This is a genomic window from Flavobacterium sp. CG_9.10 (assembly GCF_015752245.1).
Taxonomy (GTDB): domain Bacteria; phylum Bacteroidota; class Bacteroidia; order Flavobacteriales; family Flavobacteriaceae; genus Flavobacterium.
Window position 1 is genome coordinate 230,687 of sequence record NZ_JADOVD010000001.1, and the last position, 57,671, is coordinate 288,357.

The following is a 57,671-nucleotide window of genomic DNA, read 5'->3' on the forward strand; positions in this document are numbered from 1 at the left end:
CGGATTGAATGTAAATATCTGCATCACGACGCGAGCACGCACCTGAATTAGCAATATATTTATTTAAACGAATTTCGTCTTTTACTTTTGGTCTCTTCGGAGCCTGATTTGGTTTTTTCTCTACTTTATCAGTAGCAACTTCGGCAACTTTAGTATTTACTTTAACTTTTTTTGGCCCTTGAGCGCGCTTCTGCATGGCAGGTTTTGGCTTATTCGAACTGGGTCTTGAGCTATTTGCTCTAGGTCCACTTTTCTTATTATTGCCCTCCTTGTTATTCATAATATTCCAATAATTTGCGCAAAGATAGTATTTATATACTTGACAAACGATTTTTGACAATTAGAAAACGCTAACTATCTAATTAATAAGCTGATTAAGGAGTGTTGGTTTGGTTTTTTGTAGCTATTTCCCGCTTTCCACTGTATCTTTTTCTTTTTAAAGGAAAAAAGAAAAAGGATGCCGTTTTAATCGGGGCTAACCAAATGGAGAAAGTAGGAGATTTTTTGATGAAACTATTTTCAACCTTTTTTATGATTTTTAGAAGAAAAACCTAAACCATCAACAATAATCTCTTTCCATGCCATAACACACTTGGATTGATCAGTACAATACAAAATACACCAGCTACAATAATGAATTTTAAAACATTATGAAGCAATAGAAATTGTGCTTTTGTATTGGATTTCGATAAATACAACAAGAAGAAAATTAAGATGATAAGACAAGAGTAAAAATAAATATCCATATACCCTACATCGTAAATTTCAATCAAAATATAAACGGGAAAAATGGTTGAAATGGTCAAAATCGTAATCACTTTCTTCGAAATGGATTCACCGTATATAATAGGGATTGTTTTATAATCGTTGGCCAAATCTCCTTTTAAATTCTCTAAATCCTTAATCATCTCCCGAACAAGCAGCAATAAAAATAAAAAAGTGGCATGGGCAAAAATTACAGCAAACTGATTTTTATAAGTCTCAATATCGCTAAATGAAATTTTTGTATAATAATAAAGCAGGATGGCAAAAAAAGGAATAACAGCCAGCAAAGCCGCCGTCAAATTGCCGATTATTGGGTATTTTTTTATTTTATGGGAATAGAACCAAACTGAAAATATGTAAACAGAAATAAATAGAAAAGCACGCCATGAAACAAACATCGACATTAATGCCGCAATAAAATTAAGCGAAAAGTAAACTGTCAGTTTGGTCTTCTGGCTCACTAATCTATCAAGCATAGACTTATTTGGTCGATTGATTAAATCTTTTTTGCTGTCGTAAAAATTATTAATGATGTAACCGGAAGCAATAGTTAAAGAAGATGCAAATACAATTAAGAATAAATTGAAATCCAGTAGTATATCCAAGGCCCTTATCTCTGGCGCCAAAATAAATATCGCTGAAAGATACTGCGCCAAAATAATAATTGGAATGTTGTACCCTCGAACGACAGAGAACAAACTTATAATTTTCATCAATAAAAGTTTGTGCTGCCTACTTAACATTATGATTATTCGAGTTTAAGGTTTGGGTTTAAAGTTTTAAAACTGATAAACTACTTCTAGTTTATAATCTTTCAGAGATAATTTGGCGCGTTCTAAATCCTCAGTGAAACCAAGAATATAACCGCCACCGCCAGAACCACATAATTTCAAATAATAATCGTTCGTGTCAATTCCTTTTTGCCAAATCCCATGAAATTGCTCAGGAATCATTGGTTTGAAATGATTCAAAACTACTTTTGATAATTTTTTGGTATTCATGAACAATGAAATCATGTCGCCACCAAGGAAGTTTTCTACACAAGCATCCGTATGTTTTACAAACTGATTTTTAAGCATGGCACGGAAACCTTTGTCTTTCAGGTTTTCCATAAAAATATTAACCATCGGAGCAGTTTCGCCTACAATCCCTGAATCTAACAAGAATACAGCGCCTTTCCCGTCAAAACTTTGTGTTGGAATTCCGGTTGCTTCAATATTATCGTTAGAATTAATCAGAATTGGAATACTCAAATAACTGTTTAAAGGATCCAAACCAGAACTTTTTCCGTGGAAAAAACTCTCCATTTGAGAAAATATATTTTTTAACTGTAATAACTTTTCACGTGTTAAATTCTCCAGAACCGTGATTTTATTGTGAGCATATTTATCATAGATAGCGGCAACTAATGCGCCACTGCTTCCTACACCATATCCTTGCGGAATACTGGAGTCAAAATACATTCCTGTAGCAACATCACTGTTTAAAGTCGCTAAATCAAAAGTAACTAAACTAGGATGTTCGCTTTGTAAAGTTTCCAAATAGGTAACAAAACGTTTTAGATTCCCGTTAGATTTTATAGCTTCAGCAGAAGGATTTTCGTCTTTTTTAAGGGCGCCGTTGTAAAAGTTATAAGGAATAGACAACCCCTTTGAGTCACGAATAATTCCGTATTCTCCAAAGAGTAATATTTTAGAATAAAATAAAGGTCCTTTCATATTAGGTAGGTAATTAGCAATTTGGGATTGATAATTTGGTTTTGAATAATGTTAAAAATCGACAATATCACCGCGATTTTCTTTTTGTATTACTATATTGATTTCTTCTTGTTGTTCAGGCGATAATTTCTCCCAAACTTCTTTTTTTTCAGACTTGAAGATGTTTTTTATAGCTTCTATTATAGTTTTGTCATCAGTTTCTAATAACATTTTTATCAATTCTAATTTCTCTGATTGAATGTCCATAATTTTAACTATTTAGAAATAAAGGTATTGAAAATTATTCAATTCTCAACAGCGCCACTTCCAATTTGATCACAAATGTACTGACCATTTTGACAATAGCCAACTAATTCGTCCTGAATAAATTGTAATACTTTTGGTTTATCCGTATTTGGATACAAAACATGCACATTTGCACCAGCATCCAGTGTAAAGCAAACAGGGATTTTAGTGTCATTTCTAAATTTCCAAATGGCATTAATGATCTCTAATGTGTTCGGTTTCATTAATATAAAATAAGGCATTGAAGTCATCATCATGGCATGTAAAGTCAAAGCTTCACTTTCCACAATTTTAATGAATTCGTCTAAATTTCCATTTTCGAATATGGTAATTAGTTTGTCCAAGTTTTCGTGCGCTTGCGCAAATCGCCTTTCGGCAAAAGGATGGTCGTGCATCAAATCATGGCCAATGGTGCTAGAAACTTGTTTTTCGCCTTTGTCAACCAGCAGAATCGTATCTTGGTAATTCTTGAAATTAGCGTGAATAGCATTTGGAAATTCCACTCCAAATAAATCCGAACTTCCCTGAATATTCGTGTGATTTCCCCAAACTACCACTTGTCCTTTTACGCTGCGACAAGCACTGCCGGAACCTAAACGAGCTAACATAGATGCTTTTTGAAAAAAATAGTCGTCGGTCATTTCTGGGTTCAACGCTTTTTCTAAACTCATCAAGTTCATCGCTAAAGCCGCCATTCCTGATGCCGAAGAAGCAATTCCAGAACTGTGCGGAAACGTATTTTCCGTGTCAATCGTAAAATGATAGTCCTTCAAAAAAGGCAAATAGATTTCTATTCGTTCCAAAAATTTCTGAATTTTCGGTTTAAAATCTTCTTTTGGTTTTCCTTCAAAAAGCAAATCGAAAGAGAATTCACCATCGTTTTGTTTTATGGCAAAAGCCAGTTTGGTAATCGTTTTGCAATTATTCAACGTAAAACTCACCGAAGGATTGGCTGGAATTTGGTTATTCTTTTTCCCCCAATATTTCACTAGGGCAATATTACTAGGTGCGCTCCATTGGAAACTTCCCTTTTCAATGGAATGTGTATATTTTGATGGAATAAAATCGTTTGCTGAAATCATGAACTTAAAAATTTACGCAAAGATACTTTTTTTGGTTTATCCTGCGATTTGTTTATTTATTGAATTGTACTAAAGTTTTGATTAAATTTGGCCCACATTAGAAAATAGAATTATGACGAAGATTACTCGAATTTTAACGATGGTTGTAACTTGTGTTGCGATTGGTTATTTATCCGGAATGGTTACACGTTCTGCAATAACAACGTGGTATCCCACTTTGATAAAACCAAGTTTTAATCCACCTAATTGGATTTTTAGACCCGTTTGGAGCATGCTTTATATTATGATGGGTGTTGCGGCAGGATTGGTCTGGAACCGAATAGAATTTGAAAAAGAAATCGTAAAAAAAGCGTTGGTTTTATTTGCGATACAATTGGCTTTAAATGCCTTGTGGTCCTATTTGTTCTTTGGATTACACAACCCAATGCTTGCCGGTTTAGAAATCATCGTATTGTGGTTAATGATTTATGAAACCTATATCCAGTTTTCTAAAATCAATAGAATTGCGGGCTATTTGTTCATTCCGTATTTGGCTTGGGTAAGTTTTGCAGCCGTTTTAAACGGAAGTATTTGGTGGCTTAATAGATAGTTGGCAGTTTGCAGTAGCAGTGATCAGTTTGTCTTGTATGAGAAAACTAAATTGTTTTCAAAGTCTTATAGCTTCTTAAATTCAATATTCTTGGTTGATAAAAAATCCATCATCGATAAGATATTGCTGTTCTCTACTAGTAATCTCGATTTTGGGTCAGCATCACAAAATTGAAGAAAAAGGGCTATTTCCTCTGGTTTTAATTTTAAAGTTTGAAGATAAAATTTTTGATCACAGGTGTTTCTTGCTAATGCTGTAAATTCAATTTGAGGAACTTGTTTTTTGACTTCTTCTTTTTCTTTTTTGAATAGTCCTAAAATCATCCCACCAATTCGCATAAAATCCATTCCATTTTCAATAGTTCCATTGTTCATGCCAAGTATTTTTGGGGTTCTTACTGCTTTCTCTAAAGCTAATTTGTCTAGCTTTCCTTGTTCCCAATTTTTATCTTTACTTAATTGTAAAGAAGGCATTTTTGTAACCACAACTTCTTTTAATTGTTCTGGTTTTAGGCTTAGAAAAACAGAAAAAAAAGCTTTGTCTAGAGTCTCTTTTTCTAATAAAATTTTTTGTAGTTCATATTTTTTAGAAATAAATACAAGTAAATCTTTTGCTTTAGCTACAATGGAAAAATTACCGTTCCCATCTGAAACGGTCAGTTTTTTGGTGTTTGCATTTATGACTTCCACATCAGGAACAATACTATTTTCAAAATAGATTTTTCCTTTTAGTGTTTTTTCGGTTTGACAGAAACCTAATTGGCAAGTTAATAAGAGCAGAGTACTGAGTAGTTTTATTTTCATAGATTTCTAATAAGCTAGAGGTAAAGTTATCAGATTAGTCTTAAGAAAAACTTAGAAAAGCCGTAAAGTCTTGTTAATTAATTCAAGGTTTTTAATTAAATGCTGTTAGCCACAATAAAGCCACTTGTCCATGCATTTTGAAAGTTAAACCCACCGGTAATCGCATCGATATTGACGATTTCTCCAGCGAAATATAGGTTTTTGTGGAGCTTGCTTTCCATTGTTTTGAAGTTGATTTCCTTTAAATCGATTCCTCCGGCAGTCACAAATTCTTCTTTAAACGTGCTTTTTCCGTTAACTTGAAAAGTTCCATTCGTCAACTGATTGGTCAGGTTTTGTAATTGGAGTTTTGACAAATCTGCCCATTTGGTTTCCACTTCAATTCCCGAAGCGAGGACTAAACTTTCCCACAAGCGATTCGGAAAATCAAAAGGTGATTTTTTGGAAACCGCTTTTTTGGCGTGTTCTTGTTTTAAATCTTTCAAGATTTTTTCGGCTTCATCGTTTTCAACATCATTTAACCAATTCACAAAAATGGTAAATTGATAATTTTTGTCATGCAGGATTCGCGCTCCCCAAGCCGATAATTTTAGTACTGCAGGGCCGCTCATTCCCCAATGTGTAATCAATAAAGGTCCCGTTGAAGTAAGTTTGGTATCTTTTACTTTTACAGTAACCCTTGCAGCAACTCCGGGTAATTCTTTTATTCGTGCATCTTTGATGTTAAAGGTAAATAGGGAAGGTACCGGACTGACAACTGCATGTCCAAAAGTCTGTAGCATTTCCCAGATTTTAGGATTGCTTCCTGTAGCTAGAATCAGTTTTTCGGTGAGGTAATTTTCAGTTTGGGTTTCGATTTTCCAGAGATTTTCACCGGAAACTTCAGGATTGAAAATAGATTGCACGCTTTGTCCAGTAAGCACTGCGATTCCCAGTTTTTGAGTCGCTTGTAGAAAACAATCAATGATGGTTTGTGAGGAATTCGAAACTGGAAACATACGTCCGTCAGCTTCAATTTTGAGTTCCACACCATGTTTCTCAAACCATTCAATCGTATCGCCAGAGCAAAATTGATGAAAAGGTCCACGCAATTCTTTTTCGCCACGCGGATAAAATTTAACCAATTCGTTTGGTTCAAAACAAGCGTGCGTCACGTTGCATCTTCCGCCACCAGAAATACGAACTTTCTGGAGCACTTCTGCGCCACGTTCCAAAATAGCTACTTTCAATTTCGGGTTTTTCTCCACAATATTGATTGCCGTAAAAAATCCTGCCGCGCCGCCGCCTACTATTATTATATCGAAATTTTGATTCATTTTTTCAAACCATTAAGGGAGTTAAGATTTATTAAGTTTAGTCATCATCTAACCTCAAAAAATATTCATTTATCAAAGGTCTTGAGGAATTTGTTATGTTGGGTGTTTTAAATTAATAAGCAATCTTCTTTTTTGTCATAAACTCGACTATTTACCTGGTTACTTAATTCACTTCATGGTATAATATTAAACCTTATTTGGAAAAACGGGACTAAGAATATTATAATTCTGGTTCATTTTTTTTAAACCATGAAGTGAGTTAAGATTTATTAAGTTTAGTCATCAGCTAGCCTTGAAAAATATTCATTTATCAAAGGTTTTGAGGATTTTGTTATGCTGGGTGTGTTAAATTAATAAGCAATCTTCTTTTTTGTCATAAACATGACTATTTACCTTGTTACTTAATTCACTTCATGGTTTAAAATTAAACGCTACTTGGAAAAATGGGACTAATAATATTATAGTTGTGGTTGATTTTTTTTAAACCATTAAGTGAGTTAAGATTTATTAAGTTTAGTCATCAGCTAGCCTCGAAAAATATTCATTTATCAAAGGTTTTGAGGATTTTGTTATGTTGGTAGTATTAAAATTAATAAGTAATCCTTGGGGAATACTTAATAGTTTCATGTAGGTTAATAGTTTGGCTTCATCGATTGGGTGAAATTTTTCAACTGTTTTTAACTCAACAATAATACAATCATTTACTAATAAATCCAATCGTAGTGGATGCGCTAATTCTAAATCATAGTATTCGATTTCTACATTAAATTGTTGTTTAACATTGTACCCGTTTTTTTCTAGCTCATATTTTAAGCATTCTTCATAAATTTTTTCTAATAAACCTGGTCCCAGTTTTTTGTGAACTTTTATGGCGTAACCAATAATTTCATAGGATAATTGCGTTATATCTTTTTTTGTCATAAACTTTACTATTTAGCTAGCTACTTAATTGACTTAAATCACTTAATGGTTTAAAAATAAAATCCTATTTGAAAAAAAACGGAAATAATAATATCGAAATTCTGGTTCATATTCTATTTGGGAAATCAGTGATGATTCCGTTTACTTTAAATGATATTATTTTTTGAATGTCTTCGGTTTCATTGATGGTCCAAGGGAAAACCTGAATTCCTTTTTGCTGTATTTTCGCCGTGTTTTCTTTAGTCAATAAATGAAAATGAGGGTGAATGGATTTTGCTTGAATAAATTTGGCGAAAGCCAAAGCCAAATCTAAATCGGTTTCAGTTAAAACGCCAATCTGGATTTTGTCATTTAAAAACCGAACTTGTTGCAGCGCATTCCAATCAAAACTGGAAACTAAAAAATGGTCGTAACGCCAGTTTTTTTTCGAAACATACTTCTCAATTAACTTCACTACTTTGGTTGCTGTATCGTAATTTTTTAATTCAATATTGATAAAACAGTCTTGGTTTACTAATTCAAATACTTCTTGGAGCGTAGGAATCTCTTGTTCGTTTATAATTCGAAGTTGTTTTAATTCGCGCAAAGATAGCTGATTTACAAAACCAATTCCGTTGGTCGTTCGATCAATTGTTTCGTCATGAATAACCATCAATTCCCCATCAGCACTGAGATGTACGTCCAGTTCTATTCCGTCCACTTGCATGTTCAATGCTTTTTGGAAAGAAAGTAAGGTGTTCTCCGGTTCATATCCTTTTGCGCCACGATGTCCGATTTTGAGCATTGCTATTTATTTTTGGTAAAGGTAAACATAAAAAAAACGCCTTTATTTCTAAAGACGTTTGGATAAAATTATTTTTAAAATTAATCTGTTTGGTATAATTCAATTTGTTTAATTTTTAACCACATAGAAACATAGATTTTGATATTTTGAAAGGTATTTCACTTTTTTAGAGAAAACCATACTATGTGAATCCAAGAATTGGGCTATAACACTCTTTCTTCTATGTTTCTATGTGGTTCAATTTTTTATTTATTAGATTGAATTTTTTATTAATTATATCCGACGGGATAAAATTATTTTTTCAATTCTAATAAAACAATATCAAATTCAGAATCGATACTCGCTTTCCCATTCAAAACCGTAGTTTCTTTTCCGGAATAGGCATCTTTTACTTTTGTTCCATCTATGAAAATAGATCCAACAGCAATTATTTTTTGACCAATCGCTAAATCCAATCCTACCACCACTGCATCTGAATAATCTCCTTTCGAAAAAGTTCTGTAAAAAGTATACGGTTGAGCCGAAATTTCCTTGTGAATTCCTGCTCCAATGGCGGGATGATTTTTTCTGAATTGTCCTAATTTTTGCCAATGCAAAAGTGTTTTTTGTGTTTCAGGATTTGATTTAATTTCGTCCCAATTCATGAACGAACGCAAAGCGGCATCGCCTTGAGTACCTTCAACTACTAAAGAACGCGCGCTTTCATCACCATAATACACCTGAGATAATCCGGGTGAAAGTAATAATTTTGTTCCCGCTTCTTTGCTTTTGGTACGTTTGGCATCAAAAGGTCCACCGTCATCATGAGAGGATAAATAATTTAAAACGCTATATCCTTTCAATTCACCATTTAAAATATTGGAATATTTGGAAAATATAAATTCATAGTCTTTTTGAGCATCCCATTTGAATTCAAAATTGATCATGTTATTGAAACCATTTTGATAATAATTGACTTTTTTATCTCCAAAATCAAAATTTTGTCCGCCACTGACACCATAATTGTACACTTCGGCAATCGTGTAAAAAGCATTATTATCTAACACTTTTGTCGGATTGTTTTTCTTCCAATTTGTGAAAGCATAATTACATTGAGTCTTGAAATCGGCCCAAACGGTTTCGTCCGTGTGTTTCACGGTATCGCCTCGGTAACCGTCAATTCCATAATCGGCAATATAATCTGTCAACCATTTGATGATGTAATATTTGGGTGCCCTTGGATAACCAGTACGGGCAAAAAACGCGCTTAGTTCTTTAGTTTCTTGTTCGTAACGTCCTTCTTTTTTCCATTTTTCGATTAAAAAAGGAGGTAGCGCTACATTTTCCATACTTTCCGTTTTTACATCCGGAAGATTGGCTACTAATGTGCATGAAGTGGTGTTTTTATAATTCTTATAATCACAGTTTGGTCCTGTTCTTACCCAGTCATTCGGCCAAACCGTATCTTCAGCGGTTACCGGTCCAGTATGATTTATTACGCCGTCAAGGATTATTCTAATTCCATGGGCATGTGCTTTTTCCACTAATGCTTTTAAGTCTTCTTTTGTTCCAAAGTTAGGATCTAAGTTCGTCCAATCTCTGGCCCAATACCCATGAAAGCCATAACTCAAGCCCGTTCCTTCATCGACACCATCGTGAATTTGTTCGACTATTGGTGTAAACCAAATCGCATTTATTCCCAATTTATCAAAGTAACCTTCGTCTATTTTTTTAGCAATTCCTTTGATATCACCCCCTTCAAAACCACGTAGTTTTCCTGTTTTTTTTGTTCGGTTTAATGTAAGATCATTTGATGTATCTCCGTTGTTAAAACGGTCTGTCATTAAAAAGTATACGTTTGCACCTTCCCACACAAAGGGAGTTTTGCTAGTATTTTTGTTGCTTTCTGTCATAGTTTTTGTACTGGTACAACTCGTGAAAATTGCCATTGCTGCCAGTAAAAACGGGATTGAATATTTTTTCATTTTATATTTTTTTATTTCAACTCTAAAATTAAAACTGATTTTGGTTCAAGGGTAATTTCGTTGGTAACATCAAATGTTAATTCCGAAATTACATCCTTTCCGGTTTTAAAATTTTTGATATTTTCTTTAAAACGATGTGTGTTTATTTTATGGGTTTCCTTACTGTTGTTTATTAAAACCATAACCGTTTCATTGGAGTTGTATCTAAAATAGGTATAGACATTGTTCTCCGGAATGTAATGGGTCATCTTTCCAAAATGAATCGCTGGTTTGGTTTTTCTCCAATTGAATAATTTCGAAGTGAAATCAAAATATTCACTTTGCCCCGGAGTTCTTCCTTCTTTGATAAATGCATTGTTTTCATCCCCTTCCCAACCGCCTGGAAAGTCTTGGCGAATATCTGCATCACCTTTGTTTTTATCGCCAATCATGCCTATTTCGCTTCCGTAATATAGTTGTGGAATGCCTCGAATGGTTGCCAACAAAGTCATTGCCATTTTGTATTTTCTGATGTCGTTTCCATAGGTCTGATTGAATCGATTGGTATCGTGGTTTTCGACAAAAACCAACAGATTATTGCTATTTGGATATAGAAAATCATTGGTGAAATTGTCATACAATTTTATCATTCCTTTGTCCCAAGAACCGTCATCTTCGTTGAAAACTTTTGTCGTTGCCTCGTATAAAGTAAAATCCATGACACTTGGCAAATAGGAATTGTAATTTTGAATTTGGCTTATTTTACTGTCTTTTTGCCAATACGCCATTTGCGCCTGACTTTGCATCCAAACTTCCCCAACAATATTAAAATTTTGGTATTCATCGGTTATGGATTTTGTCCATTTTGCAATTCCTTTTGGATCAGAATAATTATAAGTGTCGACTCTGAATCCATCCAAATCTGCATATTCAATCCACCAAATCGCATTTTGAATCAGGTATTTTAAAGTTAAAGGATTCGCTAAATTTAAATCCGGCATTGATGTTGCAAACCATCCGTTTAAACAAATTTCTGTGTCAATTTTTGAAGCATTGGTATCGTGGATAACCGTTCTTTTATGATTGGTTTGGGTGTAGTTTTCAAATTGGTTAATCCATCCTTTCGTAGGTAAATCTTTCATCATCCAATGTTCGATTCCCCAGTGATTGACTACATAATCCATTACCAATTTCATGTTTTTTTTATGCATTTCAGAAGCTAGTCGTACATAATCGTCATTAGTTCCGTAACGGGGATCAATTTTATACACATCAGATTGGCCATACGTGTGATACGAAAATGCGGCATCATTATCTTCGCAAAGGGGCGTGCTCCATATAGTGGTTGCGCCTAATGCCGAAATGTAATCCAAGTTTTTTATGATTCCTTCAATATCACCGCCATGTCTTCCGCCTGGTAATTCTCTGTTGTGTTTTTCTTTGGTCGCTTCTTCCGAGTCGTTATTCCTATTTCCGTTGGCAAATCGATCCGGCATCAGTAAGTACATCATGTCTGACGAGTCAAAGCTTTTGCGTTGAGCCGAATTTTCTCTTCTTTTCTTCAAAGAATATTTTTGTGTAAAACTTTCTTTGTTGTTGTTTTTAAATGTGAAAACTAAATCTGAAGCGGGAACTTTTTTGGTGTTAATGGTAACAAAAAGATAGTTGGGATTTTCGGTTCTTGTAACGTTGGTAATAATAATTGAATTAGAAACTGTAACTTGATATTGCGCTATATTTTTACCATAAAACATGATTTGCAGTTCTGGATTTTGCATTCCTGCATACCAAAAAGGCGGTTCCACTTTGTCGATTTGAGCGTTTAAGGTTAAAGACATAAAAAAAAGGAATAAGGTTATTTTTTTTAAGAAGCTCTTATTTTGGAACGATAAAGGAATGATTTTATTCATTATGAAATCTATTTTAGTGTATTAAATTTTTTCGCCAACTTCAATCAAATGGATGCTTTTTTTGTTTTGACACCCTATTTTAAGTAAACAATCCCAATAATTATTGGGATTGCTGGTTAGCCATAGGGCTTTTTTTAAGTGATAGAATTAACTACAAGTTCTAACAATTAAGTTGTTTATACGGTAACCGATTTATTAGCACAAACCAATACGGTTTTGCCATTAACTACAATTGATAAATCAGTTTGCCCGTCAATCGAAAATGAAGTTTCGTTGTGGTTAATGTCTACTTTCAAAATTTGATTTCTGAAATTTATTTTAAACGAATAAGCAGTCCATTCTTTTGGAATTTTTGGAGAAAAATGAAGTTTATCTTCTTTAACTCTCATTCCGCCAAAACCTTCTACAATACTCATCCAAGTCCCAGCCATGGAGGTTATATGACAACCTTCTTCTACTTCTTTATTATAATCATCTAAGTCTAAACGTGACGTTCTCAAATAGAAGGTATAAGCCATATCCATTTTATCTAAAACTGCCGCTTGAATGGAATGTACGCAAGGCGAAAGCGAACTTTCATGAACGGTAAACGCCTCGTAAAATTCGAAATTTCGTTGTAATTCTTCTTTTGAGAAATGTTCTTCAAAGAAATAAAAACACTGTAAAACGTCTGCTTGTTTGATATAAGGAGAGCGCAAAATTCTGTCCCAAGACCATTTTTGGTTAATTGGTCTTTGGCTTTTATCCAAATCCGCAACTTTGACTAGTTCTTTATCCAAGAATCCGTCTTGTTGTAAGTAAACTTGATGTTCTTCCGAATAAGGGAAGTACATATTGTCAGCCACTTTTTTCCAAGATTGCAGTTCCGCATCCGAAATTTTTACTTTTTCGGTAATTCTTTTATGGTCTGAAGGATATTCTAATGACACTTTTTGAATTTGTTCAAACGTATAATCCAAACACCATTTGGCAATATAATTGGTGTAGAAATTATTGTTTACGTTGTTTTCGTATTCGTTTGGTCCCGTAACGCCAAGGATAACATATTTATCAAGGTTTGTTGAAAAATTAGCTCTTTGATGCCAGAAACGAGCTATACCGATTAATACTTCCAATCCTTTTTCAGGAATATAACTGTAATCTCCGGTAAATCTATAATAGTTGAAAATGGCAAAAGCAATGGCTCCATTTCTATGAATTTCTTCAAAAGTAATTTCCCATTCATTATGGCATTCTTCTCCATTCATGGTCACCATTGGATACAAAGCCGCTCCATTAGTAAACCCTAATTTGGCAGCATTTTCAATGGCTTTGTCCAATTGATTGTATCGATACGTCAATAAGTTTCGGGCAACTTGCTGGTCTTTCGTAGCCATATAAAACGGAATACAATACGCTTCGGTATCCCAATAAGTCGATCCGCCATATTTTTCTCCGGTGAATCCTTTTGGTCCAATATTTAATCGACTGTCTTTTCCTAAATAGGTTTGGTTCAACTGAAAAATATTGAAGCGAATTCCTTGTTGTGCTTTTACATCTCCATCAATCGTGATATCTGACATTTCCCAAATTTTTGCCCACGCATCGATTTGATCTTGCAGCATTTGGTCATATCCTTTTGCAAGTGCAGTTTGGATAACTTTTTCTGCGGCAGTACTAGTATTTTCATGATTCAAAGAAACCGTGTAACCACCAATTTTTTGGATAGTTGATTTTTGGCCTTGAGCCACATTCACTTCATATCTAAATTGAATCTTGTCCTTAACAGCCTCAACGTTTGAAGGGAAAATAGCTGTTTTTTCGCCATTAGTCAAAATGCTATTTTGCATAAAAGTCGTTACTTTGAAATGCGTTTTGAATGTTTGCGCAGTTACAAAAGCTTCGTTTTCTGATTTTTTCACCTCCAATGGTTCCCAGAATTTTTCTTCCCAGTTCGCATCTTCATTGGTTACACCTGCATCAATATACGGTTTGTAAATTATTTTAGCATCCTTGTTCAAAGGAGTGATTTCATAATTAATGATTCCAACTTCATCTAAAACGATAGAAAGGAAACGACGGATATTTACTGAAATCTCCGTTCCGTTTTTTAGAGTTGCCTCAAAAGAGCGATGATACCAGCCTTCTTTCATGTTCAATTCACGACGAAAGTTTTTAACTTCCGAGGATGTATTCAAATCAAGATTTTCTCCGTTGATTTCGATGTCAATTCCAATCCAATTTGGAGCATTCAAAACTTTGGCAAAATATTCCGGATATCCATTTTTCCACCAGCCCACTTTAGTTTTGTCAGGATAATATATTCCGGCAATATAACTTCCTTGAAATGTTTCACCCGTGTAATTTTCTTCAAAATTTGCACGTTGTCCCATCGCTCCGTTACCAATGCTGAAAAGACTCTCAGATGATTTTACGCTCTCTACATCAAATCCTTCTTCAATGATCGACCAATTATCGGGTTTTATGTAATCTTGGTTCATTTTTTTCTTTCTGTTTAAAGTTTAAAGTTTCAAGTTGCCCCAAAAACTTTAAGAATTCTAAATTTTATTTTTTAATTCTAAATTTTGAAAAGTATCTCTTTTTCTACTTTATTAAAGACTCTATAAAGCTTGTATCAATATGAGTGAAGTCTTTAAAAATGTATTTTGCTTCATGTAAAACGGATTCTTCGCCAATTCCGATACTGGTCATTTTTCCAATATTAGCAGCTTGAACACCTGCTACAGAATCTTCAAAAACGATTGCATTCTCCGGTTTTGTATCCAATAATTTAGCAGCAATTAGAAAAACTTCCGGATCTGGTTTTGCATTGGAAACATCATTTCCATCCACAATGGCATCAAAATAGGATAGAATACCTGTTTTTTCCAGAATAGGTCTCGCATTTTTACTGGCCGAACCTAAAGCGATCGGTTGGTTTTTTTCTTTTAAAAATTTTAAAATGGTAAAAACACCTGGAAGGATTTCACTTTCATCCATATCTACCAAATAGGTTAGATAATCCTCGTTTTTTTGAATCAACCATTTGTCTTTATCTTCTTGCGAAGCCTCAATTTTGCCTAATTCTAAAATTATATCCAGAGATCGCACGCGGCTAACTCCTTTTAATAGTTCGTTGTGTTCTAATGTAAATTCGATACCTAACTGGTCTGCAATTTTTTTCCAGGCTAAATAATGGTATTTAGCGGTGTCAACTATTACGCCGTCTAAGTCGAATATGAATGCTTTCTTATTCATTTATTATAATTTTGGATTTGTCATTTATGGTAAGCGAAATAATTCCGGCAAGAATCATCGATGCTCCACCAATCAAAAGCGCATAAATAGGTTCGCTGTTAAAAAATTTAGAAACTAAAAATCCTAAAATTGAAGCAGCAACTAATTGAGGAATTACGATAAAGAAGTTGAAAACTCCCATGTAATATCCCATTTTGTTAGAAGGCAAAGAACCTGATAACATGGCGTAAGGAATAGACAAAATACTTGCCCAAGCAATTCCAACACCAATCATAGGCAGCCATTCCATTGTAAAAGCGGTTGGTTCTTTTATGAAATAAATCGATATCAGACCAAGGCCACCACAAACTAGCGCAACAAAATGAGTGAATTTTGTACTCGTATATTTAGCTAATAATGGCAATAAAAAAGCGGCAATCGCAGCAATTAAATTATAGTTGGCAAACATTTCGCCTACTTGATTAGCACCCGTATTGTAAGCGTCAGAAGTCGTGTCTGTAGTGCCATAAATATGTTGTGTCACCGCCAGAGTAGTGTAAATCCACATGGAGAAAAGGGCAAACCAAGAGAAGAATTGAACCCAAGCCAATTGTTTCATGATTTTTGGCATAAACTGAAAATCATTCATAATGGTTACAAATCCATTTTCGGTATTGTTTGCTTTCTGCATTAATCCGGAAACTAACATCGCTAATCCTCCCAAACCTATAAGTCCCAGTGATAAAACGTATAAATCTTTCTTTAAATCAAAATGATAGATGACAAAGGAAAATAGAACACTTACAAGTAGAAACAAGATTCCTTTTGTTAAATGTGATTTTCCATTTGATGCAAACCACTCAGCGGAATGTTCTTCTTTAATAAAAGTCGCTTCTTTGTGTTTCTCAAAAGCGGCTAATTCTTCCGGAGAATATTCTTTAGAAGTGATAACGGTCCATAGCACAGTTAGGATAAATACAATTCCACCAAAGTAGAAGGAATATTTCACTGAATCTGGAATGATACCAAGAGGAGCTGTGTTTTGAACGCCTAAATGCGTAAATATCAAAGGCAGTTTTGAAGCAAAGTAAGCGCCAATACCAATGAAAAAGCTTTGCATAGCAAATCCCATGGTGCGTTGTTTTTCCGGAAGGTTATCTCCAACAAAAGCACGAAAAGGCTCCATCGAAACGTTGATGGAAGCATCCATGATCCAAAGCATTCCTGCGGCAAACCATAGCACAGGTGAATTTGGCATTATAAATAAAGCCGCCGACGCTAAAATCGCACCTGCTAAAAAATAAGGTTTTCTTCGTCCTAATTTGGTCCAAGTTCTATCTGAAAAATAGCCGATAATTGGTTGAATAATTAATCCGGTCAAAGGAGCAGCAACCCATAAAATTGGGATGTCGTCAATATTTGCACCTAAAGTTTGAAATATTCTGCTGACATTCGAATTTTGCAAGGCAAAACCCATTTGAATTCCCAGAAATCCGAAACTCATGTTCCAAATTTGCCAGAAACTTAATTTACGCTTTTCCATTATCGTAATTTAAAAAATTAATACGATAAGCGCTATGCTTATCAAAACTGAACTTATTTTCGAAGTAAAAGTAAAAGTTTTGAAGGGTAAATATAAAAATATATTTTAAACTTTTGTTTTTTAGAAAAAAATAAAATGAAAGATTATCAACTACAAGGTTGTAGTAATGAATATTATACGGAATGTCTGCTGTTTGTTTTAAAAAGCAGTCGCAGTTTTCAGTCACAGTTTTCAGAAAGCGACTGAAAACTGATAAATTCTAATTTGTAGATTCTCTTTCTATTAAATGAGTTTCAATTACTTCTGTTTTATAATTTTCTACGTATTCTTCGTCTTCTTCATGTTCTGATTCTAATCTTTCAATCAGCATTTTTGCGGCCTTATTTCCCATTTTTATACCGTTTTGACTCACGGTTGTAATAGTAGGAGTAGAGTATTTTGAAATAATTCCATCGGTGAAAGCGATTACCGCTAGGTCTTTAGGGACATTCAGACCTATTTTGTTGGCGGTTTTAATACAGGTCACGGCAAAAAGTTCATTAACGGCAAAAACAGCATCAATGGCTTTGTCTTCAAGAAGTTTTCCAATGGTGATTTCACAATTGTCCACATTCTCTATTTTGATAATTAGATTTTCATCAAAAGGAATGTCGTTGTCCAATAATGCCTTTATGTATCCATCGGTGCGCAGTTTACCTACACTTACGTAATCCACGGTGGTCACCAAAGCGATTTTCTTTCTCCCTTTATCAATTAAACTTTGAACTGCTTCATAAGCAGAAAGTTTGTCGTCGATGATGACTTTATCGCAAAAAACTTCGTTAGTCACTCTGTCAAACATAACGACTGGCATTCCTTGATCAATCACTTCAGTAATATGATGGAAATCACCTTTGAATTGGGTTTCTTTAGAAAGTGACATAATGAATCCGTCGATGCTTCCATTAGCTAGCAATTCCATATTAAGAACTTCTTTATCAAAAGAATCGTCTGACAGACAGATGATTACGCTGTATCCGTTTTCGTTTGCGACTTGTTCGATTCCATTAATAACAGTGGAGAAAAAATGATGAACAATTTCCGGTATGATGATTCCTATAGTTTTTGTTTTTCTATTCTTTAAACTTAGGGCGATATTGTTGGGTTTATAGTTATAAAATTTGGCGAAAGCTTGCACTTTTAAGCGGGTATCTTCTCCAATTTCCAAACTGTTTCTTAAAGATTTTGAAACCGTTGAGATTGAAACATCGAGTTCTTTTGCAATTTGTTTAAGCGTTACCTTCCTTTTCATAATTGTAAAATTGATAATTTTTATTTTCGTAATAAAGATATGGTTTGTTTTTATTAATGGCAATTTAACCCTTAAATAATTGGATAATAAAGAAAGTTTTCAACACTATCACGTTTTCGTAAACCAAATAAAAAGGGTCTTTGTCGAGCGAGACAAAATTTACATAAATTTAACATTCGAAGTAAAAATAAAAGTTAAAAACACAACCCAAATTCAAATTAATTTAAACAAAAAGTATGAAAACAATTTATAAAAAGTTGTTATTTTTATTACTGCTACTACCTTTTAGTATTCTGGCTCAGAATACTATAAATGGGACTGTTCTTGATATTGCATCAGGACAACCAATTCCAGGAGTAAATGTAAATGTTCAAGGTGCCAAAAATGGTGCTTCTACAGATTTTGACGGAAAGTTTCAATTATCAAATGTTAAGAAAGGTGACAAAATCGTATTTTCTTTCATTGGCTATAAGGCTTCTGTCGTTAATTATGATTCTCAAAAATCAATAACTGTTTCCTTATCAGAAGATGAAAATCAATTAAAAGAGGTAGTTATACAAGTAGGTTACGGAACTGTTAAGAAAAAAGACGCTACAGGTGCGGTAACTGTGTTAACAGCAAAAGATTTTAATAAAGGACCTGTAACTTCCGCGGATCAAATGATTCAAGGTAAAGTGGCTGGTTTGCAAATCATAAATGGAGGAGGTTCTCCAGGTGAAGGGGCTACTATTAGAATTAGAAGTGGATCTTCATTATCTGCAAACAATGATCCTTTATATGTTATAGATGGTGTTCCGGTTGCGGCTGGTGGTATTAACGGAGGAAGAAATCCATTGACTACTATCAATCAAAACAACATTGAATCTATTACAGTATTAAAAGATGCTTCAGCAACAGCTATTTACGGTTCTCGTGCTTCGAATGGTGTAATAATTATTACGACCAAAAAAGGTAAAGCAGGAGATATGCAAGTTAGTTATAGTGGAAATCTTCAAGTTTCAGAAGCTACTAATAAAGTAGATGCTTTGTCGTCAACTCAATTTAAAGATTTTGTAACTGCTAATGGAACTCCAGCTCAAGTAAAATTACTTGGTACTTCGGATACTAATTGGCAAAATGAAATTTACAGAACTGCTATTGGTACAGATCATAACATTGCATTAAGCGGTGGAACGGATAATGTGGTTTACAGAGCTTCTGTTGGTTATGCTAATTTGAATGGTATCTTGAAAAGAGATAACATGCAAAGAACTACTCTTGGAGCTAGTGTTACTGGAAATTTCTTGGACAAACATTTAAAAATTGAATTGAACAACAATACCTCTTTGATCAAAAACAATTACAGTAATAGAGGAGCAGTTGGTGCAGCGATTAGTTTTGATCCTTCACAATCAGTTAGAAATGCTGATGGAACTTTTTTCCAATGGTACACTTCGCCTAAAGAAATTAATCAATTAGCAGGAAAAAATCCTCTTTCTTTAATTGAGCAGTTTGATAACTTCGGTACTTCATACAGAAGCATTGGAAATATCCAAACCGAATATAAAATGCATTTCTTGCCAGAATTGAAAGCTGTAGCTAACTTTGGTTACGATCAATTGAGTGGAAGATCTTATGGTGGAACGTCAGCTAATTTTCTTAATGGTCTTCAAGGTTCAGGACACAATAATACCTATGAAAATACAGGTTTAAGAAATAATAAATTAATGGATTTGTTTTTAAACTACAACAAGAAAGTAGCATCTATTAATACTCAATTCGACGTTACTGGTGGATATTCTTACCAAGATTTTAGAGATTCAAATGATGGATCTTCTTATAACTTTGAAAATAACGTTACAGTTCCTGGTGTTCCAGTACCTTCTCGTGTGAACTTACAATCTTTCTTTGCCAGAACTAATATTACTATTGCAGATAAATATTTAATAACTGCATCTTATAGACGTGATGGAACTTCAAGATTTACTGAATCAAACCGTTGGGCAAATTTCCCTGCAGTGGCAGTAGCTTGGAAATTGAATGAAGAAAGCTTCTTGAAAGATGTAACTAGTATTTCTACGTTGAAACTTAGAGGTGGATGGGGTATTACAGGACAACAAGACATTGGAATAAGTTATCCTTCAATTCCGTTGTATTTAATTTCTAATAGTACAGCGCAATACCAATTTGGTAATACATTCTATTCTACTTTTAGACCACAACCGTATAACAGTAATTTGAAATGGGAACAAACAACTACTGTTAATGCAGGTCTTGATTATGGTTTGTTTAACAACAGATTGACAGGAAGTGTTGATTTGTATAGAAGAACGACTAAAGATTTATTGTTATATACTCAAAACCCATCTTTCTTTGGTTTTTCAAACTATGATAATTATAACGTAGGAACAATCGAGAATAAAGGTATTGAATTGTTAGCGGAAGTTATTCCAGTTCGTACTCAAGATTTAGAATGGAGAATTGGTGGAAATGTTACTTTTCAAGATTCTAAAATCACTAAGTTAACTACAACACAACCTAATACTCCTGGTATTAATGTAGGTGGAATTGCTGGAGGAACAGGAAATACGATTCAAAATCACCAAGTAGGATATGCACCAAGTTCATTCTTTGTATATGAACAAGCTTATGGAGCAGACGGGAAACCACTTGACGGTGTATTTGTTGACAGAAATAAAGATGGAATTATTACAGAACAAGATAAATACCGTTTTCATAAACCAGCAGCTGATGTTTTCTACGGTTTCAATACAAGCGTAACCTACAAAAACTTTGACTTTGGAATGAACTGGAGAGGATCTTGGGGTAATTACATGTACAATAATGTGAACTCTAATTTTGGAACGAGTAATAATGTATTGTTAAGACAAACAGATTTGTCTAATGGTGTTGCTAATTTATTAGAATCAGGATTTACTAAGCAAACTGATTTTCAATTGCATTCTGATTATTATGTCCAAGACGCTTCTTTTATCAGATTAGATAATGTAAGTGTTGGATATACTTTCAATCAAAAACCAAATTCAACTTCATTAGTTAAATTAACGTTGTCGGCTCAAAACGTTTTATTGATTACTGATTATAGCGGATTAGATCCAGAAATTTCTGGAGGTATTGATAACACTTTATATCCTAGACCAATTACTTTCACGTTAGGTTTAAACGTTAATTTCTAATACAAACAAAAAGAAAAATGAAAAAGACACAAATAAAATTATTGGGTATTTCATTGTTACTGATGGTAATGTTATTCCCATCGTGTACTAATGATTTAAACCAAGCGCCAGAGAGCACTAATGCAGTTCCTGGGGATCAATTTTTCACGGATGCAGCATCTTACAAACAAAATCTAGCGAAATTGTATGCAGGGTTTGCTACTTCAGGACAGTCAGGTCCTTCGGGATCACCTGATATTTCTGGAATCGATGAGGGAGAAAGTCAATATGTGAGAGGATATTGGTTATTACAGGAATTAACTACTGATGAGGCAATTATTGCTTGGAATGACGGGACTATAAAAGATCTTCATTCACAAACATGGACTTCTTTGGACCGTTTTGTAACTGCTGTTTTTGCACGTTACTCTTTCCAAATCGTAAACTGTAATGAGTTTTTGAGACAAACTACTGACGAGAAATTAGCAGCCAGAGGAGTAGATGCTACTTTGAAAGCAGAAATCGCAACTTACAGAGCAGAAGCTCGTTTCTTGAGAGCTTTGACGTACTGGCATTTAATCGATATGTTTGGTGGTGGTTCTTTAGTAACTGAAAATTCTCCAAGTACATTCTTTTACCCGGAATATGCTACAAGAGCAGAATTATACAAATTTGTTGACGATGAATTAACAGCAGTTACGCCGTTATTAAAAGGAGCAAAATCAAATGAAGCTTACAGAGTAGATCAAGCAGCAGCTTGGATGTTGCAAGCTAAATTGTATATGAATGCAAAAGTATATACAGGTACGGATCGCTATGCAGCAGCAGTTCCTTTAATTACAAAAATTACAGGTTCCGCTTATAAATTGCATACAAATTACAATCAATTGTTTTTAGCTGATAATGATAAAAATGGAGCTCAAAACGAATTTATTTTTGCTATAGCATTTGATGGTCTTCGCACTCAAACGTATGGTGGAACTACTTTCTTGACTCACGCACCAGTTGGTGGTACTATGAATGCAGCTTCATTCGGAATCAACGGTGGTTGGGGTGGTATTAGAACTACTTCAGCATTTGTAGATAAATTTTCTGCAAACACTACTGATACACGTGGACAATTCTATACTGACGGACAAACTAAAGAAATCAAAAACGTTGGTAATTTCACCGATGGTTATGCAATTCAAAAGTTTAGAAATGTAGATGTGAATGGTAAACAAGGTTCAGATAAAGCAGGTAATTTCTCTGATGCTGATTTTCCTATGTTCCGTTTAGCAGATGCTTATTTAATGTATGCTGAATGTGCAGTAAGAGGTGCAGGTGGTAGTATGACTACAGCAACTGATTATGTTAATGCTTTAAGAACAAGAGCTAAAGGAACAGCAGTGACTCAAGGAGATTTAAACTTAGATTTTATTCTTGACGAAAGAGCTAGAGAATTACACTGGGAAGGACATAGAAGAACGGATTTAATTCGTTTTGGTAAGTTTTCTGGAGGTAGTTATTTATGGCCTTGGAAAGGAAATGTTGCTGGAGGATCTCCAACACAATCTTACAGAGATTTATTCCCAATTCCTGCGACCGCTTTATCTTCAAATAGTAAATTACAACAAAACCCTGGATATTAATAATTTTAAAAATATATAAAAAATGAAAAATATAACTAAATCAATAATTGCTTTATTTGCAGTAGTTGCTTTCTCTTGTACCGTACAAGATGTTCAAGACAGACCCGTTATCGCAGGAGTTGACTCTCCGGTATTAACAGCTCCAACTTCTGGTGCTGCTTATGTTCTATTGCCTGCAAATGCAACTGCACAAGCAGAACGTTTTACATGGAAATCTGCTAACTTTGGTGGTAGTGTTGAGGTTGTTTACACAGTTGAAATCGATAAAAAAGGAAACGCTTTTAAAACACCAAAAGAATTAGCATCCAGAAAATCTGAAAACCAAGCGTCAGTTTCTGTTGAAATTATGAATGGTGCTGCATTAGCATTAAAAAGTACTCCTTTTGCTCCAGCTGAATTTGAAGTTAGAGTTAAAGCAACTGTTGGAACTGTAGTTATGATTTCTAACGTAGTTGGAATCGTAATTACTCCTTACACAACTGAAAATCCTAAATTATGGGTTCCTGGTGGTTATGCAAAAGCATCTGGATATCCAAATGATTGGGATCCTGCTACATCTCCACAGCTTTCTGCTTCTGCATATGGTAAAGTTGATTTTGAAGGTTTTGTTAATTTTAATGATGCTAACGCTGAATATAAATTTACAAGTTTCCCAGAGTGGAAAGGCGAATATGGTGCTGGAGCTGCTGCTGGAACATTAGATCCTAAAGGAGCAAATCTTAAAATCCCTGCTGCAGGTTATTATCAAATTGTTGTTGACACTGAAAAATTGACTTACAAAGCTACTGCAACTGCATGGGGAATTATTGGTGATGGTACTCCTAAAGGTTGGGATGCTAGTTCTGCAATGACTTACAATAAAGTTACTAAAGTATGGACTATAACAGCAAATCTTACTCAAAAAGAAATGAAATTTAGAGCAAATGACGCTTGGGATTTAAATCTTGGTGATACCGGTGCAAATGGTACAATGGAATATGGTGGAGATAACATAAAAGTTCCTTCTGCTGGAAATTACACAATTACTTTGGATTTAAGCTCTCCAAGAAATTACAAATACTCGCTTACAAAAAATTAATATGTTATAATATCTAAAAAGGGCTATCTTATCGGTAGCCCTTTTTTATAATTTAATAAATATATATTATGAAAAAAATTATATTTTTAATTCTGTTTTTCTTTTCATTAGCGGTTTCTGCTCAACAGCAAACGGTTACTTATAGTATTAATCCAGCTACTTTCGAAGAAACAACATCCATAACTATTACCATCAATGGGAACAGTATAGATGAAGCCGCTTGGGGAGTAACTGGAAATGCTTTGTACCTTTGGGCTTGGGCTTTTGATACCAATGATACTACTCAAAAAGGAACTCCACTTAATGGTTCTTGGAATGCATCTGATGAAGCAAGCAGATTTACTTATAATATAGGACCAAATACCTATACTAAAACCATTACTCCTACAACGTACTACAATACAACCGGAATAGGAAAAATAGGTTTTTTGATAAAAGCTAAGGACGGAACGGGAGATAAAAAATCGCAAGATATTCTGGCGGAAGTAGGTACTTTTCAAGTATCTCTAACTGCTCCATTACAAAATAGTTCAACAATAATTGCCTCTGGAGGAAGTTTGAATATTGCTGCAAATAATACCGGTGGGAATGCTAGTTATAACTTAAAATCAAATGGTACTAGCATTAATAGTAATGGTGCTACTGCCAATTATTCGTTTAATCACACCGCTATTTCAGGGAATCAAAACTACGAATTGGAAGTTACCCAAGGAACTACAACCATAGTTAAAAAGTTTACTGCAATTGTTGATCCGGTAACGGTTTCGGCGGCAATGCCTTCTGGATTATTGGATGGAATAAATTACAATGCCACCGATGCAACAAAAGCAACTTTAGTTCTAGACGCACCGTTGAAAGACTTTGTTTACATTGCAGGAAGTTTTAATAATTGGCAACCAGATGGGAACTATGCCATGAAAAAAGATCCAGCCACGGGTAAATTCTGGTTGGAACTTTCAGGTTTAGTCTCAGGAGCCAACTATAGTTATCAATATTGGGTGGTAGATGCTACGCCTATTTCAGGGACACCATCTTTGGTAAAAACAGCTGATCCTTATTCGACTCTGGTTTTATCGCCTTTTGATGATGCTGGTATTCCAGCGGCAAGTTATCCTAATCTTCCCGCTTATCCAGTGGGACAGGAAAGAGAAGTTACAGTATTGCAAACTGGGCAATCGCCTTACGCATGGAGTACTTCAACAACTAATTTTGTAAAACCGGAAAAGGAGAAATTAGTGGTTTATGAATTATTGGTAAGAGATTTCAATGCAGGAAGAACCTACCAAAGCGTCATTGACAAAATGGACTATTTCAAAAATTTAAAAATAAACGCCATTGAATTATTGCCGGTAATGGAATTTGAAGGAAATGAAAGTTGGGGTTATAATACTTCTTTTCATATGGCTTTGGACAAGTTTTACGGTACTTCAAGCAAGCTAAAGGAATTGATAGATGTATGTCATCAAAATGGAATTGCCGTTATTCTTGATGTAGCTTTAAATCATGCATTTGGACGAAATCCAATGGTTAGAATGTGGATGAACGATCCTGACGGAGACGGATGGGGTTCGCCATCTACTGAAAATCCGTATTTTAATACGGTCGCAAAACATACATACAGTGTAGGGGAAGATTTTAATCATGCTTCTGATTTGACAAAAAACTACGTAAAAAGAGTTATTAAACAATGGGTTCAAGAATATAAAATTGACGGTTTCCGTTGGGATTTGACCAAAGGTTTTACACAAAATTGTACTGCCAGTGATGAGTCTTGTACTTATTCTTATCAAGCAGACCGAGTTGCGATTCTAAAAGATTATGCTGATTATTCTTGGAGTTTGGATCCTTCGCATTATACTATTTTTGAACACTTGGGTAGTGACACCGAAGAAAAAGAATGGGCAAATTATAGAGTAACTGAAACACCAAGCAAGGGAGTAATGATGTGGGGAAAAATGACCGATCCTTACAATCAATTGACTATGGGGTATAATTCACAAAATGATATTTCTAGAATGTATGCTTTTAATCACGCGGGCTTTACTGCAAATCGTGTGATGGGCTATGCTGAAAGTCATGACGAAGAACGTTTGATGTATAAAAATATACAATATGGTGCTAATTTGAATGGGTATAATGTTAAAACACCCGCAACTGCGCTTTCTAGAATGTCGGCTTTGGGAGCAGTTACCTTACTGGTGCCTGGCCCAAAAATGATTTGGCATTTTGGTGAATTAGGTTGGGAAACTTCTATTTTTAGTTGTAATGATGGCAGTGTAAATACTTCTTCAGATGCTATTTCAGGGGATTGTAAATTAGATACCAAACCACAACCACAATGGACAAATAATTGGTTAGGCGATGCGAATAGAAATAAAATTTATACAGATTGGGCAAAAATGATTACGATGAAAATTGCGGAACCTGTATTTTCAGGAACGGCAACAATAAGTAGCTCTTCGTTAACTCCAACTATTAAATTAACGAACGCATCCTCTTCTTCACAACTTAAAGATGTGTTGGTACTGGCTAATTTTGATTTATCTACGCAAAATGTTCCTACCGGTTTTCCATATACTGGAACTTGGTATAATTTGATGGATAATTCTGAGATTACTGTTACGGATGTTAGTGCTGCGATTGCAATTCCAGCTGGTGATTTTAGAATTTACGGTAATAAAGTGGCAAACTTAGCGATTGCTAATTATGAAAAAACCAATACCGTTCATTTGTATCCAAATCCTGCGTCGAGTTATTTTACTTTAAATACAAATACGACTAAAGTCCAAGTTTATTCTATTAGTGGACAGTTGGTAAAAAGCTTCGATGCTATTCATTCTAAAGACACTCCGTTTGCGATCAGCGATTTGAGTAAAGGACTTTACATAGTGAAAGCATGGAATGAAAACAATGAAGTTGAAGTGATGAAATTTATAAAGGAATAATGTTTGGTTTGATTTCTGAAAAAGCTGTCCCTCAAAAGGCAGCTTTTTTTATGCAAAAAAACTGCTCCATAAATGAAGCAGTTCTCAACTACAAATTAAAAAACTAAGAATTATATTTTACCGTTTTTTATTTCTTCCACAATTTCTGGATTCAATAAAGTGGAGGTATCGCCAAAATTCGAATAGTCGCCTTCGGCAATTTTGCGCAATATTCTACGCATAATTTTACCGGAACGTGTTTTAGGCAAACCAGATACAAATTGAATCTTATCCAGCTTGGCGATAGGCCCAATTTGATTAGAAACTTGTTGATTGATTTCCTTGCTTAGATTTTCTCTATCGCGATATTCCCCTGTTTCTTTTAGAATAACAAATCCATAAAGGGCATTTCCTTTTATATCATGAGGGAAGCCTACAATCGCAGACTCAGCCACTGCAGGATGCTCGTTTATAGCATCTTCAATAGGAGCGGTTCCCAGATTATGTCCTGAAACAATAACTACATCATCTACTCTACCCGTAATTCTATAATAGCCTACTTCATCGCGCAATGCTCCGTCGCCGGTGAAATATTTGCCTGGAAAGGCAGAAAAATAAGTTTCTTTATAGCGTTGATGATCACCCCAAATGGTTCGGGCAATTCCAGGCCAAGGATATTTAATACATAAACTTCCGACCACTTGATTACCTTCTATTTCATTTCGTTTTTCGTCCATTAGCACAGGCTGAATTCCGGGCAATGGTAAAGAAGCATATGTTGGTTTTGTTGGGGTTACAAAAGCTATTGGCGAAATCATTATCCCTCCTGTTTCGGTTTGCCACCAAGTATCCACAACGGGGCATCTTTTATCTCCAACATGATCATTATACCAATGCCAAGCTTCTTCATTGATGGGCTCTCCTACGGAACCAATCACTTTGAGAGACTTTAACGGAAATTTTTGCACGTAATCTAAGCTTTCTTTTGCCAAGGCACGAATCGCTGTTGGTGCCGTGTAAAACTGCGTTACTTTGTGCTTTTCGATTATTTCCCAAAAACGACTGAAATCAGGATAAGAGGGAACGCCTTCAAAAATTACAGTGGTTGCGCCATTCAATAAAGGTCCATAAAGAATATAGGAATGTCCGGTAATCCAGCCGATATCAGCGGTACACCAAAAGACGTCATTTTCTTCGTAATTGAATACATTTTTGAAAGTATAAGCCGTATAAACCATATAACCTGCTGTGGTATGTACCATTCCTTTTGGTTTTCCGGTAGAACCAGAAGTGTAAAGGATAAATAAAGGGTCTTCGGCATCCATGATTTCGGCTACATTATTATCTGAAGCCTGGTCCAAAAGAGGTTGCAGCCATTGGTCACGACCTTCTTTCATATTTATCGAAGAATTTGTTCTTTTTACTACTAAAACGTTCTCTATGCCAGGACAACTTTTTAAGGATTCGTCAATGATGCCTTTTAAATCAATAGTTTTATTGCCGCGATAACCACCATCTGAGGTGATGACCATTTTACAATCGCAATCGTTTATTCTTGTCGAAACTGCCGAAGCCGAAAATCCTGCAAAAACTACCGAATGTATGGCTCCAATTCTGGCACATGCCAACGTTGTTATCGCTAATTCAGGAATCATTGGTAAATAAATACAAACACGATCTCCTTTTTTTATGCCTTGTTCACGAAGCACATTTGCCATTTTGCAAACCTGTTGGTGCAACTCATTATAGGAAATATGCAAGGCTTCTTCGTTCGGATCATTTGGTTCAAAAATGATAGCCGTTTTTTCTCCTTTTTTAGCAAGATGTCTGTCGATACAGTTTTTCGTAATATTTACTTTGGCATCAACAAACCATTTTATTTCAGCTTCAGCCATATTGAAATCGACAACTTTATCCCATTGTTGGTACCAAGTGAAGTTTTCAGCAGCAATTTTGTCCCAAAATTTTCTTGGCTCACGAACTGATTTTTTATATTCTTTAAAGTATTCTTCTAAATTATTGATTTTATAACGGCTCATATTGTATGTATATATTTAGTTATTTTTAATTTTTATTATAAATTCCAATTTCATATTTTTTTAATACGGTATCAATTTCACCAACAATACTTTCGTCGTCAATTGTTGATGGGATTTGGAAGGTTTCCCCATCTGCAATGCTGCGCATTAGTTTTCTGAGGGTTTTACCCGAGCGAGTCTTTGGCAATCGTTCCACAATTACTACATTTCTTAACGATGCAACAGCGCCAATTTGTTGACGAACTAATTTTATAATCTCCTGTTCTAATTGAAAATGTTCTATGGCATCATCTAATTTGGTTACTACTAAAGCCAACGGAGTTTGACCTTTCAAAGCATCATTTATTCCAATTACGGCACATTCCGCAACTGAATGATGGGAAGCAACAATTTCTTCCATTTCGGCTGTCGAAAGCCTATGTCCGGCAACATTAATCACGTCGTCCACTCTGCCGGTAATAAAAATATAATCTTCTTCATCTTTAAATCCTCCATCTCCAGAGAAATAATAACCTGGGAATTTATTTAAATAACCCGCTTTAAATCGGGGATTGTCATTCCATAAATCCATTAATGTTCCGGGAGGCAACGGTAATTTTAGCACTACATACCCTTCTTCATTTGGTCCTAATTCAGTGCCGTCTTCGCCAAAGATTTTGATGTCAAAGCCACAAACTGCTTTTCCTACTGATCCTGGTTTTATAGGTAAATATTCAACGCCCATCATATTGGCAATCATTGGCCAACCAGATTCTGTTTGCCACCAATGATCAATTGCCGGAACAGGAATGTGTTCTAAATACCATTCTAAGGTGGCAACATCACAACGTTCTCCTGCCAAAAATTGAGTTTTCAACGAACTCAAATCATATTGTTTTATAAAATCTCCGTTAGGGTCTTCTTTTTTTATGGCGCGAATCGCTGTTGGCGCGGTGAACATGGTGTTCACTTTGTGCTCGTCAATTATTCTCCAAAAAGTACTGGCATCAGGAGTTTTGATTGGTTTTCCTTCAAAAATGATGGTGGTGTTTCTATTGATTAATGGACCGTAAACAATAAAACTATGTCCAACCACCCAGCCCACATCTGAAGCTGCCCAAAAAACTTCATTTTCTTTTACACCATAAATATACTGCATCGAAAATTTAAGCACAACGGCATAACCTCCGGTATCTCGTACAATTCCTTTTGGTTTTCCCGTTGTTCCTGATGTGTGGAGTATGTATAAAGGATGTGTTGCACTCACGGGTACACAAGGCGTTTCTTCCGATCCGTAAACTAAAGCATCATAATCAACATCATATTTTTTAAACGGAACTCTTGCTCCTAATTTTCTATTGAAAACGATCACTTTTTTAGGACTGTGCGAAGCCAGTTCAATTGCTTCGTCTACTAATGGTTTGTACGCGATTAATCGGTCAATTTCAATTCCTGAGGAAGCAGTTATTATCGCCCTAGGTTTGCAATCATCAATTCGAATGGCCAATTCATGTGGTGCAAATCCTCCAAAAACTACAGAATGTGTCACGCCGATCCTAGCACAAGCGAGCATAGCAAACGCGGCTTGTGGAATCATTGGCATATAAATAATTGCAGTGTGTCCTTTTTTTAAACCTAGTGAGAGCATTCCTCCGGCGAGTTTTGCTACTTCGGTTTTTACTTCAGAGAATGTATATTTTTTTATGGTTTGCGTTACTGGAGAATCATAAATAAGAGCCACTTGGTCTCCAAAACCATCTTGAATATGCTTGTCTAAAGCCAAATAACAAACATTCAATTCTCCATCTTTGTACCAGAGTGGATATCCATTTTCATCCGTGGACAAGGTAACTTCTGGTTTATTATACCATTCGATCGCATTAGCTTGTTCTGTCCAAAAAGCTTCGGGCTCGTTAATACTTTTATTGTAAAATTCGGTGTAGTTCATTTGTATGTTGTTGTAGTTAAATTTCTTTGTTCTAATGCTAAAATTGAATAACTAAAAATCTAATTTCTTAGATTAATTCTTGTACTTGCTCGACTAATTTCTTGACCGAAAAGGGCTTGACTACATATAAATTAGCACCTAGAGAAAGTCCTTTCTCAATGTCTTTTTCTTTGTTTTTTGCCGAAAGGAAAATTACTTTGCAATGTTGCAACCTTTCGTCTTTTTTAATTTGTTCCAATGTGGCAAAACCGTCAACCATCGGCATCATTACATCGAGAATAATAACGTCCGGAAGTTGTTTTTTCAAGATATCTAATGCTTCTTGTCCGTCACGAGCTATGAAAACTTCGAAATTGTTCTTTTTGAATGTGTACTCAAGTGACATAACAATATTTGGTTCGTCATCTACAATTAAAATTTTTTTCATCTTTTTAATGATTTTCAGTAGTATTATAATTGGGTAATGTGAAAATAAATGTGGCTCCATTGCCTTTCGTATTTTCAGCCCAAATGTTTCCTTTATGATGTTCTATAATTGACTTGCAAATGGCCAATCCTAAACCGCTTCCAATTGGTTTTTTTACATTTTGATTTCGTGATTGATAGAATTTATCAAAAATGGCTTCAAAATCTTCTTCCTTAATTCCTTTACCATTATTGTGAATATGGACTTCTACAACCTCCTTTTTTTTCAATATCGCAATAGTAATTTTTCCTTCTGTTTCTGAACAGAATTTTATGGCATTGGACAATAAATTATGAATAACTTGAATGATGCGTTCCTCATCATAAAATGCTTTTATTTCTTTGGAAGACTCATCGAATTCAACACTTATGTTTTTGTTTTTAATCAATTGTTTCAATGAAGCCAAAGTGTTTTTTATGGTTTTTGAAATGTTGTTTTTAGAAAGATAAATTTTTTGTTTCCCTGTTTCGAATTTCTCCAAATCGAGAATTTTGTCAATTAAGCGATTCAATCTATCCGATTCGGAAATGATATTCAGCAAGAATTTTTTTCTCAATTCCTCTGGAATATCATCGTCGTCATGCAGGATTTCGCTTGCTGCACGAATGGCGGTTATTGGTGTTCGCAATTCATGCGTAACCGTATCGAGAAATTCGTCTTTTTGAATGTCTTTATTAACCAATTCCTGATTGGCATTTTTTAGTTGGGTCGATATTTTTTTTAATTCATTGGAAGTGTCTGTCAGTTTCTTGTTAATGATGATGTTTTCTTTGGATTCTTCGAGAATTCGCAGAACTTCTGTCAGGCTGATTTTGTCTTCTTTTACTACACTTGATATTAAGATTTTGGCGGAAGCCGTACCAATATGTCCAGTCAATAAATTCTCGGCAAATTTTATAAATCGAGCATCGGCAGTGGTGATGTTTTTGTCAATGTTGTATTTCAAATTGAAAATCGCCAAGGCTCTTTTTGTTTTTTCTTCGCCTAGAAATCGTTGTAATACTTTTTGAATATCAGATATATAAGCGGTTCCTTTCCATACAAATGCATTTTCGTGATTGGTAATGTATTTATCAATATCCACAAACATTTCGGCGTAATTGCGTTCTCTATAATTTCCACTGAAACTTACAGAAATTGCAGCATAACTGATAATATTAAAAAACAAACTCCAAAAAACAGCTTGCGGAATAGGTTCTAAATAATCCAATCCAAAAAGCTGAAAGGGTTTGAGCAATGCAATTCCCCAAGGACCTTCCTGAATAAACAGGCTGGATGATTTTGAAAGTCCTATAGCATAGGGCATTAATAAGGTGTAAAAACAAATTAAAAAACCAATGATAATTCCCGTTATTGCTCCTTTTTTTGAACCTCTTCTCCAAAACAATGCTCCAAAAAAGGAAGGTGCCAATTGCGCAATCACAACAAAAGAAACTAAGCCGATGGAAACCAATGAATAATCTAAAATGAAAATGCGGTAGATGGCATACGCCAAAATAATGAGTGAAAAAATACCTATTTTCCGACTGTTAACGATTCTTTTACGGTTTTTTTCGGGTGATTTATTTTCCAAAGAACCCACGAAACCATAAGGAATTAACAGGTTGTTACTGAGCATAGTCGCCAAAGCAATCGAGGAAACAATAATCATTGATATGGCGGCAGAAAATCCTCCGAGAAATACTAAAACGGTCAAGAAGTTATTGTTGAAAAATTGAGGAATCAATAATGAATAGGTGTCAGAATTGAATCCCTTTCCCTGAAAAAGAATATTTCCTCCCCATGCAATTGGGAATACAAAAATATTGAACAGCAATAAATACAATGGAAAAAGCCACATCGCTGTTCGAATATGAGTTTCTTTATTGTTTTCAACGATGGCAGTGTGAAACTGTCTTGGTAAAAGAAAAATAGCAAACATTGACAAAATGCAGAGGAAAAACCAATTGATTGCGCCCGTTAAATCTCCGATGGAATTCTTCTTGTCGAAATTTTCAAGAACAGAAGCTTTGGTGTAAATGTCTCCAAAACCATCGTAAACAAAATAGGTCACGTATATTCCAATGATTAAAAAGAAAACTAATTTCAAGATGGATTCCATTGCCACCGCTGTTACAATTCCGCGTCTTTTTTCGGAAGCATCAACATATTTTGTTCCGTAATAAGAGGCAAATAAAGCCAAAGCAAGGCAAACATAAGTGGTGGTATCCGTAAAGATATTGTCACTCGATTGGGTTTTGGTAACAATATGAAAAGTATCTGAAATCGATTTTAATTGTAAAGCGATGTAGGGAACGATTCCAAAAATGCAAATCATGGTAACCAACGCGCCAAGGAATCTACTGTTTCCGTATCGTAAAGAAATAAAATCGGCAATACTGGAAATTTTATTTACTCTCGAAATTCGGATAATTCTCTTGAGGATAATCATCCAAGTGGGGATAATTATTATTGGCCCTAAATAAATAGGTAAGTAGCTTAAACCTGAGTTCGCTGCCACACCGATGCTTCCATAGTAAGTCCAAGCAGTGCAATATACCGCTAACGAAAAGGAATAAACGTAAGGGTTATTCGTCCATTTTGAATGGCTTCTTTTTTCGGCCCAATAGGCGATGTAAAAAAGAATGGACACATAAAGTCCTAAAATCAATAAAAGTCCTATGCTACTCATAATATCTTTTTATGATTAGGTAGGAGATGGCAATTGAAAACAACCATGCCGAGAAAATGTAGATGTACACTATTGGTAATCCAAAAAGTGGTTTAGAACTGTCAAATAAAAGCAAAAGTGGTATGTTCAAAGCTAATAGCATTAGCATTGAAAGTATAACCAACTTTTGTTCGTGTCTTTTTTTCATCGAAATAGAAATAAGCAATCCCTACAAATAAATGTAGAGATTGCGTATTATAAAATTTAATTAAGCATTATTTTTTTTCATCGTAATCACCCATTAAGGAATAATAACCAAAGGTTCCTAATCCTAAAACGATTAAAGGAGTAAGTATAAAAAGGATGATAATTCCAAAGACTAAATCGTCTTGTTTGCCCGACATAAATTTTGGTAGTCCAAAAGTGAAGATGCAAAAATAGGCTGCTGCAATTGCTAAGGCGATCCAAACCAATCCTAAAGCTCTTTTTATCTGATTCATAGCTGTGTTTTTTTTAAATGTGAGCGTTTTTATCTTTATTCTTAATATAAATCATTCCAATTACAAAACAGACTGAAGCTATTACGATTGGATACCAAAGTCCTTCTAGATAAAATTCAGCATCTCCGGCATCTTTGGCATGAGTTACAAAATAGGTGGATATCGCAGGAAGCAATCCCCCAAAAATTCCGTTTCCTACGTGATAAGGCAATGACATAGAGGTATATCTGATTTTTGCAGGAAACATTTCAACTAAGAATGCCGCAATAGGACCGTAAACCATTGTTACAAATAATACCTGTATGAATATTAAAAATATTAAAGTCCACTTGTCATCCCAATTAATATTAATAGTTGTTTTGGTTTCAATCTTTGGTTTTCCATCTACAATCTTGGCAGTTCCATTCTCTAAAGATACCGTTTTTACTTCAAGAAAGGTGGTTCCGTCAGTATACTCTTTGTTTGTAGTGTAGATAGAATCCATAGTTTGTTTCTTGTTCTCCTTTAATTCAGCTACCAGTTTTGTATTAGCAACAACTTCTGTTTTGTTTTTTATTGAAGTAGTCTCATACATTTGTTTGTAAATAGGTCTGTATAGTAAAATAGCCAGTAACATTCCGCCCATCATAATGTATTTTCTTCCCACTTTATCACTCAACCAACCAAAAACAATGAAAAAAGGCGTTCCCATAATTAATGCAATTCCCAGTAAAGTGTCTACTTGAGAAGAGTCTATTGACATAACTGTTTTCATGAAACTCATTGCGTAAAATTGGCCAGTATACCAAACAACTCCTTGTCCCATTGTAGCTCCAAATAAAGCCAATAAAACAAATTTCAAGTTGTAACGATTTCCAAAACTTTCTTTTAACGGATTAGTACTGGTTTTTCCCTCTGCTTTCGCTTTAGCAAATACAGGAGATTCATCCATGTTTTTTCTAATCAAATAAGAAACTCCAACCATGATGATCGAAACCCAAAACGGCACTCTCCATCCCCAAGCATCAAATTGTTCTGGTGTAAGAATGTTTCTGGTTGCTAGAATAACCATTAAAGAGATAAACAATCCAACAGTTGCCGTGGTTTGAATCCAAGAAGTCCAATATCCTCTTTGTCCCACGGGTGCATGCTCTGCAACATAAGTCGCTGCGCCACCGTATTCACCGCCCAGCGCAAGACCCTGAAGTAAACGAAGAATCAAGACTAACAAAGGTGCCATAAATCCTATCGTTTCATAACTCGGGATACATCCTATTAAGAAAGTCGCTCCGCCCATCAATACTAGCGTTACCATGAACGTATATTTTCTTCCTATTAAGTCACCCAATCTTCCAAAGAAAAGAGCGCCAAATGGTCGAACCACAAATCCGGCTGCAAAAGTTGCTAAGGTTGATAAGAAGGCCGCAGTAGGATTATCGGAAGGGAAAAACTTCGTTGAAATTACAACAGCTAAACTTCCAAAAATGTAGAAATCATACCATTCAATCATTGTGCCCATGGAGGAAGCGGAAATAACTTTCCAAATTCCTTTTGTTGATTTTTCTTTCATATATTGTTATTTTTTAAAATTGATTAAAGATAGATTTGGAGTTGAACTATGAAATCACCTTTTGATCCAGAGATATTAGAGGGAGTAGTGTAAACAGGTCTAGTTGAATATTGAGCTGTGATTTTAGCATGTTGTCCATCGAGAAAAAAGTTAGATCCAAGGTCAAATTGGGTACTTGATTTATCCAAAGCGTCGAAGTTTTTATAAGTAAAAGCTCCAAATGGCTGAATTCGTACTTTAGGTTTTGCTACTTTGCTCGGTAATAAAATCCCTGCTTGTGTGTACCAAATATTTCCTGATCCAATGGTAGCTTGTGCATTTCCAGGTCCAGCCAATGCTTTGTTTCCTGTGAAGTTTGGGTCGACAGAACCAATATTCATAATGGCTACATTACGTAAATAATTTGGGCCGAAATCATAATCATAGAAAACACTGTATCCGGTTAGTGCCATTTTATTTTCTTTTTTGCCAATAGGCAAATCAAGGAAAACATCAGCTGCAAAAAGATTAATGTTATGTTTGCTAATGACATTGTTCACGGAAGATTTTGTTGCGTCAGGCGCGGTGTAAAAACCAGCACCAATGTTGAATACTTTTTTAGTTCCCAAATAGCTGCCTACTTTATAAGGCAATAAATTAGCTTCTTGATCTAAAAATTGATATTCGAAATAACCGGCTTTAGACCATTTTGTATTGCCGCTATTATCCACTGCGATTGCATTATCAGCCGAAGTTACATTAGTAGGAACTAAGTTTGTCGCGTATGGTTTGTTGTAACTTAAACGGTATTCTAATTTGCCATACTTACCTTTAGCAAATAAACCCATTTGTCTGGCAAATTGATCGGAGTTTTCTATTAATGGCCAGTTGAATATAGGTGCGTCAATGGTTAGGAAATTCAAAGTAGATGCCATTGTTTCTCTGGATAGTCCCATGTAATAATGTAAACCACCTCCAAGCGACAAGCTAAATTTTTTGTCTTTTTCCGGTAAAACTAATGCGTATTCATTCCAGGCATCATGAAAAAATAGCCCTGGTTTTTTGCCAGCACCGTATCCGCCGGTTCCGGAAGTTCCTGCTGCTCCACCATTAGTAAAGGTTTGATTGTTTATACCAAAATGGGTTACAATCATGTATCTTTTTGATATTTGCGAATACGCGAGAAAACGCAAACGTCTGTTTCCAATATCAGTTCCGGTTGAAGCTGATTCTCCTCCAATCATTGTTCCAAGGTTCATTTGGCTGGAACGGAACCATATTTGGTTCCATACTATAAATCGCATGTATTTTGAACCGTCCTCGTTCAAGTTGAATTTCATTCCAGCTCCATAATCTGGAGAGCCTTGTGAAAAACCTTTCAAAGATAAAAGCAGTATTGCTGCTAATAAATAAATTTTTTTCATAATAAGTTAAAGTTTGGTTAGCGGAAATGGTTAGTTTCAACACTGCCAAATTCTAATTTTTTGTTTATAAAAAAAATTAAGTAATATATAAGTGTAAAGTAGTATAGTTAATCTTTAAATCGCTCCCATTTTATAAGCATAAACTTATCACCAAGCTCGGTTATAATCATACCGGCTCCCGACAATAATTCTTTGTTTTTAATATATTCGACCAGTTCTAAATGGTTAAAAATCTTATAGGTAGGGTGGTAATTAGCGTGGGAAGGTTTTTTTATGTTAAAGGTCTTTACCCAATTGCTGACCGTAACATGCGAAACCCCGATAATGCGCTCAATTTCTCGATAACTCAGGCCTTCGAGATATAATTGCAGTGCTTTAGTAACATAGTAATCGTCTATTTTTTTTCCAATTTTATTTACCGTAAAAAAGTACTTGCAATTTTTGCATAAGTACCTTTGTTTGCTATTGATTATGCCGCTTTTTACAATATGATTATTTTGGCATTTCGGACAGGATAAAATCTCCATATATATAAATTTTGCATAAATATAGTAAATTAGCAATTATTATTTTTAGAATTTCACAAAAAATTGCAATAATATTTACGAAACCCTTATATATATTGAATAAATTATTTAATATTCCTAAAATGGCTGTGGTTTTCACAATGTGTTTCTAAGCGCTAGAAAGCTTTTATTGTTTGCTAAATCCCATTGTTTTTTAAATGCTGATGGTCCAATAATGAAAAACCATCTTTGAATAACGCCCATTAAAAAAATAAAGGGCTTAGCTTTTCTCAAAGACTAAACCCTTTTGTTATGTTGATTCTGTTTTTTTTTAAAGTGAGTGAAATTTATTCTAAGCCTTTTAAAATTTCACCGTTTGCATGAACTACTAACTTGCGCACTTCATTGTTTTTTTTGATTTTGAGATGATATTGTTTCTTGATAATGTCGCCATTTTCCTGTGTATAAAGAAATTTATCGTTGATGATTACCCAATCTGGAAATTCCTTGTAAATGGAGTAAATCACTTTACTGGGAAGTCGTACGTTTTTGTAATTTTCGACAACGCGTGTTAATTTGCCGTTCTCGTTATAAGTTGCTGCTAAAGACCCGTTTTGGGTTTCCATAGTAACTAAATAGGAGTCATACCCTTCGTAGTCTTTTCCAAGGTTGTAACTAATAAATTTCTCTTGAAGATTCCTGACACTCGCATCAGGGTTTTTATCGGTTAGGTAGACTGAAAAATCTTTTCCTGCACGTCTAATTACCACTTCCGGTAATTGCTCTGTCCTAAGATTTTCTTCTTCTACCTCATTATTTTTTGTGTCTTGGGAATAAGATGTACTTAAACACCCAAAGAACAATAAGCTTATTATAAATGCTTTCATGATATTCTTTATTAATTTAGTATTAAATAGGTATCTTGAATTTTAAAGTAAATCAAAAGGCATTTAATTTCTTCCCCTTTTTGTTTTGTTAACTTACTTTATGTGTTACTAAATTGTTGTACGAATCGTGTTGACATAAGTTTAATTATTGATGATTTTGTCAGGTAAAATTACGATTTTCTAATAAGGTTTGCAGTTAATAAAATCCATTTATTCTGTTAATATTTGTCAAGTTATGTGGTTTTTTTTAATAAGAAAAGATGTATCGTAGAAAATGGAGTTTCAACGGTACCCAAGAAAATGGATTATTTGAATCGAAGATATATTAGGTGCTAAAGGGGGTTGAATATTGCAGCGGGAATTTTTGATAATAAAAAAAAATCTTCCGCGTTATATATTGCAAAGGTTCTTGAAATTTGTAAAAATTAGGAATATTTACTTCTGATTTTTAGATATTTAATTCTGTTTTTAATAGATTAAAATTAGTTAACTAATTGATAATCAAGTAATATTTTATTATTTGAAAAATTTAGAGTATATTTGAATAAAGACTTTTCATTTTTGGATTCTTGTATAAAGTATTAGTCTAGCCGCAATTTATTTCACAACAATTTAAAATAGGATATATGAAAAAGTTAAATATTATTTGGGTAATGGTGCTCGCTTTTGCGCTAAACATAGCGCCTATGTTTGGACAATCGGACGCTAAAAAGAGTAAAATTATTGCCGACAGCAAGAATGCAAAGGCTGAATTCATTAAAGCAGATCCTCTGTTGAAAGGACTTTTTGAAAAAGCCGCTGGATATGCCATTTTCCCTAATGTGGGCAAAGCAGGATTCGGTATTGGAGGTGCAGCGGGTAATGGAGTGGTTTACGAACGTAATACACTTGTCGGGATGGCAAAATTATCTCAACTCAGCATAGGATTTCAGGCAGGAGGACAAGCGTATCGCGAGGTAATATTTTTTGAGTCTAAAAAAGATTTAGAACGGTTTAAAGGAAGTAAATTCGAGTTTTCCGCTCAAGCTTCGGCAGTAGCGGTGACGGCTGGAGCCTCCGCAAATGTAAAGTACGCCGAGGGCGTTATGGTGTTCAGCATGCAAAAGGGTGGGCTCATGTACGAGGCATCAGTAGGAGGACAGAAGTTTAAATTTAATAAATTATAAGAAATTTTTTGTAACCGACAATCAACGAATGTATGACTAGTTGAACGCAATATCATTGCAATTTAATAAGATGTTTAAAAAAAAGGAGCTAATTGCTCCTTTTTTTGTGATATAATTAGGCGGTAAATAACAACTTAATCATCTTTTAATTACTCAAAGTTTTGATTTTTTAAAATAGAATCTCCGGCCTAAACACTTATGGTGAGCCAAGGACTCATCAATTACGTGGTCTCTCTAGATATAAAACGTCTTGGTATAGAAGGTTCTGGAATAATTTCACAATAAATCCGGATAGATTTTTAAAACAAAAAACCCGAATATTTCTATTCGGGTTTTAAAGTGGTACCTCCAGGGATCGAACCAGGGACACATGGATTTTCAGTCCATTGCTCTACCATCTGAGCTAAGGTACCGCGCTATTGCGGGTGCAAATATAGAATCATTTTTAGTATATCCAAAACATTTTTTTAAAAAAATCAATTCGTACCTTCGCAACATCAAAATATAAATTATGATTTTAACTATTGATGTAGGGAATACCAGAATTAAAGGCGCTGTTTTTGAGGGTGATACTCAAATCGATACTTTTTTTTTTACCAAAAATGACTTTCAAAAAAAAATTAAAAATATTTTAAAAACACACCAAAAAATAACACATTTGGTAGTTGCGTCTGTTGGAGATGTCGAAAAAGAGTCTTTTTTGGAGTTTAAAAAAGAGGTAAATGTTCATTTTATATCAAATGAGGATCCTTTTCCTTTTTTCAATGATTACCAAACCCCGCAGACTTTAGGAATTGACCGGATGGTTCTCGCTGCCGGAGCGACATTGCAATTTCCAAATCAAAACAGGCTAGTTATTGATGCGGGAACTTGTGTTACTTTCGACTTTATAGATGAAACTAATAAATATCATGGCGGTGCAATTGCTCCAGGATTGCGATTGCGTTATGAATCATTACATAATTTTACTGCTAAACTACCTTTGTTAACATTAGAAACTCCTAAAGATTTAATAGGGAAATCAACATCGGAGTCTATTCATTCGGGAGTTGTAAATGGTTTGGTTTATGAGATTGATGGTTTCATAGAGGAATATAAGGCACGGTATTCAAATTTTATAATAATTTTAACGGGTGGAGATACAGATTTTTTGGCTAAACGATTAAAAAATACCATATTTGCCAATTCAAATTTTCTTCTAGAAAGTTTGAACCAAACATTTCAATATAAAATCAAAAATGATTAAAAAAATTATAATAAGCGCCTGCTTGCTTTTGTCACTTGTATCCTTCGCTCAAGAAGGAACTTCTTCACCTTATTCTTTTTATGGTATTGGTGATATCAGATTCAAAGGAACGCTTGAAAATCGTTCGATGGCAGGAGTGGCTGTGGAGCAAGATAGTATTCATATTAACTTAGAAAATCCAGCCAGTTATTCAGGCTTGAAGCTTACAACATTTGCATTGGGTGGAACTTATGGAACTAAAAGCTTAAAATCTAATACAGGTTCGGCAAATACGCGAAGAACGACTTTGGATTATTTAGCTGTTGGTTTGCCTTTAGGGAAATTTGGTGTTGGTTTTGGATTGATTCCCTATTCTTCTGTAGGATATAAAATTGAATCATTGTCTTCAATAGATGGCCAAACAAACAAGCGTTTAAGCGGAACTGGTGGTTTGAATAAAGTATTTTTGGGAGTTGGTTATAAAATAGCTCCTAATTTTAGTATTGGTGCTGACGTTCATTATAATTTTGGTAAAATTGAAACCACTAGTTTGGAATTTATCACCAATGTTCCAGTTGGTACTCTTGAATTGAATTCCGCGGAATTGTCTGGAGTGAATTTTAATATTGGAACGATGTACCAAGCTAAATTAAATAAAAAACTGACTTTATACAGTAGCTTAAATTATACAGTGGAAGGTAATATGACCTCAAAAAACACAAGAGGAATAGCAACAGTGGTTTATAATTCAGCATTTAATGTGTCGGTTGTTGATGCTCTTGCAGATCAAAAAACTCAAACAGACGTCAAATTTCCTAGCAAAATATCCTTTGGTGCCGGAATAGGAGAGGCTAAAAAATGGCTTTTAGGTGGTAAAATTTCGTATCAGAAGAATTCAGGTCAAGAAAACAGTTATAATAAAGCAAGTAATGTTGGCTATGGTAGGTATGGTAGCGTGAGCATTGGTGGATATTATATTCCAAACTATAATTCGTTCTCAAACTATGCTCAAAGAATTGTCTATAGAGCAGGTTTGAAATATGAAAAAACAGGCTTGGTGATTAATTCACAATCGGTAAATGATATGGGATTAACACTAGGGTTTGGATTGCCAATAACAGGTAGTTTCTCTAATGTAAATTTAGGTTTTGAATTAGGCAAAAAAGGAACAACAAATGCGAATTTGGTTCAAGAAAATTATGCTAACTTTAGCGTAGGTTTTTCACTTAATGACAAATGGTTTGAAAAACGAAAATTCAATTAAAACTTTATAAGTAAATTTAATTACATTGCTTTCTCAAGCACAGCGTATGACTTTACTAAAAAAATATATAATCCTACCAGTAGTCACAGTTTTTGCTGTGACTCTGTTTTTTAGTTGTGAAAGCAATTTTAAAGAAGTGCAGAAAATTAATTTTTCAGATTTTGTTCCTGGTGGAGATGCAGATAATGTAAATCTAAAATACACGGATTCTGGGTTGATTAAATCAATTTTGGTAAGTCCGAAAATGTTAGATTTTTCCAATGTTGATTTTCCTTTTACCGAATTTCCAAAAGGAATTGATGTGACTTTATATGATAATAAAGGAAAAAGAACGTTTATAACTTCCAAGTATGCGGTTTCCTATAAATCGACAAATATTATTGATTTACAGGGAAAAGTAAAGATTAAAACGGATAACGGACAAACAATGGAAACGGAACAGCTGTACTACGACCAAAAAAACGAATGGTTTTTTACCGAGAAAAAGTTTAAGTTTACCGATCTGAAAGGTTCTTCAAACGGTCAAGGAATTGATTTTAGTAAAGATTTCAAAGTAATCAATTCACAACGAATCACTGGCGAGTTCCAATCGGCTGAATAATTTTATAAATACCAATATGACTTTCTTAAAATACATACCCTATTTTTATTTGATTTTCGCAATTATCTTTATTTATGATGGCGTTACAAAACTTAATGATCCTGCAGCAACACCTTACTTGAGTTTTGGGATCGCGGGAGTGGCAATATTTATGTTTTTCTTTAGAATGAAATTTGCTAAAAAATTCGAAGACAGAAACAAAAAATCCTAAATCATGGAAATTAGTATCATAATATTGTGTTTAATACTATGTGCCTTTTTTTCAGGAATGGAAATTGCTTTTATTTCTTCCAATAAAATTTATCTTGAAATAGAGAAAAAACAAGATAATTTTGCCTCGAAAATACTAACAAAACTTACCGAAAAACCATCTAAGTTTATCGCCGCTATGCTGATTGGGAACAATATTGCATTGGTAATATATGGGTTTTTCATGGGTGAATTGTTGATGCGGTGGATAGAATCCTTTGGTTATCACCTGTCCAGTTTGTTAGATTTATTAGTGCAAACCGTTCTTTCCACCTTGATCGTTTTAATTACGGCAGAGTTTCTACCTAAAGTCTTTTTCCAAATTTATGCCAACACATTAATAAAGTTTTTTGCTATTCCGGCGTATGCTTTTTATGTTTTGTTCTATTTTATTTCTACTTTTTTTATCTGGGTTTCTGATTTTGTTTTGAAAAAATTCTTCAAAACCGAAGGAGATCAAGTGCAGCTTTATTTTAGCAAAGTGGAACTTGGGAATTACATTACGGAGCAAATGAGTACCGTTGAAGATAACGAGGAAGTTGATTCTGAAATACAGATGTTTCAAAATGCTTTGGAGTTTTCAGGGGTGAAGGCCAGAGACGTAATGAGTCCCAGAACTGAAATCGCAGCCATTGATTTACATGATTCGATCGAAGAGTTGAATAAATTGTTTATTGAAACTGGGTATTCAAAAATTGTCGTGTATAAAAACTCGCTTGATGATATTGTAGGGTATGTGCATTCATTCGATTTATTCAAAAAACCAGTAAGTATCAAAGAGATTGTAATTTCAGTAGAATTTGTGCCTGAGACTATTTATATCAAAGACGCAATGAATTTACTTACCAAAAAGAGAAAAAGTGTTGCCGTTGTTATTGATGAATATGGTGGTACGTCCGGAATAATTACGCTCGAAGATATTGTGGAAGAACTTTTTGGTGAAATAGAAGACGAACATGATTCAGAAGAAGAGCTAATTGAAAAAGAATTAGGAGATGACAAATATCTTTTTTCGGCTCGATTTGATGTGGAGTATTTAAATCAAACCTATAAACTTCATATTCCGGAAAGTGATTCTTACGGTACACTGGGAGGATTTATAGTTGATTCTACGAAAGAGATTCCTCATAAAGGAGCTGTAATTACCATTGGATTCTTTCATTTTGTTATAGAAGAGGCCACGAAACAGAAAATTGAATTGGTTAAAATGACCGTAAAAGAGTAATTTATTTTGCAATTTATTTTTTTTTGCAAAATAAAACGTTACTACTATAATTATTAATTAGATAATTGTATTTTCGCAAACTATATATAAAATTAACAACAATAAAAATGGCAGTTTTATCAAAAATTAGACAACGTTCCGCTTTAATGATTGCAGTTATCGCATTAGCTTTATTTGCATTTATCATTGGTGATTTATTCAAAAGCGGTAGTTTCAATAGTACATCAAAAGATGTAGGAAGTATCAATGGAAAAGATATTGCTTTCGAAGATTTTAGAATCAAAGTAAGCAATGTTGAGAAAAGTGGTCAAGGGATTACTTCCACAGCAGCGGCAAATAGAGTTTGGGATCAAGAAGTTTCTATAGCTTTATTGTCTTCAGAATTTGATAAATTAGGATTGAGAGTAGGTGAGAAACACATATTGGAAGTTTTAAAATCAGATGAAAATATTGGTAAAAACCCATTATTTTTGAATGCAGCAGGTATATTTGATATTGCTAAATTTAAAGAATATTTTAAATCAAATCCTGCACAGTCTCAATACTTGAAAGACAGAGAAAAAGATGCTGAGTTGAATGCTAAATATCAAATGTACAATACTTTGATTAAAGCGGGTATTTATACAACTGAAAGCGAAGGAAAATTGAAATATGAAATGGAAGCCAACAAAGTAAATTTTGCTTACGTTGCAGGTTTGTATTCTACTATTAAAGACAGTGATGTAAAAGTGACTGATACTGAGATTGTAGATTTCATGAAGAAAAATGAGAAAAAATACAAAGCAGACGAATCTCGTGAAGTAGAGTATGTTTTGATTGAAGATAAAGCTAGTGCAGCAGACGAAAATGAGGTTAAATCTAAAGTAAACGGATTGTTATCTGGAAGAGTGGTTTACAACCAAGCAACTGGTAAAAATGATTCTTTGCCAGGATTTAGAAATGCAACTAACACCATCGAGTTTGTTAATTCAAATTCAGATGTTCCTTATGATTCGACTTATATCGCTAAAAAAGATTTGCCAGCTGTAGATGCCGATCAATTGTTTAACTTAGCTCCAGGGGCTGTTTATGGTCCTTATATGTTTGGAAAATACTATTGTATTTCTAAATCTATGGGAATGAAAGCTGGTGTAAATGCAAAAGCAAGTCACATTTTGATAAGCTATGAAGGAACACAAGTTCCTAATAAAAAAGAGAAAAGAACAAAAGAGGAAGCTAAAGCTAAAGCAGAATCTATATTAGCTCAAGTAACTGCAAATCCTGACAGTTTCCTTATGTTAGCTTTTACAAATTCTGATGATTCTTCAGCGCAACAAGGCGGTGATTTAGGTTATTTTGGTCAAAACCAAATGGTAAAACCATTCAATGATTTTGTTTTCAGTGGCGGAATAGGAAAAGTTGGTTTAGTGGAAACGCCTTTCGGATTTCACATTATCAAGATTACAGATAAACAAGACGGAATTCGTTTGGCTACTGTAGCTCAAAAAATTGAAGCATCAGAAGTAACTTCAGATAAAGTATTTACAGAAGCTACTAAATTTGAAATGGACGCAACTGATAAAGATTTTGGTAAAATTGCAAAAGACATGAAACTTACAGTAGCAGCTCCTGTTACTTTAAAAGCGATGGACGAAGCTTTTGGTCCTTTAGGAAATCAAAGATCTATTGTTAGATGGGCATTTGAAAATGACACTAAAGTAGGTGCAGTAAAAAGATTTGAAGTGGCTAATTTAGGTCACGTAATTGCAAGACTTAAAAATGTAGATAAATCTGGTTTGGTAGCTGTTGCTACAGCTAGACCTTATGTAGAGCCAATTCTTAAAAACAAGAAAAAAGCAGAATTGATCAAAGCTAAAATGACCGGAACTTCATTAGAAGCTATCGCAAAAACGGCTGGGACTACTGTTCTACAAGCATCTGGTTTAACAATGGAAAATCCTGTTTTAACAGGTGTTGGTCAAGAACCAAAAGTAGTTGGAAATGCATTTGCATTAGCGGCGAACAAATTATCTGCTCCAATTGAAGGTAATGCAGGAGTTTATGTTGTGAAAAACATCAGCACTGTAAAAGCGCCAGCTATGAAAAATCATGCTCCGTATGTTGCTAAGTTAAAATCACAAAGCGCATCGGATGTGAACAGAGTTATTCCAGCTTTGAAAAGCAGTGCTAAAATTGAAGACAACAGAAAACAATTCAATTACTAAACTAAGTTGAAGTAATTAAAAGTTGATTATAAAAAATCCCGATACATTTTAAATGTATCGGGATTTTTATTTGTGGTAAAACCAAATTAAATTAATATCATCTCACTATACGGGACAACGGTTTCAAAACCTTTTTTCTTGAAATAATCTGTCGGATTTTCTTTTGAAACTGCCAAAACAAAATCACCTCCCCAAGCGCCAAGACTTTTTACCATTCCATTGAAATCGGGAAATAGAGATTCTTTAACGGTTTTCATTTCGAGAATAATGCTCATTTCAGCTTCGTGTTCTTCTATTGCATCCGAGAATTTTTTAAGTGTGTTTGCGTGTAAAACCGCGTGCGTTAATTGGTTGTTGTTGGCAATTGTTTTTACTAAATTGTTGTTTCGGTGATTATAGTACGATTTTATTGCTGCTTTACTATTCTGCTTTTTATTCAGATAGACAAAGTATAAGTTTTCTAGAAATTCAGGATTAAAGACTACTTTTTCAACAATGGGTTTGTCTTGCTCCAAATGATATAAAATCGGAGTGTCGTTTTGAGCGCAGGCAATATCATAACCGCTTCCTCCAAAACTGTTTTTAAGCAACTCAAAGGCGTCAATTTTCAACCACTGAGCAATATTGTTGATTAGTGTAGAAGAGGTTCCCAGACCCCAATTTTTCGGAAAGCTAAGTTGGGTGGTAACATGATACCCTTCGGAATTATTTATGAAATCAGGATTTTTTAAAAAAGCTTCTTTCAAGATGGTAGTCAATGTGCTTTTTACAGATTCTGTTTCTGAAATTGTTTTGGTTGAAATATCGGAAAATAAAATAGTGTCTTCAAACCAAATAGTTCCGTCCTTATCATAACTTTTCCATTTTATCTCTTGATTGCTTCCTTTTTCGACAATCAGATTTTGTCCGAATTTTGTGGGTAAAGCAAACGCTTTGGCACCATCTAAAACAAGATATTCGCCTGTTATTAAAAGTTTTCCGTTACTGTAGAATGTTTGTTTCATTTATGCTGAATCTATTTCAGTGTTTTTTTTAGGTACTATCTTTAATTCCTAATTTATTTTGCTAATTTTTCTATATTTGTATGACCGAGAGGAAACTTCTTGCGATAACTCACTGGATGTTTACCTTGTGTAGCCTCAATTTCTATATTGGGGCTATTTTTTTCTATTGTGTCTTCTTCGAAGCCAATTGCCCGAGAGGATAACTTTTGCTCCTCCTCTTGGATATTTGACTGATAATTGACATCATAAGCTTCATTTTTCTTCCATAAATGATAGATCATTGTCAATAGTTTCTTTTGAACTGCAACATAACTTTTCATCTTTATACCATGTTTTTCATAGGTTCTATCAAATAAATCTTTAAAAGGTTTTACTTGACATTGAATGACAACTAAAGAAGGCATATGTAAGGCACGTCTTAATCTTGAATTTCCTCTTTTAGATATTTTTGTTTTACCAACACGTGCTCCTGATTGGGCTTCAACTACATCATATCCAGCATAAGAAACTAATTGTTTGTAGTTGTTAAACAATGTAAAGCCGTTGGTTTCTGCCAAAACAGTACTCAAAGTTAAAACACCTAATCCTTTCATCTTTAATATATTTTCAGCCTTACAATGAACCTCTTTATTCGATTTTAAATGTGCTTTTATTTCCTTGTCCAACTCTTTGAGTTGGGTTTCAAATAAAGTTATGGTTTGCTCTAATTGATTAGTTACTGCATCTAAATGATGCATTGCAAAACTCAAGGCGTCTAATTGGTTTTTTAAAACCGTTTTTAATTCTGTTACGTTTTGATGTTGCCTAGTCAACAAACGTAACTCATAAAAAAAGGGTCCCATAGGCTGCCATAATTCCAAACATTGTTCCGCTCCCATTTGAGACAATCCCTTGGCATCAATACTATCATTTTTTGATTTTAGCCCAATAGCTTCTAAATATTTTTTAGCCTTATTGGGTAAAATTATGGAAACATCAAATCCTTTTCCATACAAATAATAAGCACAATTCTCATGATAAATACCTGTGGCTTCCATACAAACTACAACTGGAAGAACTTCCTTTTTTTGCTTTAAAATCCAATCTTCTAAAGTTGCAAATCCTTTTAAAGTATTTGCAATTACAGTGCTGGATTTACAAACAACCTTTTGTTTTTGATCAATAATACTAATACAAGCATTAATTTTTTTACTTGAAACATCAAGACCCACAGAATACTTTAAATTCATAACTCTTTGATTTTATATCAATAAACAAAATATCACATCAATCTTTGCTCATTTTTTATACAAGATCCAAATTCAAAATATGGTCTTTAAGTACTATTGTGACTCGAAATGTAATAAAAACGAAGTGGATTGCCCTAAGTGCACAATATCATCAACTGATGTATTTCGCCCCGATAGAATTTTGCCAATTCGTTTTGCTTATTAATTGTTCATATTTCAAAGATAAGTATTCATATTTTTAATCTATGTCAAAGATATGAGCCCCGATAATAGTGGAAATCCTTTTTTGACTCGTCTTTGCGAGGAAAAAAAGATTGAAACGGATAGCGGGAATAGCTCCTAAAAACAGGATAATTATTTTCTTAAGTTTTCAATAAAATCAACAACGGCGCTATGAGAAACGACATGGTGTTTAAAATGTTTCCGTATCAAAACGCGTTCCTCGTCATTGGCTTCAAACTGATTTATGATATTGTTTAAATGCATTTTCATATGTCCTTCCTGAATTCCGGTTGTTGTTAAGGATCTTAATGCGGCAAAATTTTGAGCTAAACCGGCAACTGCCACCACTTGCATTAGTTCCTTTGCAGATGGTTTTTCAAGCATTTCCAATGAGAATTTTACTAAAGGATGTAAAGAAGTTAAGCCGCCAATTGTGCCCAGCGCTAAAGGGATTTCCATCCAAAATGTAAAAATTCCATTCTCTATTTTCGCATGTGACAGACTGGAATATTTTCCGTTTCGAGAGGCATAGGCGTGAATTCCTGCTTCGACCGCACGGAAATCATTTCCTGTCGCAAGCACCACAGCGTCGATTCCGTTCATAATTCCTTTATTGTGAGTAACAGCTCTGTATGGTTCGACTTCGGCGATTTGAACCGCTTGAACGAACTTCTCTGCAAATTCCAAAGGATTTGGTATGTGTTTCTCTTTTAAATCTTCGATTAGACAAGAGACTTCCGCTCTAACGATACAATTGGGAACATAATTAGATAGTATGCTCATGACAACTTGAATGTCCTTTTCTGTTTCTGTAAATAATTCGTAGGTAGAAGCTTCTTCTTTTAATGTTTTAGCAAATTGCTCCAAACAGGAATTGATAAAATTGGCTCCCATGCTGTCTATGGTTTCAAAAGTAGCATGAAGTTGAAAGTAATTGGGCAGCAAATCGGTTTTGTCGTTTAGCACAATATCGAGAATTCCACCACCACGTTTTTGCATATTTTTGGTAATGCTTTCCGTTTCGGTAAAGAATGTCGCTTTGGTCTGTGCAAAGAACAAGTTAAGTTTAGATACGTTACCGCTGTACATGAAGTGAACTTGACCTATTTTTTCGGTATTGATAACAGTAGCTTTAAATCCGCCACGAGTCGACCAAAATTTGGCCGTTTTTGAAGCCGCAGCCACGACAGAACTCTCTTCGATAGCCATCGGAATTGCACTGTATTTTCCGTTTATTAAAAAATTTGGAGCAACTCCAAGCGGAATATAGAAATTGGTTATTGTATTTTCGATGAACTCATCGTGTAATTTTTGTATTTTTTCGTCAGAATTCCAATAGTTTTTCAGCAATGTTATAGCTTCTGTTGGAGTGGAAAAGTATTGGTTGGCAATCCAGTTTATTTTTTCTTCTTTGGATAATTTAGAAAATCCGGTTACTGCGTTATTCATTCTCAATAGATTATGTGATGTATAGCGACAAAGATACGGTTTTAGCTCTTTTATTCAGTCCAAATTATATTCATAAAATCGTTGTTTTTAATATTACTTTTTACATTTAACAGATATAATAGTCGTTAATTGTAATTTTTTCACTAAAATTGACGGTTTTTATCTTCAAATTAATATTATGAGTTCAAATAGAATTACAGTCTTATTTTTATTTTTGTGTTTTACTGTTTTAGGGCAGCAAAAAATAACTGTTGACGAAATTTACAATGGCACTTTTCGTGCTAAAGGGATGGACGAATTGCAATCCATGAAACTGACCAATCAATATTCAGTTTTAAATAGTGATAGGGCTTCCAAAAGCATGCAAATTGATTTATACGATTTTGCCAGCTTGAAAAAAGTTGCCGTTTTAATTAATACCAAAAATCATAAGGAATTGCCTATGATTGACAGTTATACATTTGATTCATCTGAAAAAATGATTTTGTTGGCTTGCAATACAAATCAAATTTTCCGCCATTCTTTTACGGCAGATTATTATTTGTATAACATTGCAACCAAACAATTAAAGAAGTTATTTGATTTTCAAGTACAAGAGCCAACTTTTTCTCCTGATGGGAAAAAGATAGCTTACGCCAAAGAAAACAATCTATACGTTTATGATTTGGCTTCGAACAAAATCACTCCAATTACTATGGACGGAAAGAAAAATTCTGTTATCAATGGAATTACGGATTGGGTTTATGAAGAAGAATTTGCTTTTGTACGAGCATTCGATTGGAGTAATGACAGTAAAAAACTGGCTTACATTCGTTTTGACGAAAGTCAGGTTCCAGAATTTTCAATGTCTAAGTTTGGGAAAGATTTATATCCAACTGTTGAAACATTCAAATATCCGAAAGCAGGAGAAAAAAATTCGTTAGTTTCTTTGCATATTTATGATGTAAATGCCAGCACAACCAAAGAAGTTAATCTAGGGAAATACAAGGATTTTTATATTGCCAGAATGAAATGGACAAATGATGCCAATATTTTGTCAGCGCAAGTTTTAAATCGTCATCAGGATAATTTAGATTTATTGTTTATTGATGGAAATTCTGGAGCTTCAAAAGTGGTTTTGAATGAAAAAGACAAAGCTTATGTAGATGTAACTGATAATTTGACTTTTCTGAAAGACAATAGTTTTATTTGGACTAGTGAGAAAGACGGTTTCAACCATATTTATTTATATGATAAAAATGGAAAACTGAAAAACCAGGTAACCAAAGGGAAATGGGAAGTGACTAATTATTATGGTTTTGACGAAAAAACCAATACTGTTTTTTATCAATCAGTGGAGAATGGTTCTATCAATAGAGATATTTACAGAATAGGTCTTGACGGAAAAAACAAAATGCGTTTGACTAAGAATATTGGAACAAACGGAGCTACTTTTAGTCCAAATTTCCAATACTATATCAATACGTTTTCTAGCGCATCTCAACCAACGACTTACACGTTGAACGAATCCAAGACTGGAAATCAAGTTCAGGTTATTGAAAATAATGAAGCTTTAGCCAAAAAACTGAAAGGGTACAATTTGCCTTCAAAAGAATTTTTTGTTTTAAAAACAGAAAAAGGAAATGAGCTAAACGCTTGGATGATTAAGCCAAAGGATTTTGATGCTAGTAAAAAATATCCGGTTTTTATGTATCAATATTCAGGGCCTGGATCTCAACAAGTAAATAACGATTGGAACGCAAATGATGATTATTGGTTTATGATGTTAGCGCAACAAGGTTATATTGTGGCTTGTGTTGATGGAAGAGGAACTGGTTTTAAAGGTGCCGATTTTAGAAAATGCACTCAAAAAGAATTAGGGAAATTCGAAGTCGAAGATCAAATTGATGCTGCTCAAGTGATAGGGAATTATGCTTTTGTTGATAAATCAAGAATTGGAATTTGGGGTTGGAGTTATGGAGGATTTATGGCTTCGAACTGTATAATGAAAGGGAATGATGTTTTCAAAATGGCTATTGCGGTTGCTCCGGTAACGAATTGGAGATTTTATGACAGTATTTATACGGAAAGATACATGCAGACGCCACAAGAAAATGCTAGTGGTTATGATGAAAATTCTCCAATAAATCATGTAGAAAAACTTAAAGGAAAATTTTTATTAATACACGGTTCCGGAGATGACAACGTTCATGTTCAAAATTCCATGCAAATGATGGAAGCTTTGATTCAAGCCAATAAGCAATTTGATTCTCAAATCTATCCTGATAAAAACCACGGAATTTATGGCGGTAAAACAAGAATCCAATTATACACAAAAATGACTAATTTTATCAAAGAGAATTTGTAAAAAATGAGTTTAGTTAGCATTCAAAACAAAATATATTAAATTAAAGGAATTAAAATCATGCTTGATTTTGATTTAGCCGATATGTATGAAGTAGAGACGAGGGTTTTGAATCAAGCAATCAAAAGAAATATTGAAAGTTTTCCTGAGGACTTCATGTTTCGATTAACAAAAGAGGAATGGAGTGAAGTTTTATCATCACAATCTGTGATGATGGTTTCGTCAGTCCCTAAAAATAGGACAGGAAAATATTTGCCTTATGCTTTCACGGAACATGGTGTTACAATGTTGGCAAGTGTGTTGAAAAGTCCAAAAGCGAGACAAATGAATATAGCGATAGTTAGGGCTTTTGTAGCGTTGAGAAAAACACTTTTAAATATTGATACGCTGCAAAATCAAATTCAAGAATTAGAAACAAAATATAACAAACAATTTGAAGACATATTTGAGGCAATTCAATTTTTAATTACCGATACTGAATTAGTCGATAAAAATACAGAAAGAATAAAAATAGGATACAAAAAATAATTCACCTTTATAACAAACTTAAACCAAAATAAATATAATGATCGAAAATCAAGTAAAAACAGCACATCCAAAAGGACTTTGGGTATTATTTGGAACAGAAATGTGGGAGCGCTTCAATTTCTACGGAATGCGGGCCATTTTAACCCTGTTCCTTATCAATTCATTAATGATGAAAGAGGCAGATGCTTCTATTATTTATGGAGGTTTCTTAGGACTTTGTTATTTAACACCAATGTTAGGAGGATTTATTGCCGATCGTTTTTTTGGAAATAGAAATTGTATTTTACTTGGAGGTTTAATGATGGCGGTTGGACAATTGTTATTGTTTACCAGTGCTAGTATTTTTGGCACAAACTTAAGTCTTGCCACTACTTTAATGTGGTCAGCTTTAGGGATTATCATTTTTGGGAATGGTTTTTTTAAACCAAATATTTCAAGCATGGTGGGGAGTTTGTATCCAAAACAGGAAAAAAGTAAACTGGATACTGCTTTTACAATTTTCTACATGGGTATCAATTTAGGTGCTTTTCTTGGACAATTAATTTGCCCATTGATTGGAGATGTAAAAGATGCAAACGGAATTAGAGATATTCATGCTTTTAAATGGGGATTTCTTGCCGCTTCAGTTGCCATGTTAATAGGAACATTAGTGTTTTATTTCTTGAAAAATAAATATGTGGTAACGCCAGAAGGAAGACCTTTAGGAGGATTGCCATCTAAAAATGAAGCATCCGATTTTGAAGAAGGAGAAGCGCAAAAAGCGGTGTTCTCTACTAAATCGTTAGTAATGGCAGTAATTGCATTCGTTGTTTTGTTTTTTGCTTTCCGATATTTATTGGGAGGTGAAAATTTCATTAAAACTGTAATTTACCCAATTATCTATGCAAGTGGTTTAACATTGGCAGGATTAATTATTTCGGATAGTTCTTTGACTAAAATTGAAAGAGATAGAATTTTGGTTATCTATATTGTTGCCTTTTTTATTATTTTCTTTTGGGCAGCTTTTGAACAAGCGGGATCTTCATTGACTTTTATTGCGGATAACCAAACCGACAGAAATTTCTTTGGATGGAATATGCCACCGTCGATGGTTCAGATTTTTAACGGTCTTTTTGTATTCTCTTTTGCACTTCCATTTAGTATTCTTTGGGATAAATTGAGAGCTTCTGGAAAAGAACCAATTTCGCCTGTAAAACAAGCGATTGGTTTAGGGTTAATCGCTTTGAGTTATTTTATCTTGGCTTACAATGTGAAAGATTTAGGAAATAGTGGACTTTTAGGTATCAAATGGTTAATTTTAATGTACTTGATTCAGACTTTTGCTGAATTATGTTTGTCACCAATTGGATTATCATTGGTAGGGAAATTATCTCCAAAACGTTTTGCTTCTTTATTATTCGGAGTTTTCTTTTTATCAAATGCAGCCGGATATGCGTTAGCAGGAACTTTAGGTTCAATTATTCCGGCAACTGGAGATAAATTTATTAAAGCAAAAGAGTTAGGAATTGAATTACAACCTATTTTAGATAAAACAGTTACTCCAACAGCGGAGCAATTGCAAATTTTAACTACCAATCAAATAGATGCCTCCAATCCTGTTTTTGCAGGATTTGAAATTCATAATCTTTTCGAATTTTTTATGGTGTTTGTGGTTCTTACAGGACTTGCAGCAGTAATATTATTTGCCTTAACACCAGTTTTGAAAAAAATGATGCATGGCGTTAGATAATTAGTAAAAAAATTAATTTAATATCTTTCAAACCTACAAGAATTCTTGTAGGTTTGTTTTTTTAAATACTACAGCTATGGCGCAAAATTTAACGATAGAAGAAATACAAAATTTCAAAGGCAAGTATCCTAAACAATTATGGTATTTGTTTTTTAGTGAAATGTGGGAACGTTTCAGCTTTTACGGAATGCGTGGAATGCTGGTTATTTTTATGGTAAACCAATTAAAAATGAATGCTGTTAATGCTAATTTGCAGTATGGAGCAACACAAGCATTTGTTTATGCATTTACTTTCATCGGAGGGATGTTTGCTGATAAAATTCTGGGGTTTAGAAAATCGTTGTTTTGGGGTGGGATACTGATGATTGCTGGAAGTGTTATTTTGTCTATTGATCCCAGTCAGTTCTTCTTTATTGGAATAAGTTTTACTATTATCGGAACAGGGTTTTTTAAGCCAAATATTTCTACTATGGTCGGTCGTTTGTATAGAGATGACGATAACAGGAGGGATGCAGGTTTTTCTTTTTTCTATATGGGTGTAAATCTTGGTGCTCTTATTGGAGGATATTTATGTATAGCGGTTGCCAATGGTTCCATGCTGACAAGTATAGTACCGGAACATTTAAGATGGAATGTTGCTTTTGGTTTTGCTGCGATTGTAATGGTCATAAGTTTATTGACTTTTGTCCAAACTCAAAAAAGCTTAGGAGATATAGGAATATCACCTTTACTGGGTATGGAAACCTCTAAAAGGAAAGTTTATGAATCCTTAACCTATGTGGGTTCACTTGCCGTGATTCCTGTTATAATTTTATTGGTTTCCAATTCTGGATATACGGATATGTTCATGTACATTATTGGTCCATGTTCTTTGCTATATTTACTTTTTGAAATGAGAAATTTCTCTTCTTCGGAGAATAAAAAACTAGTGGCTGCGTTAGTTTTTATATTATTTTCAATTGTTTTTTGGGCATTTTTCGAACAGAGCGGAGGTTCATTAAGTCTTTTTGCAGAAAGTAATTTGAGTAAAACAGTTCTTGGAGTTCCATTAGATCCAAATGGGGTAAACAATAGCGCTAATTCGTTTTTTGTAATTGCTTTTGCTGCTTTAGTTGGATTAGTTTGGTTATGGATGAGTAAACGAAAAATTGAACCCAATACAGTTGTTAAGTTTGGCTTAGGATTTCTATTTCTTGCGGGTGGATTTTACGTGTTTTATTACACTAAATTTTTCGCTGATGCAAATGGAGTTACTTCTTTAGACTTATTTACTTTTGGATGGTTCATCATTACGTTTGGAGAGTTATGTTTGTCTCCAATAGGAATGTCTGCGATGACTAAATTATCGCCCCAAAAAGTGCAAGCCGTAATGATGGGAATGTGGTTTCTGGCGAGTGCTTATGGACAATATTTTGCAGGATTATTAGGAGCTAATATTGCAGGAGCTTCTGAAAATGCAACGAACCTTGAAAAGTTGATCGTCTATGCCGATGGATACAAGCAATTAGCCATATATGCCTTGATTGCGGGAGTGCTTTTGATAGTTATTTCACCTTTGGTAAAAAAATTAATGCAAGGTGTAAAATAATTCACTAATTTTAGGTATTGTTTTTGATTGATAAAATTAAAATTAAAATATATGAAAAAGATACTAGTACTTATGATGTTGGTTTTTGGATCTGCTGCCATGCAATCTCAAGAATTAAATTGGCATACCAATGTTAAAGAAGCTATTGCTATTGGAAATAAACAGAAAAAACCTTTATTGCTTTTTTTTACTGGTAGTGATTGGTGTGGATGGTGCATTAGATTGCAAAAGGAAGTGTTGAAAACGCCCGAATTTGCAAAATGGGCAAATGAAAATGTGATTCTGGTAGAACTAGATTATCCAAGAAGAACGCCTCAAACTCCAGAAATTAAGCTTCAGAACAATGAATTGCAACAAGCGTTTAGCATACAAGGTTTTCCAACAATTTGTTTTGCCAATGGTACTAATAAAGACGGGAAAGTCAACTTTGAAGGATTAGGGACTACAGGTTATGTAGCTGGTGGCCCTGTCGCTTGGCTTGAAGTTGCCAATGGAATTCTTAAAAAGAAATAATCTTTTAGTCCACTTTATAAAATCCCTTTTCACCAGTCGCGTGAAAAGGGATTTTTTGTTTGTTACAAGTTGCTTTCCAATATTTTTGTATCGTTTTATAGTTAGACGCATCAGCTACTACTATTTTGGGTTGTACGGACTGAAACAGTCGTTCTAAATTTATTTTTGGAGACTGAGTTAGCAACAAAATGTCCGGCTTACTATTTATTGGATAAATACCCGAACTATCCACTATTAGAATTTTTTTTCC

At 34.3% G+C, this 57,671-nt stretch carries 46 protein-coding genes and 1 tRNA gene (2 of these 47 running past the window's edge); 17 read left to right on the plus strand and 30 right to left on the minus strand.

Annotated features, from left to right (window positions below):
• The 5 genes from IWX84_RS01050 to IWX84_RS01070 all read right to left on the minus strand — a co-directional run.
• Positions 1 to 280, minus strand: the start of a protein-coding gene (locus IWX84_RS01050; protein WP_196848895.1) for a pseudouridine synthase. The gene continues 629 nt to the left of window position 1, outside the view; 280 of the gene's 909 nt are visible here — the first part of the coding sequence; its start codon is at positions 278 to 280; its stop codon lies beyond the left edge, outside the window.
• A 271-nt stretch (positions 281 to 551) separates the two neighbouring features.
• Positions 552 to 1,508 (minus strand): geranylgeranylglycerol-phosphate geranylgeranyltransferase, encoded by a 957-nt coding sequence (locus IWX84_RS01055; RefSeq protein ID WP_196848896.1) that lies wholly within the window; start codon positions 1,506 to 1,508, stop codon positions 552 to 554.
• A gap of 36 nt (positions 1,509 to 1,544) precedes the next feature.
• Entirely contained in the window at positions 1,545 to 2,483 is a 939-nt protein-coding gene (locus tag IWX84_RS01060; protein WP_196848897.1) for a mevalonate kinase, read from the minus strand.
• 51 nt (positions 2,484 to 2,534) lie between these two features.
• On the minus strand, positions 2,535 to 2,729 hold the full coding sequence (locus tag IWX84_RS01065) for a hypothetical protein (protein ID WP_196848898.1): 195 nt from the start codon (positions 2,727 to 2,729) through the stop codon (positions 2,535 to 2,537).
• Positions 2,730 to 2,767: 38 nt separating this feature from the next.
• The gene (locus IWX84_RS01070) at positions 2,768 to 3,850 is read right to left on the minus strand and encodes a diphosphomevalonate/mevalonate 3,5-bisphosphate decarboxylase family protein (protein WP_196848899.1); all 1,083 of its coding nucleotides are present in this window, start codon (positions 3,848 to 3,850) and stop codon (positions 2,768 to 2,770) included.
• A gap of 112 nt (positions 3,851 to 3,962) precedes the next feature.
• On the opposite strand from IWX84_RS01070, the gene IWX84_RS01075 reads away from it, so the two are divergent.
• Positions 3,963 to 4,439, plus strand: a complete 477-nt coding sequence (locus IWX84_RS01075) for a TspO/MBR family protein (RefSeq protein WP_196848900.1) — start codon at positions 3,963 to 3,965, stop codon at positions 4,437 to 4,439.
• 65 nt (positions 4,440 to 4,504) lie between these two features.
• On the opposite strand, the gene IWX84_RS01080 is transcribed toward IWX84_RS01075, so the two are convergent.
• From IWX84_RS01080 to IWX84_RS01125, 10 genes are all read right to left on the minus strand, one after another.
• Positions 4,505 to 5,242: a hypothetical protein gene (locus IWX84_RS01080; protein WP_196848901.1), complete on the minus strand. Its 738-nt coding sequence runs from the start codon at positions 5,240 to 5,242 to the stop codon at positions 4,505 to 4,507.
• Positions 5,243 to 5,337: 95 nt separating this feature from the next.
• Complete coding sequence (locus IWX84_RS01085; RefSeq protein ID WP_196848902.1) at positions 5,338 to 6,558, minus strand: NAD(P)/FAD-dependent oxidoreductase; 1,221 nt, start codon at positions 6,556 to 6,558, stop codon at positions 5,338 to 5,340.
• 513 nt (positions 6,559 to 7,071) lie between these two features.
• Entirely contained in the window at positions 7,072 to 7,479 is a 408-nt protein-coding gene (locus tag IWX84_RS01090) for a GxxExxY protein (RefSeq protein WP_196848903.1), read from the minus strand.
• A gap of 106 nt (positions 7,480 to 7,585) precedes the next feature.
• The gene (locus IWX84_RS01095; protein WP_196848904.1) at positions 7,586 to 8,263 is read right to left on the minus strand and encodes a glycerophosphodiester phosphodiesterase; all 678 of its coding nucleotides are present in this window, start codon (positions 8,261 to 8,263) and stop codon (positions 7,586 to 7,588) included.
• 293 nt (positions 8,264 to 8,556) lie between these two features.
• Positions 8,557 to 10,227, minus strand: a complete 1,671-nt coding sequence (locus IWX84_RS01100; RefSeq protein ID WP_196848905.1) for an alpha-amylase family glycosyl hydrolase — start codon at positions 10,225 to 10,227, stop codon at positions 8,557 to 8,559.
• Between the two features lie 11 nt (positions 10,228 to 10,238).
• Positions 10,239 to 12,044: a glycoside hydrolase family 13 protein gene (locus tag IWX84_RS01105; protein ID WP_231385378.1), complete on the minus strand. Its 1,806-nt coding sequence runs from the start codon at positions 12,042 to 12,044 to the stop codon at positions 10,239 to 10,241.
• Between the two features lie 248 nt (positions 12,045 to 12,292).
• Positions 12,293 to 14,596 (minus strand): glycoside hydrolase family 65 protein, encoded by a 2,304-nt coding sequence (locus IWX84_RS01110; RefSeq protein ID WP_196848907.1) that lies wholly within the window; start codon positions 14,594 to 14,596, stop codon positions 12,293 to 12,295.
• Between the two features lie 103 nt (positions 14,597 to 14,699).
• Positions 14,700 to 15,353 (minus strand): beta-phosphoglucomutase, encoded by a 654-nt coding sequence (gene pgmB, locus IWX84_RS01115; protein WP_196848908.1) that lies wholly within the window; start codon positions 15,351 to 15,353, stop codon positions 14,700 to 14,702.
• Positions 15,346 to 16,875 carry an MFS transporter gene (locus IWX84_RS01120; RefSeq protein ID WP_196848909.1) on the minus strand — a complete coding sequence of 510 codons (1,530 nt, stop codon included), beginning with the start codon at positions 16,873 to 16,875 and terminating at the stop codon, positions 15,346 to 15,348. The genes pgmB and IWX84_RS01120 overlap by 8 nt, the downstream gene beginning before the upstream one ends.
• 259 nt (positions 16,876 to 17,134) lie before the next feature.
• Positions 17,135 to 18,166: a LacI family DNA-binding transcriptional regulator gene (locus IWX84_RS01125; RefSeq protein WP_196848910.1), complete on the minus strand. Its 1,032-nt coding sequence runs from the start codon at positions 18,164 to 18,166 to the stop codon at positions 17,135 to 17,137.
• 236 nt (positions 18,167 to 18,402) lie between these two features.
• Here IWX84_RS01125 and IWX84_RS01130 point away from each other — a divergent pair, with 236 nt between their 5' ends.
• The 4 genes from IWX84_RS01130 (at position 18,403) to IWX84_RS01145 (ending at position 26,975) form a co-directional block, all read left to right on the plus strand.
• The gene (locus IWX84_RS01130; protein ID WP_196848911.1) at positions 18,403 to 21,342 is read left to right on the plus strand and encodes a SusC/RagA family TonB-linked outer membrane protein; all 2,940 of its coding nucleotides are present in this window, start codon (positions 18,403 to 18,405) and stop codon (positions 21,340 to 21,342) included.
• A 17-nt stretch (positions 21,343 to 21,359) separates the two neighbouring features.
• Entirely contained in the window at positions 21,360 to 22,952 is a 1,593-nt protein-coding gene (locus IWX84_RS01135; protein WP_196848912.1) for a RagB/SusD family nutrient uptake outer membrane protein, read from the plus strand.
• A gap of 22 nt (positions 22,953 to 22,974) precedes the next feature.
• A complete protein-coding gene (locus IWX84_RS01140; protein WP_196848913.1) occupies positions 22,975 to 24,030 on the plus strand; it encodes a SusE domain-containing protein in 1,056 nt (351 codons plus the stop codon).
• A gap of 68 nt (positions 24,031 to 24,098) precedes the next feature.
• Positions 24,099 to 26,975 carry an alpha-amylase family glycosyl hydrolase gene (locus IWX84_RS01145; RefSeq protein ID WP_196848914.1) on the plus strand — a complete coding sequence of 959 codons (2,877 nt, stop codon included), beginning with the start codon at positions 24,099 to 24,101 and terminating at the stop codon, positions 26,973 to 26,975.
• Positions 26,976 to 27,085: 110 nt separating this feature from the next.
• Here IWX84_RS01145 and acs read toward each other — a convergent pair whose 3' ends face one another.
• The 10 genes from acs to IWX84_RS01195 form a co-directional block, all read right to left on the minus strand.
• On the minus strand, positions 27,086 to 28,993 hold the full coding sequence (acs, locus tag IWX84_RS01150) for an acetate--CoA ligase (RefSeq protein WP_196848915.1): 1,908 nt from the start codon (positions 28,991 to 28,993) through the stop codon (positions 27,086 to 27,088).
• A gap of 25 nt (positions 28,994 to 29,018) precedes the next feature.
• Positions 29,019 to 30,920, minus strand: a complete 1,902-nt coding sequence (locus IWX84_RS01155; RefSeq protein ID WP_196848916.1) for an AMP-binding protein — start codon at positions 30,918 to 30,920, stop codon at positions 29,019 to 29,021.
• A gap of 67 nt (positions 30,921 to 30,987) precedes the next feature.
• Positions 30,988 to 31,347 carry a response regulator transcription factor gene (locus IWX84_RS01160; RefSeq protein WP_196848917.1) on the minus strand — a complete coding sequence of 120 codons (360 nt, stop codon included), beginning with the start codon at positions 31,345 to 31,347 and terminating at the stop codon, positions 30,988 to 30,990.
• A 4-nt stretch (positions 31,348 to 31,351) separates the two neighbouring features.
• The gene (locus IWX84_RS01165) at positions 31,352 to 34,057 is read right to left on the minus strand and encodes a sensor histidine kinase (RefSeq protein WP_196848918.1); all 2,706 of its coding nucleotides are present in this window, start codon (positions 34,055 to 34,057) and stop codon (positions 31,352 to 31,354) included.
• Positions 34,050 to 34,244, minus strand: a complete 195-nt coding sequence (locus tag IWX84_RS01170; protein ID WP_196848919.1) for a hypothetical protein — start codon at positions 34,242 to 34,244, stop codon at positions 34,050 to 34,052. The genes IWX84_RS01165 and IWX84_RS01170 overlap by 8 nt, the downstream gene beginning before the upstream one ends.
• Positions 34,245 to 34,311: 67 nt before the next feature.
• The gene (locus IWX84_RS01175; RefSeq protein ID WP_196848920.1) at positions 34,312 to 34,536 is read right to left on the minus strand and encodes a DUF6814 family protein; all 225 of its coding nucleotides are present in this window, start codon (positions 34,534 to 34,536) and stop codon (positions 34,312 to 34,314) included.
• Positions 34,537 to 34,549: 13 nt separating this feature from the next.
• Positions 34,550 to 36,085 carry an MFS transporter gene (locus IWX84_RS01180; protein ID WP_196848921.1) on the minus strand — a complete coding sequence of 512 codons (1,536 nt, stop codon included), beginning with the start codon at positions 36,083 to 36,085 and terminating at the stop codon, positions 34,550 to 34,552.
• A gap of 23 nt (positions 36,086 to 36,108) precedes the next feature.
• Positions 36,109 to 37,488, minus strand: a complete 1,380-nt coding sequence (locus tag IWX84_RS01185; protein WP_196848922.1) for a porin — start codon at positions 37,486 to 37,488, stop codon at positions 36,109 to 36,111.
• Positions 37,489 to 37,595: 107 nt separating this feature from the next.
• Positions 37,596 to 38,015, minus strand: coding sequence for a helix-turn-helix domain-containing protein (locus IWX84_RS01190; protein WP_196848923.1), 420 nt, complete (start codon positions 38,013 to 38,015; stop codon positions 37,596 to 37,598).
• A 326-nt stretch (positions 38,016 to 38,341) separates the two neighbouring features.
• Positions 38,342 to 38,881 (minus strand): hypothetical protein, encoded by a 540-nt coding sequence (locus tag IWX84_RS01195; RefSeq protein ID WP_196848924.1) that lies wholly within the window; start codon positions 38,879 to 38,881, stop codon positions 38,342 to 38,344.
• A 626-nt stretch (positions 38,882 to 39,507) separates the two neighbouring features.
• Between IWX84_RS01195 and IWX84_RS01200 the strand changes: the two genes are divergently transcribed.
• On the plus strand, positions 39,508 to 40,047 hold the full coding sequence (locus IWX84_RS01200) for a YSC84-related protein (protein WP_196848925.1): 540 nt from the start codon (positions 39,508 to 39,510) through the stop codon (positions 40,045 to 40,047).
• A gap of 340 nt (positions 40,048 to 40,387) precedes the next feature.
• Here IWX84_RS01200 and IWX84_RS01205 read toward each other — a convergent pair.
• Positions 40,388 to 40,460: transfer RNA gene (locus IWX84_RS01205), tRNA-Phe, on the minus strand.
• Positions 40,461 to 40,558: 98 nt separating this feature from the next.
• Here IWX84_RS01205 and IWX84_RS01210 point away from each other — a divergent pair.
• The 6 genes from IWX84_RS01210 (at position 40,559) to IWX84_RS01235 (ending at position 46,815) form a co-directional block, all read left to right on the plus strand.
• Complete coding sequence (locus IWX84_RS01210) at positions 40,559 to 41,293, plus strand: type III pantothenate kinase (RefSeq protein ID WP_196848926.1); 735 nt, start codon at positions 40,559 to 40,561, stop codon at positions 41,291 to 41,293.
• Entirely contained in the window at positions 41,286 to 42,536 is a 1,251-nt protein-coding gene (locus tag IWX84_RS01215) for a hypothetical protein (RefSeq protein ID WP_196848927.1), read from the plus strand. Before IWX84_RS01210 ends, IWX84_RS01215 begins: the two co-directional genes overlap by 8 nt.
• A gap of 46 nt (positions 42,537 to 42,582) precedes the next feature.
• Positions 42,583 to 43,137: an LPS export ABC transporter periplasmic protein LptC gene (gene lptC / locus IWX84_RS01220; protein WP_196848928.1), complete on the plus strand. Its 555-nt coding sequence runs from the start codon at positions 42,583 to 42,585 to the stop codon at positions 43,135 to 43,137.
• A gap of 16 nt (positions 43,138 to 43,153) precedes the next feature.
• A complete protein-coding gene (locus IWX84_RS01225; RefSeq protein WP_196848929.1) occupies positions 43,154 to 43,348 on the plus strand; it encodes a hypothetical protein in 195 nt (64 codons plus the stop codon).
• Between the two features lie 3 nt (positions 43,349 to 43,351).
• Positions 43,352 to 44,611: a hemolysin family protein gene (locus IWX84_RS01230; protein ID WP_196848930.1), complete on the plus strand. Its 1,260-nt coding sequence runs from the start codon at positions 43,352 to 43,354 to the stop codon at positions 44,609 to 44,611.
• 107 nt (positions 44,612 to 44,718) lie between these two features.
• Positions 44,719 to 46,815, plus strand: a complete 2,097-nt coding sequence (locus tag IWX84_RS01235) for a peptidylprolyl isomerase (protein WP_196848931.1) — start codon at positions 44,719 to 44,721, stop codon at positions 46,813 to 46,815.
• A gap of 86 nt (positions 46,816 to 46,901) precedes the next feature.
• Here IWX84_RS01235 and IWX84_RS01240 read toward each other — a convergent pair whose 3' ends face one another.
• From IWX84_RS01240 to IWX84_RS01250, 3 genes are all read right to left on the minus strand, one after another.
• Positions 46,902 to 47,819 (minus strand): GYDIA family GHMP kinase, encoded by a 918-nt coding sequence (locus IWX84_RS01240; protein ID WP_196848932.1) that lies wholly within the window; start codon positions 47,817 to 47,819, stop codon positions 46,902 to 46,904.
• A 53-nt stretch (positions 47,820 to 47,872) separates the two neighbouring features.
• A complete protein-coding gene (locus IWX84_RS01245) occupies positions 47,873 to 49,048 on the minus strand; it encodes an IS110 family transposase (RefSeq protein WP_196848933.1) in 1,176 nt (391 codons plus the stop codon).
• A gap of 354 nt (positions 49,049 to 49,402) precedes the next feature.
• The gene (locus tag IWX84_RS01250) at positions 49,403 to 50,719 is read right to left on the minus strand and encodes a hydroxymethylglutaryl-CoA reductase, degradative (RefSeq protein ID WP_196848934.1); all 1,317 of its coding nucleotides are present in this window, start codon (positions 50,717 to 50,719) and stop codon (positions 49,403 to 49,405) included.
• A gap of 178 nt (positions 50,720 to 50,897) precedes the next feature.
• Here IWX84_RS01250 and IWX84_RS01255 point away from each other — a divergent pair, with 178 nt between their 5' ends.
• The 5 genes from IWX84_RS01255 (at position 50,898) to IWX84_RS01275 (ending at position 57,421) form a co-directional block, all read left to right on the plus strand.
• Positions 50,898 to 53,066, plus strand: a complete 2,169-nt coding sequence (locus IWX84_RS01255; protein ID WP_196848935.1) for a S9 family peptidase — start codon at positions 50,898 to 50,900, stop codon at positions 53,064 to 53,066.
• A gap of 57 nt (positions 53,067 to 53,123) precedes the next feature.
• Positions 53,124 to 53,591: an ORF6N domain-containing protein gene (locus IWX84_RS01260; protein ID WP_196848936.1), complete on the plus strand. Its 468-nt coding sequence runs from the start codon at positions 53,124 to 53,126 to the stop codon at positions 53,589 to 53,591.
• 37 nt (positions 53,592 to 53,628) lie between these two features.
• On the plus strand, positions 53,629 to 55,320 hold the full coding sequence (locus IWX84_RS01265) for a peptide MFS transporter (RefSeq protein ID WP_196848937.1): 1,692 nt from the start codon (positions 53,629 to 53,631) through the stop codon (positions 55,318 to 55,320).
• Between the two features lie 76 nt (positions 55,321 to 55,396).
• A complete protein-coding gene (locus IWX84_RS01270) occupies positions 55,397 to 56,908 on the plus strand; it encodes a peptide MFS transporter (protein ID WP_196848938.1) in 1,512 nt (503 codons plus the stop codon).
• 51 nt (positions 56,909 to 56,959) lie between these two features.
• Positions 56,960 to 57,421, plus strand: a complete 462-nt coding sequence (locus IWX84_RS01275; protein ID WP_196848939.1) for a thioredoxin family protein — start codon at positions 56,960 to 56,962, stop codon at positions 57,419 to 57,421.
• Positions 57,422 to 57,425: 4 nt separating this feature from the next.
• On the opposite strand, the gene IWX84_RS01280 is transcribed toward IWX84_RS01275, so the two are convergent.
• Positions 57,426 to 57,671, minus strand: the end of a protein-coding gene (locus IWX84_RS01280; RefSeq protein ID WP_196848940.1) for a ComEC/Rec2 family competence protein. 1,791 nt of this gene lie beyond the right edge of the window; the window shows 246 of its 2,037 coding nt (coding positions 1,792-2,037); the start codon falls outside the window, past its right edge; it ends in the stop codon at positions 57,426 to 57,428.

Excerpts from the sequence above, each read along its gene's own strand:
- IWX84_RS01055 (WP_196848896.1), bottom strand. The coding sequence starts at position 1,508 with ATGTTAAGTAGGCAGCACAAACTTTTATTGATGAAAATTATAAGTTTG.
- IWX84_RS01085 (WP_196848902.1), bottom strand. The coding sequence starts at position 6,558 with ATGAATCAAAATTTCGATATAATAATAGTAGGCGGCGGCGCGGCAGGA.
- IWX84_RS01180 (WP_196848921.1), bottom strand. The coding sequence starts at position 36,085 with ATGAAAGAAAAATCAACAAAAGGAATTTGGAAAGTTATTTCCGCTTCC.
- IWX84_RS01275 (WP_196848939.1), top strand. The coding sequence starts at position 56,960 with ATGAAAAAGATACTAGTACTTATGATGTTGGTTTTTGGATCTGCTGCC.
- IWX84_RS01145 (WP_196848914.1), top strand. The coding sequence starts at position 24,099 with ATGAAAAAAATTATATTTTTAATTCTGTTTTTCTTTTCATTAGCGGTT.
- IWX84_RS01245 (WP_196848933.1), bottom strand. The coding sequence starts at position 49,048 with ATGAATTTAAAGTATTCTGTGGGTCTTGATGTTTCAAGTAAAAAAATT.
- IWX84_RS01195 (WP_196848924.1), bottom strand. The coding sequence starts at position 38,881 with ATGAAAGCATTTATAATAAGCTTATTGTTCTTTGGGTGTTTAAGTACA.
- IWX84_RS01095 (WP_196848904.1), bottom strand. The coding sequence starts at position 8,263 with ATGCTCAAAATCGGACATCGTGGCGCAAAAGGATATGAACCGGAGAAC.
- IWX84_RS01060 (WP_196848897.1), bottom strand. The coding sequence starts at position 2,483 with ATGAAAGGACCTTTATTTTATTCTAAAATATTACTCTTTGGAGAATAC.
- IWX84_RS01100 (WP_196848905.1), bottom strand. The coding sequence starts at position 10,227 with ATGAAAAAATATTCAATCCCGTTTTTACTGGCAGCAATGGCAATTTTC.
- IWX84_RS01125 (WP_196848910.1), bottom strand. The coding sequence starts at position 18,166 with ATGAAAAGGAAGGTAACGCTTAAACAAATTGCAAAAGAACTCGATGTT.
- IWX84_RS01175 (WP_196848920.1), bottom strand. The coding sequence starts at position 34,536 with ATGAATCAGATAAAAAGAGCTTTAGGATTGGTTTGGATCGCCTTAGCA.
- acs (WP_196848915.1), bottom strand. The coding sequence starts at position 28,993 with ATGAGCCGTTATAAAATCAATAATTTAGAAGAATACTTTAAAGAATAT.
- IWX84_RS01185 (WP_196848922.1), bottom strand. The coding sequence starts at position 37,488 with ATGAAAAAAATTTATTTATTAGCAGCAATACTGCTTTTATCTTTGAAA.
- IWX84_RS01240 (WP_196848932.1), bottom strand. The coding sequence starts at position 47,819 with ATGAAACAAACATTCTACAGTAACGGAAAACTTTTAATAACAGGCGAA.
- IWX84_RS01270 (WP_196848938.1), top strand. The coding sequence starts at position 55,397 with ATGGCGCAAAATTTAACGATAGAAGAAATACAAAATTTCAAAGGCAAG.
- IWX84_RS01225 (WP_196848929.1), top strand. The coding sequence starts at position 43,154 with ATGACTTTCTTAAAATACATACCCTATTTTTATTTGATTTTCGCAATT.
- IWX84_RS01190 (WP_196848923.1), bottom strand. The coding sequence starts at position 38,015 with ATGGAGATTTTATCCTGTCCGAAATGCCAAAATAATCATATTGTAAAA.
- IWX84_RS01250 (WP_196848934.1), bottom strand. The coding sequence starts at position 50,719 with ATGAATAACGCAGTAACCGGATTTTCTAAATTATCCAAAGAAGAAAAA.
- IWX84_RS01170 (WP_196848919.1), bottom strand. The coding sequence starts at position 34,244 with ATGAAAAAAAGACACGAACAAAAGTTGGTTATACTTTCAATGCTAATG.
- IWX84_RS01120 (WP_196848909.1), bottom strand. The coding sequence starts at position 16,875 with ATGGAAAAGCGTAAATTAAGTTTCTGGCAAATTTGGAACATGAGTTTC.
- IWX84_RS01130 (WP_196848911.1), top strand. The coding sequence starts at position 18,403 with ATGAAAACAATTTATAAAAAGTTGTTATTTTTATTACTGCTACTACCT.
- IWX84_RS01070 (WP_196848899.1), bottom strand. The coding sequence starts at position 3,850 with ATGATTTCAGCAAACGATTTTATTCCATCAAAATATACACATTCCATT.
- IWX84_RS01210 (WP_196848926.1), top strand. The coding sequence starts at position 40,559 with ATGATTTTAACTATTGATGTAGGGAATACCAGAATTAAAGGCGCTGTT.
- IWX84_RS01090 (WP_196848903.1), bottom strand. The coding sequence starts at position 7,479 with ATGACAAAAAAAGATATAACGCAATTATCCTATGAAATTATTGGTTAC.
- IWX84_RS01080 (WP_196848901.1), bottom strand. The coding sequence starts at position 5,242 with ATGAAAATAAAACTACTCAGTACTCTGCTCTTATTAACTTGCCAATTA.
- IWX84_RS01165 (WP_196848918.1), bottom strand. The coding sequence starts at position 34,057 with ATGAGTAGCATAGGACTTTTATTGATTTTAGGACTTTATGTGTCCATT.
- IWX84_RS01265 (WP_196848937.1), top strand. The coding sequence starts at position 53,629 with ATGATCGAAAATCAAGTAAAAACAGCACATCCAAAAGGACTTTGGGTA.
- pgmB (WP_196848908.1), bottom strand. The coding sequence starts at position 15,353 with ATGAATAAGAAAGCATTCATATTCGACTTAGACGGCGTAATAGTTGAC.
- IWX84_RS01160 (WP_196848917.1), bottom strand. The coding sequence starts at position 31,347 with ATGAAAAAAATTTTAATTGTAGATGACGAACCAAATATTGTTATGTCA.
- IWX84_RS01065 (WP_196848898.1), bottom strand. The coding sequence starts at position 2,729 with ATGGACATTCAATCAGAGAAATTAGAATTGATAAAAATGTTATTAGAA.
- IWX84_RS01230 (WP_196848930.1), top strand. The coding sequence starts at position 43,352 with ATGGAAATTAGTATCATAATATTGTGTTTAATACTATGTGCCTTTTTT.
- IWX84_RS01260 (WP_196848936.1), top strand. The coding sequence starts at position 53,124 with ATGCTTGATTTTGATTTAGCCGATATGTATGAAGTAGAGACGAGGGTT.
- IWX84_RS01215 (WP_196848927.1), top strand. The coding sequence starts at position 41,286 with ATGATTAAAAAAATTATAATAAGCGCCTGCTTGCTTTTGTCACTTGTA.
- IWX84_RS01110 (WP_196848907.1), bottom strand. The coding sequence starts at position 14,596 with ATGAACCAAGATTACATAAAACCCGATAATTGGTCGATCATTGAAGAA.
- IWX84_RS01105 (WP_231385378.1), bottom strand. The coding sequence starts at position 12,044 with ATGTCTTTAACCTTAAACGCTCAAATCGACAAAGTGGAACCGCCTTTT.
- IWX84_RS01135 (WP_196848912.1), top strand. The coding sequence starts at position 21,360 with ATGAAAAAGACACAAATAAAATTATTGGGTATTTCATTGTTACTGATG.
- IWX84_RS01255 (WP_196848935.1), top strand. The coding sequence starts at position 50,898 with ATGAGTTCAAATAGAATTACAGTCTTATTTTTATTTTTGTGTTTTACT.
- IWX84_RS01075 (WP_196848900.1), top strand. The coding sequence starts at position 3,963 with ATGACGAAGATTACTCGAATTTTAACGATGGTTGTAACTTGTGTTGCG.
- IWX84_RS01140 (WP_196848913.1), top strand. The coding sequence starts at position 22,975 with ATGAAAAATATAACTAAATCAATAATTGCTTTATTTGCAGTAGTTGCT.
- IWX84_RS01235 (WP_196848931.1), top strand. The coding sequence starts at position 44,719 with ATGGCAGTTTTATCAAAAATTAGACAACGTTCCGCTTTAATGATTGCA.
- IWX84_RS01200 (WP_196848925.1), top strand. The coding sequence starts at position 39,508 with ATGAAAAAGTTAAATATTATTTGGGTAATGGTGCTCGCTTTTGCGCTA.
- IWX84_RS01155 (WP_196848916.1), bottom strand. The coding sequence starts at position 30,920 with ATGAACTACACCGAATTTTACAATAAAAGTATTAACGAGCCCGAAGCT.
- lptC (WP_196848928.1), top strand. The coding sequence starts at position 42,583 with ATGACTTTACTAAAAAAATATATAATCCTACCAGTAGTCACAGTTTTT.